Origin of the sequence: Paenirhodobacter hankyongi (assembly GCF_003664585.1) — a bacterium.
Taxonomy (GTDB): Bacteria; Pseudomonadota; Alphaproteobacteria; order Rhodobacterales; family Rhodobacteraceae; genus Rhodobacter; species Rhodobacter hankyongi.
In genome coordinates, this window is record NZ_RCHI01000006.1 from 109339 (window position 1) to 162366 (window position 53028).

Here is a 53028-nt window from a genome sequence, read left to right on the forward strand (position 1 = left end):
GAGGCGGAACATTACCTGCCGGTGGGTGCGATCCCCCCGGATGCCGTGAAGACGCCCGGCGTGCTGGTCGATCACCTGCTGATGCGCGGCTGAGGAGGAGCAGAGATGAACGCGAAGGAACTGATCGCGCGGCGCATCGCGCGGGAAATCGCGCCCGGGGCGCTCGTCAACCTGGGCATCGGCCTGCCGAGCCTGGTGGCGCGCTATGTGCCAGCCGAACGGGGCGTGTTCTTCCAGGCGGAGAACGGGGTGATCGGGCTCGGTGGCCTGCCGCCCGAGGGGCTCGAGAACCCGAGCCTGACCGACGCCGGGGCGGGTTTCGTCGCGCTGGTGCCGGGGGCGGCCTCGATCGACAGCGCGATGAGCTTTGCTCTGATCCGCGGCGGCCATGTCGATGCCACGGTGCTCGGCGGGCTGCAGGTCGACGAGGCGGGGCATCTGGCGAACTGGATGGTGCCGGGCAAGATGGTGCCGGGCATGGGCGGGGCGATGGACCTGGCCACCGGCGCCGCGCGGGTGATCGTCGGCATGCAGCATTCGGCCAAGGGCGAGTCGAAGATCGTGCGGCGCTGCACGCTGCCGCTGACCACGCTGCGCCGGGTCGATCTGGTGGTGACCGAGCTGGCGGTGATCGAACCGACCGACGCGGGGCTGGTTCTGCGCGAACGCGCGCCGGGCGTTTCGGTCGAGGCGGTGCTGGCCGAGACCGAGGCGGCGCTGGTCGTGCCGGACGAGGTGCCCGAGATGGTTCTCGCCTGAGGCCTGCCCGGGGCCGGGGGCGCGGCGGGACGCCGGCTTGCCCCCGCCCGCCCGGCGTGCTTTGCTTGTGGCGAAACAGAGGAAGACCCCGATGCGCGCCCTGATGCTGATCGCCCCGCTCGCCCTTGCCGCCTGCCTGCCGCCTGCCGCCGAGCGCGTGCCGACGCCCGCCGAGGATTACGCGAGCTATTGCGCGGGCTGTCACGGCAATGGCCGCGATCCGGGCCCGATCGCCCAGGAGCTGAAGCTGAACCCGACGCCGCTTGCCGATCTGACCACGCTGAACGAGGGCGTCTTCCCCGAGGCGCGGGTGATGTCGAAGATCGTCGGCTACAAGCAGCACGGCGAGATGGTCGGCGCGCAGGCGGGCGACATGCCCCCCTTCGAGGCGCTGACCGAGGGCCAGGTGGTGCTTTACGACAGCGGCGACGGCATCCCGACGCCCACGCCGCTGCGGCTGGTCAAGCTGATGGAATACATCAAGGCGATGGAGAAGTGAGGCGGCGGAGCGTAGCTGCAAGGCAATACGCTTTTGCCTAAAGCTTCAAATCAACGATCTGCCGGTCTTGAGTTTGCAAAATGCTTTAAACTAGAAAAACCAATCACTTCTTTTTGTGGGAGGGTCTTCTAGGAGCGTGGAATTTCCCAGAGAGGGAATTTGCTTCCCCGGCCTTTTCCGGGCCCAAGTTATGAGTTTTTTAACTGCGCAGTGATTTCTGCAAAATGTGTCGTAATCCAGCGCCATGTAGTTGATGTTCTTTTGTTCTGCGTAGTCCTGGTGGATGGCGGAGTCGCGTGGGTCTATGACATCTGTATTTAACTTTATCAGAGCTTTTTTATTAGTGTATGATTCTTCGAATAATTCGCTGGATGCGATATTGCGCCAAGATCTTTCCGCGGAATTTTGTTTTTTAAATTCCGCAGAAAAGACCCCTTCGTAAAGAGCGTAAGCGTCACATATGAAGGCGCGGATGAACCCTTTTTCTATGGAGGGACTAAGCGTTTTTGCGGCGTTTCCGCCAGCGTTTTCAGCTTCCGCATTTGCTATGATAAGCGCTGCGTAAACCTCTAGGGCCATACAATAGTGCTTTGCATTGTTCCTGATGGCAGAAAAATCACTCCCTGGGAAAACGCCCTCCCAGAGTTCTTTCCAGTTCGTACTGTAGGAGACTGTATAGCTGTCCCCGGACGGGGCAGTTTTCCCTGAAGGCTCAAGGTAGAGCCTGCGCATTCCAGCTATTGAGCTCTTCCCCTCACACATCCAGCTCTTCCACGAAGCGCGCGTTCTCGGTGATGTACTGGAAGCGCAGCTCGGGCTTCTTGCCCATCAGACGCTCGACCAGATCGCCGGTCTCGCCGGCGAAATCGTCGTCGATCGTCACCCGGATCAGCTTGCGCGTCTCGGGGTTCATCGTCGTGTCCTTCAGATCCTTGGCGTCCATCTCGCCCAGACCCTTGAAGCGCTGCACGTCGATCTTGCCCTTGCCGCCCAGGCCCTTGGCCAGCATCGCCTCCTTCTCGGCATCGTCCGAGACATAGACGCGCTTTGCCCCCTGCGTGAGGCGATAGAGCGGCGGGCAGGCGAGGTAGAGGTGGCCCTTGTCAATGAGTGGCCGCATCTGGGTGAAGAAGAAGGTCATCAGCAGCGAGGCGATATGGGCGCCGTCGACATCGGCGTCGGTCATGATGATGACCTTGTCATAGCGCAGATCGTCGACGCGGAACTTGGTGCCAAGGCCGACGCCAAGCGCCTGCGCGAGGTCGTTGATCTCCTGGTTTTGGCCGAGCTTGGAACTGGCCGCCCCCAGAACGTTCAGGATCTTGCCGCGCAGCGGCAGCAGCGCCTGATGGGTGCGGTCGCGCGCCATCTTGGCCGAGCCGCCGGCCGAGTCGCCCTCGACCAGGAACAGCTCGGTCCCCGAGCGGTTGGTGGCCGAGCAGTCGACGAGCTTGCCGGGCAGGCGCAGCTTCTTCGTCGCGGTCTTGCGCGAGGTTTCCTTTTCCTGCCGGCGCCGCAGCCGCTCCTCGGCGCGCAGCACCAGGAAATCGAGGATCGCGCCCGCCGATTTCGGGTCGGCCGCCAGCCAGTTGTCGAAATGGTCGCGCACCGCGCTTTCGACCCATTTCGCGGCCTCTTCGGTCGAGAGCCTGTCCTTGGTCTGGCCGACGAAGGAGGGCTCGCGGATGAAGATCGAGATCAGCGCGCAGCCGCCCGTGAGCATGTCCTCGCGGGTGATCTGCGCGGCCTTCTTGTTGTTCGAGAGTTCCCCATAGGCGCGGATGCCCTTCAGGATCGCGTTCCAGAAGCCCGCCTCATGCGTGCCGCCCTCGGGCGTGGGAACGGTGTTGCAATAGCTGTGGATGAAGCCGTCACGCGCCGGCGTCCAGTTGATCGCCCATTCGACCGAGCCCGGCACGCCGAATTTCTCCTCGAAGGAGACGCGGCCGGCGAAGGGGCGGTCGGCATAGGTCGAGGTGCCGGTCAGCACCTCATTCAGGAAGTCGGAAAGCCCGTTCGGGAAGTGGAAGGTCGCCTCCATCGGCGTGTCGCCATCCGCAAGCGCGCTTTTCCAGCGGATCTCGACGCCCGAGAACAGATAGGCCTTCGAGCGTGTCATCTTGAACAGCCGCGAGGGCTTCAGCGCGAGCGAGCCGAAGATCTCGGGGTCGGGGTGGAAGGTGACCGAGGTGCCGCGGCGGTTCGGCGCGGCGCCCAGTTTCTCGACCGGCCCCTGCGGCACGCCGCGCGAGAAGCGCTGTTCGTAAAGTTCCTTGTTGCGCGCGACCTGCACCACCATCAGGTCGGAGAGCGCGTTGACCACCGAGGAGCCGACGCCGTTCAACCCGCCCGAGGTCGAATAGGCCTTGTTCGAGAACTTGCCGCCGGCGTGCAGGGTGCACAGGATCACCTCGAGCGCCGACTTGCCGGGGAATTTCGGATGCGGATCGACCGGGATGCCGCGGCCGTTGTCGGTGACGGTGACCGAGCCGTCGGCGTTCATCTCGACGCCGATGCGGGTGGCGTGGCCGGCGACCGCCTCGTCCATCGCGTTGTCGAGGATTTCGGCGACCATGTGGTGCAGCGCGCGCTCGTCGGTGCCGCCGATATACATGCCCGGACGCTTGCGCACCGGCTCGAGCCCTTCGAGCACCTCGATCGAGGAGGCGTCATAGGTCTCGGACGGCTGCGCGGAGAGAAGATCGTCGGCCATGCTGCTCGCTTTCCTTCTTGGGTATGGAGGTCAGGGATAGCGCAGCTTGGGGAGGGGGGGCAAGCAGGGGGGCGCTGCCCCCCGCGGCCGGTGGCGGCCCCCCCGGAGTGTTTCGGCCAAGAAAAAGGCAGCCGGGCCGTTCCGGCTGCCGATGCAGGCAGGGCGGGTATGCGTGGCTTACGCGGGCTCGGCCTCGCGCGTGCTCCACATCTTGCGGAAGGCGGGGCGGTCCTGGCAGAGCTTGAGCCAGCCCGCGACGCGCGGGAAGCGCGCCATCAGCGGCGCGTGGCCCTGGGCGTAGCGCAGGATTTCCGCCATGTTGATGTCGGCCACGGTGAAGCGGCCGCCGACCATGTGGCTGTGCGCGCCGAGATGGGTTTCGAGCACGGTGAGCGGCCGGTTCAGCCGGTCGACGGCGCCGGCGATCGCGCCCTCGGCGCCATCGGGCTTGCCGGCGGCAAGGGCGAACTGGATCGCGAGGGCGGGCTCCTCGATCGAGGTCGCGCCGTAAAGCGCCCATTGCATCATCAGCGCCTCCTCGCGGGCGTCGCGCGGGCTCAGCGGGCCGCCGGCCTTCTTCGCGAGGTAGAGGTTGATCGCGAGCGACTCGGTCAGCAGCAGGCCGGCGTCCTCCATCACCGGGATAGCGCCCGCGGGCGAAAGCCGCAGGAAATCGGGCGAGCGGGTGTTGAAGGGCGCGCCCGGGGATTTCGGGTCGATCCCCTTCGCCTCGAGCCGGTAGGCCTGGATGACCGTCTTCAGCTGCCAGGGCAGGCCGAGCTCCTCGAGCGCCCAGATGTTGCGCGACGCGCGCGAGCGATAGACGCCATAGAGCGTGATCATGGCGGTTCTCCCTGTCCCTGCCTGTTCCGGAGGGGCATCCTGCCCGAAGCGGACGGGGAACGGAAGGGGGCCCGTGCACGGCGGTTTCGTGACGGTTTCTTGACACGGGTCAAGGACAGTTTCGCTGCCTTGCGGCAAGATCACGCGGATCAGACGGAGGGACGCGCATGGAAGATCAGAGCATCGCAGACACGCTGGCGGGGGCAGAGCCGCAGCAGGAGCCCGCACCGGCGGCAGAGGTCGTGCCGGAGGTGGCGGAGCCGGTCGCGGCGCCCGTCGAGACCGAGCCGGGCGAGGATGCGCTGAAGGGGCCGCAGAGCTTTCCGAAGCTCGATCCGAACGCGATCCGGCTGGCTTTCGAGAGCGGGAAATACCCCTATCCGCACCGGATGGGCCGCCCCGCCTACGAGAAGGAGAAGGCGCTGTTGCAGGCCGAGCTGCTGAAGGTGCAGCTCTGGGCGCAGGAGACCGGGCAGAAATTCGTCATCCTCTTCGAGGGGCGCGACGCGGCCGGCAAGGGCGGCACGATCAAGCGCTTCAACGAGCATCTCAATCCGCGGTTCGCGCGGGTCGTGGCGCTGAACAAGCCCTCGGACGAGGAGCGCGGGCAATGGTATTTCCAGCGCTATGTCAACTGGTTGCCGACCTCGGGCGAGATGGTCTTCTATGACCGCAGCTGGTACAACCGCGCGGGAGTCGAACGGGTCATGGGCTTTTGCTCGCCGACCGAATACCTCGAGTTCATGCGCCAGGCCCCGGAATTCGAGCGGATGCTCGTGCGCTCGGGGATCCGGCTTTACAAATACTGGTTCTCGGTCACCCGCGAGGAGCAGCGCCGCCGCTTCACCGAACGCGCGAGCGACCCGCTCAAGCGCTGGAAGCTGAGCCCGATCGACCTCGCCTCGCTCGACAAGTGGGACGATTATACCGAGGCGAAGGAGGCGATGTTCTTCTACACCGACACCGCCGACAGCCCCTGGGTGATCGTGAAGTCGAACGACAAGAAGCGGGCGCGGCTGAACTGCATGCGGCACTTCCTGTCGACGCTCGACTATCCCGACAAGGACCCGGCGATTGCCACGCCGCCCGACCCGCTGCTTGTGGGGCATGCGAGCCATGTGATCCATCAGGCCGACCATATCCTGGGGGCCGCGCTGCATCCGGCCACGCGGCGGGTGGTGCCGGCAAAGCCCTGACCGAGGGGGAGGGGGCGGGGGCGGCGGTTTCCTGCCGCCGCTCCCGCCCCGGTTGAAAATCTCGTGAAATCCGTCTCCTGCGGGCTGGACCAGCCGCACGGCGGCATGGCACGTTCCGAAGATGCGATATGTCGCGTCGGAAATGGCGCGCAGATGCGTATGATCGGGTGCCAGCCCAACAACAGGAGTCGTTGAATGCGCAAGCTCTTTACCGTGACCCTTCCTGCCGCCATGGTCCTTGGGGCCGTCACCCTCGCGGTGGCCAGCCCGATGGAGGCCGTCGGCGCGCGCCAGACCTATTTCAAGAAGCTCGGTTATGAGATGAAGAAGATGGGCGAACTCGCCAAGGCCTATGACCCGGCCGCGGCGAAGACCGAGGCGGAGGCGCTTGCCCCGCTTCTGACGAGCGATTTCAAGGATTTCTTCCCCGAGGGCAGCTCGGCCGCCGAGATCCCCGACGACAACCGCGCCAAGCCCGCGATCTGGTCGAATTTCGATGACTTCCTGGCCAAGGAAAAGGCCTTCAAGGACGCCGGAGCGGCACTGGTCGCGGCGGCCGGTGGCGAGGATGCGGGCGCCTTCGCCGCGGCCTTCGGCAAGTTCGGCGGCACCTGCAAGGCCTGCCACGACGAGTATCGCCTGCCGGAATGACCGGAGTGCAGATCTGAAATCGGCCCGGGCGGCGGCGCCCGGGTCATCTTTTGCGACGGAGCGGATGATGAGCGACACCCCCGAGACGAGCCGGCAGATCTGGGACCCGGCGCTGCGGCTGTTCCACTGGCTGCTGGCGGTCGCCGTGATCGGCGCCTGGCTGCTTGGCCATTTCGGGCCGCTGCAGATGACCTGGCATTTCTGGCTGGGCTACACGGTGATCGGGCTGCTGATCTTCCGCCTGATCTGGGGCCTCGTCGGGCCGCGCAATGCGCGCTTTGCCTCTTTCGTGAAAGGGCCGAGGGCGGTTCTCGCCTATGCCCGCACGCTGCCCGCGCGCCGCGCGGTGCAGGTGACCGGCCACAACCCGCTGGGTGGCTGGTCGGTGCTCGCGCTGCTTCTGGCGCTGAGCGCGCAGGTGCTGACCGGGCTGTTCCTCGACCCCGAGGACTACATCAACACCGGGCCGCTCGCGGGCTGGGTCTCGACCGACTGGAACCGCTTTGCGCTCTCCTGGCACCACCGTCTTGCCTGGCTGGTGGCGGCGCTCGTCGTGCTGCACATCGGCGCCATCGCCTTCTACCGGCTGTGGAAGCGCGAGGATCTGGTCACCCCGATGATCACCGGCCGGCGTCGCGACTGAGCATCCGCCTTGCCGCGGCCGGCGGGCTCGGCTAGCGTCCGCCCATGTCTTCACCGCAGGCCCAGATCCCCCCGGCGCGGCTTTCCGTCGTCGCCCATGTCCGTGCGCTTCTGGCGCTCGGGCTGCCGCTTGTCGGCTCGAATCTCGCGCAGATGGCGCTGCATGTCACCGACACGATGATGCTTGGCCGCTATGGTGTGGCCGAGCTGGCCGCGGCGGTGCTGGCCTCGGGGCTGTTCTTCATCCTCTTTCTTCTCGGCTCGGGGTTTTCCTATGCGGTGATGGGGCTGATCGCCGCGGCGCTTGGCGCCGGCGACGAGACCCAGGTGCGCCGCGACGCGCGCATGGCGCTGTGGCTGTCGATCCTGTTCGGGCTGGCGGTGATGCCGGTGCTGGCCTTCGCGGGGCCGCTGCTGCGGCTTCTGGGCCAGGCGCCCGGCACCGCGGCACTGGCGCAGGACTATCTGCGCGTCGCGATGTGGGGCATGGTGCCGGCGCTGATCATCGCGGTGCTGCGCGCCTATCTCAGCGCGCAGCTGCGCACGCAGATGGTGATGTGGGTGACCCTCGCCGGCGTCGGGCTGAACGCCGCGCTGAACTGGGCGCTGATCTTCGGCCATTGGGGCGCGCCCGAGATGGGGCTGCGCGGCGCGGCGCTGGCCTCGGTGGTGGTGCAGATCGTCACCGCGGTGCTGCTGATGATCTACGCCGCCTGGCTGCCCGAGCTGCGCCGCTTCCACCTGTTCCAGCGTTTCTGGCGACCCGATTGGGAGGCCTTCCGCGTCGTCTTCCGCGTCGGCATGCCGATCGGGCTCACCGCGCTCTTCGAGACCGGGATGTTCCAGGCCTCGGCGGTGATGATGGGCTGGATCGGCACCGAGCAGCTCGCCGCGCATGGCATCGCGCTCGAGCTCGCCTCGATCGTCTTCATGGTGCACATGGGGCTGTCGAACGCGGCGACGGTGCAGGTGGGGCGGGCGAGAGGGGCACGCGATTTCGCCCGGCTGCGCGGGGGCGCGGCGGTGGCGCAGGCGCTGTCCTTCCTCTTCGCGTTGCTGTCGGTCGGCCTGTTCCTCGGCGTGCCGGAGCTGCTGATCGCCCCCTTCCTCGACACGGCGAAACCCGAGGCACAGGCGATTCTGGGCTTCGCCACCCGCCTGCTTGCGGTGGCGGCGCTGTTCCAGCTTTTCGATTCGACCCAGGTGATGGCGATGGGGCTGCTGCGCGGGGTGCAGGACACGCGTGTGCCGATGTGGGTGGCCGGCGCCTGCTACTGGCTGATCGGCATTCCGGCGGGCTATGTGCTGACCTTCCCGCTCGGGCTGGGGGGCGTGGGGCTCTGGCTCGGGCTGGCCTGCGGTCTGGTCTGCGCCGCGACGCTGCTCTCCTTGCGGTTCTGGCGCGGTCCCTGGCTGCATGCGGCGTGAGGGGGCGCCGCCCCCTCGCGGCCTGCGCCGCTCACCCCCGAGGTATTTCGGGCAAGGCGAAAGCCCCGGGTCTTCGAGAAAACCGGCACCTTCCCGCTTCCAATTGCTGAAAATATCCCGGGGGTGAGCCGCGGTACGCGGTGAGGGGGCGGCGCCCCCTTGCGGCCGGTTCAGTCGGTGTTGCCCTCGGAGGGCATGCCCTTCATCAGCCGCTCGGCCTTCTTGCGCACCAGAACCGTGCGCAGGTCATGCATCGCCAGCAACAGGCTGTCGGTCACCTCGTCGAGCTGCGCCTCGCTCGCCTTGGTCTGCACCCAATGCGTGGTCAGGTTCAGATAGTCGACGGCGCGCAGGATGTCGTCGATGTCGCGCGCGGCCAGAAGGGCCACGCGCCTTGCCATCCAGGCCTCGATCTCGGCCAGGTCCTCGGGAGTAAGCCGCCGGTCGCCCTGCGGCTTGATCTCGCCGTTGCGGGTGTTGACGACGGCGATCTGGTCCATCTCGATCCGGCGCTGGCGGTTCTCGGTATCGACCTTGAACACCGCCGCGCCGTTCTCGCGGATGCGGAAATAGTAGTCCGGCAGATCGCCCGCCATCATGCCCCCTGTTACTTCAGCCCTTCGCAGAAGGCCTTGATCCGCGCGCAGGCCTCGGTCAGCGCGGCGTCCGAGGTAGCGTAGCTGATGCGGAAGTTCGGCGAAAGGCCGAAGGCCGCGCCGAAGACGACGGCCACGCCGGCCTCCTCGAGCAGCGCCGCGGCGAAGGCCTCGTCGTTCTCGATCTTCACGCCGCCGGCCGAGGTCTTGCCGATGCAGCCTTCGATCGAGGGATAGACGTAGAACGCGCCCTCGGGCGTCGGGCAGGTGATGCCGGGGCAGGTGTTCAGCGCGGCAACCACCAGATCGCGGCGGCGCTCGAAGGCCTTGCGGCTTTCGATCACGTAATCCTGCGGCCCGTTCAGCGCCTCGACCGCGGCATATTGCGAGATCGAGCAGGGGTTCGAGGTCGACTGCGACTGCACCTTGCCCATCGCCTTGATCAGCGCTTCCGGGCCGCCCGCGTAGCCGATCCGCCAGCCGGTCATCGCATAGGCCTTCGAGACGCCGTTGCAGGTCAGCGTGCGGTCGTAGAGGCCCGGTTCGACCTGCGCTGGGGTGACGAATTCGAAATCGCCGAAGGTCAGGTGTTCGTACATGTCATCCGACATCACCCAGACCTGCGGGTGACGCATCAGCACGTCGGTCAGCTCCTTCAGCTCGTCGCGCGAATAGGCGGCGCCCGAGGGGTTCGAGGGCGAGTTGAAGATCACCCATTTTGTCTTCGGCGTGATCGCCGCTTCCAGCTGCGCGCCGGTGATCTTGTAGCCGGTCTGCATCCGGCCCTCGACGAAGACCGGGGTGCCGCCGGCGAGCAGCACCATGTCCGGGTAGCTCACCCAGTAGGGGGCGGGGATCACCACCTCGTCGCCGGGGTTCAGCGTGGCGACGAGCGCGTTGTAGAGCACCTGCTTGCCGCCGGTGCCGACGGTGATCTGCGAGGGCTTGTAGCTCAGGCCGTTCTCGCGCTCGAACTTGGCGCAGATCGCCTTCTTCAGTTCCGGGATGCCGTCGACGGCGGTGTATTTCGTCTTGCCGCTCTCGATCGCGGCGATCGCGGCGCGCTTGATGTTCTCGGGCGTGTCGAAATCGGGCTCGCCCGCGCCGAGGCCGATCACGTCGCGCCCGGCCTCCTTCAGTTCGCGGGCCTTGTTCGTCACCGCGATCGTCGGCGAGGGTTTCACGCGCGCAAGCGTGTCGGAAAGGAAGGCCATGGGAGAGCTCCGGTTTGAATCTGCCGGGTGCATCCTTTACGCCTGCCCCCGCATGCGATCAAGAGACGCAGGCAGGGCAGGGGTTGACGTGCGCCCCGCCGAGGTGGCACAGCCCGTGACGGGTTCATGACAGGGGGGCGGCTATGATCGTCGAGACGAGCGAAGCGCGGCTGAAGCGGATGCGGATGCGCAGCTGGCGGCGCGGCACCAAGGAGATGGACCTGATCCTCGGCCCCTGGGCGGACGAGAAGCTTGCCGTGCTCGACGAGGCGACGCTGACGCTTTATGACGCGCTGCTCGAGGAAAACGACCAGGACCTCTATCTGTGGGTGTCGGGGGCGCTGCCCTGCCCGGAGGTCTATGCCGACCTTCTGGCGGTGATCGCCGATTTCGCGCGCTCGCGGCACCTGAACGTGCGCGCCTGAGCCGACGGACCGGGCCGGTTTAACGGAAATTTGTCTTTTCTTCGCGAGTCTCGATGCGGGAACGAGCGGCGGGAGAGACGGATGACCTTTCAAACCCCCATGACGACGCTGCGCGACGAGGCGGAGCGGGATTGCCCGCCGGCGCTTCTGGCCGGCTATCTCGACAGCCTGTCGCTGCTCGAGCGGTTGCACCGGCTGCTGCTCGACGTGATCAAGGACGAGTTCGAGCGCACCGCTGTGCTCGACATCAACCCGGTGCAGGCCTTGCTGCTGTTCAACATCGGCGAGAACGAGGTGACGGCGGGCGAGCTGAAATCGCGCGGCTATTACCAGGGCTCGAACGTCAGCTACAACCTGAAGAAGCTGGTCGAAGCCGGCTACATGCACCATCAGCGCAGCGAGGTCGACCGGCGCTCGGTGCGGGTGCGGCTGACCTCGAAGGGGCGGCGGATGCGCGACGCGGTGGCCGAGATCTTTCGCCGTCAGGCGCGCGGCATGGAGGCGCGCGGCACGCTCGACCTTGCCCGGATCGAGGAGATGAACCGCACCCTGCGCCGGATGGAGCGCTCGTGGAGCGAACAGATCCGCTACATCTATTGACGCGCGACTGACGCCGGGGCGGGCTTGCCGGGCCCCGGCGCGCCGTGCTTCCCTGCATCCGGGCTGCGGGAGGGCGGCCGGCGCGGCAGGGAGGAACGGATGCGGCGGATGATGCGGATCGGGGCGCGGGTGCTGCTTGCGGTGGTGGTGATTGCCATCGCGGCGGGGATCTGGAAGCGCGAGGAAATCACCCGGCTGATTGCGGTGAACGGGCTGTTTTCGGAACAGCGGATCGTGCAGAACTTCTCGCACATGGATCGGCTGTTCCGCTCGCGCGTGCTCGATCGCGGCACCGGGCCGGTCTCGCCGCTGCCCGCGGGCGTGGCGGAACCGATCGGCCCGGTCGAGCGCGACTGGATCACCCGTCGCGCCGTCACCGCGGTCGTGATGCTGCGCGCGGGGCAGATCGTGCAGGAGGACTATTTCCTCGGCACCGGGGCGGACGATCTGCGGATCAGCTGGTCGATGGCGAAATCGGTGCTGTCGGCGCTCTTCGGCACGGTGGTGGCCGAGGGCAGGATTCCCGATCTCGATGCGCAGGTGACGCAATATGTGCCGGCCCTGAAGGGTTCGGCCTATGACGGCACGACGATCCGCGACGTGCTGACCATGTCCTCGGGCGTCGCCTTCAACGAGGACTACATGGACTTCGGTTCCGACATCAACCGCATGGGCCGGGTGCTGGCGCTTGGCGGCTCGATGGATGCCTTCGCGGCCTCGCTGAAGACGCGGGCGACGGCGCCCGGCAGCCACATGCACTATGTCTCGATCGACACGCATGTGCTGGGCATGGTGATCCATGGTGCCACCGGGCGCGATCCGGTCGAACTGATGCAGGAGCGGATCATCGCGCCGATGGGGCTCGAGGCGAGCCCGGTGATGCTGACCGACGGCGAGGGCACGGGCTTCGTGCTGGGCGGGCTGAACCTGCGCACCCGCGATTATGCCCGGATCGGCCAGATGTTCCTGCAAAAGGGCTTCTGGAACGGCCGCCAGATCGTGCCGGCCGATTGGGTCGCGGCCTCGACCGCGCATCAGGCGGTGGACGGGGCGGGCTATGGTTTCCAGTGGTGGGTGCCGGTCGACAATGCCGATCACGGCGGCGACTACATGGCGCGCGGGATCTATGGCCAGTACATCTACGTGAACCCCGCGGCGGGCGTGGTGATCGCGGTGAACAGCGCCGATCGCGGCTTTGATGCCGAGGGCGTCAACGAGGAAAACCTTGCGATGTTCCGCGCCCTCGCGCAGGCTGCTCCCTGAGGGGGAGCGCGCGATGGAGATGGAGCCTTCGGTCAACGTGCTGGGCGGGCCGCTCGAGCTGTGCTCGGGGGCGCCGCGCACCGGCTTCTTCCGCGACGGGCATTGCAACACCTGCTGGGAGGATGCCGGGGCGCATACCGTCTGTGCGGTGATGACGGCCGAGTTCCTGGCCTGGTCGAGCTATGTCGGCAACGATCTCGTCTCGCCGCGGATCGAACTCGGGTTCACCGGGCTGAAACCCGGCGACCGCTGGTGCCTGTGCGCGGGGCGCTTCCTCGAGGCGCATGACGAGGGCTGCGCGCCGCCTGTCGTGCTCGAGGCGACGCATGCGCGCACGCTCGAGCTGGTGCCGCTCGAGGTGCTGCGGCTTTACCGGGTGCTGTCGCCGTTCTGAGCCGGATCGGCGACCGGGGTCCAGAGCACGTCCTCGATCCGCGGCGCCGAGGTGGCGAGCATCACCAGCCGGTCGAAGCCGAGCGCGATGCCGCTGGCCGCGGGCATCTGGGCGAGGGCGGCGAGGAAATCCTCGTCGATCGGGTAACGCTCGCCATAGATCCGGGCCTTCTCCTCCATCTCCAGCTCGAAGCGGTGGCGCTGTTCGGCGGCATCGGTCAGCTCGCCGAAGCCATTCGCCAGCTCGACCCCGCAGGCATAGAGCTCGAACCGCTCGGCGACGCGGTCGTCATCGGGGGCGGGGCGGGCGAGCGCCGCCTCGGCGGCCGGATAGCGGTCGAGGATCGTGGCGCGGCCATGGCCGAGATGCGGTTCGACCTTCTCGACCAGCACCTTCGACAGCATCAGTGACCAGGTGTCGTCGTCGCCGACCCCGATCCCCACGGCGCGGCACTGCGCGCGCAGGGCTTCGGCGTCGGTCTCGGCGCCGCGGCAGGTGGCCAGCAGGTCGATGCCGGCATGGCGGGCAAAGGCCTCGGCCACGCTCAGCCGCTCGGGCGCGGCGAAGGGATCGCAGTCGATGCCGCGATAGCGGAACACCCGCACCCCCGCCGCCTCGGCCGCCAGCCGCAGCATCGCCGCGCAATCGTCCATCAGCACGGTGTAATCCTCGCCCACCCGATACCATTCGAGCATGGTGAACTCGGGGCTGTGGCGGCTGCCGCGCTCGCGGTTGCGCCAGACATGGGCGAAGGCGAAGATCCGCCGCTCGCCCGCCGCGAGCAGCTTCTTCATCGCGAATTCGGGCGAGGTGTGCAGATACATCGGATGCGGCAGCCCGTCATTGCCGATCGCGGTGGTGGTGAAGGCGTGCAGATGCGCCTCGTTGCCGGGGCTGATCTGCAGGGCCGAGGGATCGACCTCGATGAAGTCGCGCGCCTCGAGCCAGTCCCCGATCGCGCGCCGGGTCCGGTTGCGCGCGAGCAGGATCGGGCGGCGGTCGGCATGCCGTTCGGCGTTCCACCACGGGGTCTCGGACATGTTCTGTGGCTTTCGACTGGAAATTCCGTTGCGGATGGTTTAGGCGCTCAGCCATCCGGGCGCCAGAGCCTGCCTTCTACAACCAGGGACCGCAATCATGGCCAAAGTCATCGCCTCCTCGATCCGCAAGGGCAACGTCCTCGATATGGACGGTGTTCTCTACATCGTGCTCACCGCCGAAAACGTTCACCCGGGCAAGGGCAACTCGGTGACCCAGGTCGAAATGCGCCGCATCTCGGACGGGGTGAAGGTGTCGGAGCGCTGGCGCACCGTGGACAGCGTCGAGAAGGCGCATGTCGACGAGGCCGAGTATGACTTCCTCTACGAGGACGGCGAAGGCTATCACTTCATGAACCCCGAAACCTACGACCAGATCGCGGTGAGCGAGGATGTCGTGGGCGACGCCAAGGTCCACCTGCGCGACGGCATCCGGGTGTGGATGCTGACCCACGAGGGTGTGGCGCTGTCGATCGAGCTGCCGCAGAAGGTCACCGTCGAGGTCGAGGAGACCGAGCCGGTGGTCAAGGGCCAGACCGCCTCGTCCTCCTACAAGCCCGCGACCTGCACCGGCGGCATCCGCGTGATGGTGCCCCCGCATATCGGCGTCGGCACCAAGATCATCATCAACACCACCGACAACTCCTACGTCGAGCGTGCGAAGGAGTGATCCTTCGCCCCGACCAGTTTCAAAGGCGCCCTTCGGGGCGCCTTTTGCGTTTTCCGGAGGCTTCCATGGAACAGATCCTTCTGCGCCCGGCCCGTCCGGCGGACGCGGACGCTATCGCCCAGATCTGGCACGCCAGCGCGGGCCACGGCGGGGCGCCGAACCTGCCCTCGCCCGCGTTTCTGCGCGAACGGGTCGGGGCGGCGCTCGGCACGCTCTGGCCCGAGGTGACGGTGGCCGAGGAGGCGGGCGAGATCGTCGCCTTCCTGGCGCTCGCCCCCGCGCGCGGCGTGCTCGAGGAGATCTTCGTGCGGCCGGACCGGATCGGGCGGGGGCTTGGCCGGCAGCTCCTCGATCTGGCAAAGCGGCGGATGCCCGGAGGGTTCACACTCTACACCTGGGCGCAGAATGACGCCGCGCGCGCGTTCTACGAGCGGGCCGGGCTGGTGCTGACGCAAGAAGGGCGGCATCCGGAGCGCGGCCATCCGGTCGTGCATTACGCCTGGATGCCGGCAGGGTGAGCGGGCTCAGCCCTTGCGGCGCAGCCGGATCACCACATCGACGCGGCTGATCTCGGTGCCGGCGGGGGGCTCGGGCAGATGCGCGATTTCCAGCTCCTCGGGCGAGGCATCCGACAGGCGGTTGTCATCTTCCCAGAAGAAATGCGGGTGATCGTCGATCCGGGTGTCGAAATAGCTGCGCGTGCCGTCGACGGTGATCTCGTGCATGATCCCGGCCTCGCAAAAGGCGCGCAGGGTGTTGTAGACGGTGGCGAGCGACACTTTCTCGCCCGCCTCGAGCGCCGCGGCATAGAGGCTCTCGGCGGTGACGTGGCGGTTCAGGCCGTCGCCCACCAGCAGCGACGCCAGCGAAAGCCGCTGCCGCGTCGGGCGCAGCCCGCCCTCGGTCAGCCAGCGCTGACCCCGCTCATGTGCAAGCATCGTTGTCACGGTCATGTCTCCCAGCCCCATCTATATTTCATGAAAGCCGAGGCTTTCAATGGACAATCGCCCCGCGACAGGGCGCGCGGGGGCTGCAATGGCTGCGCCTGCGGCGGGGGCGGCCCTTGCACGTGCGCCTGCGCGGGTGATAGAGGGGAGGGGCAAACCACTGGGGGGATACGTGCCGATGGCTGGCTTTCCGACAAGCTTCGGGAAAGAGGATCTGCTGAAATGCGCGCGCGGCGAACTGTTCGGGCCGGGCAATGCCCAACTGCCGGCGCCGCCGATGCTGATGATGGACCGCATCACCGAGATCTCGGCCGATGGCGGGCTGCATGGCAAGGGCCATGTCGTCGCCGAATTCGACATCACCCCGGACCTGTGGTTCTTCGACTGCCATTTCCCGGGCAACCCGATCATGCCCGGCTGCCTCGGCCTTGACGGGCTGTGGCAGCTGACCGGCTTCAACCTCGGCTGGCGTGGCTGGCAGGGGCGGGGCTATGCGCTCGGCGTCGGCGAGGTCAAGCTCACCGGCATGGTGCGCCCGGACCGCAAGATGCTGACCTACAAGGTCGATTTCACCAAGGCGCTGCTGACGCGCCGGCTGACCATGGGCGTCGCCGACGGGATCGTCGAGGCCGATGGCGAAGTGATCTACATCGTCAAGGACATGAAGGTCGCGCTCTCCGAGAGCTGACCCCCGAACATTGAGGAGGCCACCATGCGCCGCGTCGTCATCACCGGTCTGGGCATCGTCTCGCCGATCGGCAATTCCGCCGACGAAGTCACCGCCAGCCTGAAGGCTGGCCGCTCGGGCATCGTCTTCGCGCCCGATTACGCCGAGCACGGCTTCCGCAGCCAGGTCAAGGGCGAGCCGAAGATCACGCTCGAGGATCACATCGACAAGCGCAACCTGCGCTTCATGGGGCCGGGCGCCGCCTATGCCTTCCTGTCGATGGAACAGGCGATCGCCGATGCCGGGCTTGAAGAGAGCGACGTGTCGAACCCGCGCACCGGGCTGATCGTCGGTTCGGGCGGGCCCTCGACCTCGAACTTCTTCGAGGCGCACCAGACCGTCATCACCAAGGGCGCGCCGAAGCGCATGGGGCCGTTCATGGTCACGCGCTGCATGTCCTCGACCGCCTCGGCCTGCCTTGCCACGCCCTACAAGATCAAGGGCGTGAACTATTCGATCACCTCGGCCTGCTCGACCTCGGCGCATTGCATCGGCAACGGCACCGAGCTGATCCAGATGGGCAAGCAGGACATCGTCTTTGCCGGCGGCGGCGAGGAGCTGCACTGGACGCTCAGCTGCCTGTTCGACGCGATGGGGGCGATGAGCTCGAAATACAACGACACGCCCGAGACCGCGAGCCGTCCCTTCGACGCGACCCGCGACGGCTTCGTCATCGCCGGCGGCGGCGGCATCGTGGTGCTCGAGGAGCTCGAACACGCGAAGGCGCGCGGTGCCAAGATCTATGCCGAGGTCACCGGCTATGGCGCCACCTCGGACGGCTACGACATGGTTGCGCCCTCGGGCGAGGGCGGCGAGCGCTCGATGCGGCTTGCGCTGAGCACCCTGCCCGAAGGCCGGCAGGTCAGCTACATCAACGCGCATGGCACCTCGACCTCCGCGGGCGACGTCACCGAGATCGAGGCCGTGCGCCGCGTCTTCGGCGAGGGGGCGGTGCCGCCGGTCTCCTCGACCAAGTCGCTCACCGGCCACAGCCTGGGCGCGACCGGTGTGCACGAGGCGATCTATTGCCTCCTGATGATGCAGGGCGGCTTCATCACCGCCTCGGCCAACGTCACCCAGCTTGACCCGGCGATCCGGCCCGAGGAAATTGCCACCTCTCTGCGCGAGAACGTGGAGTTCGACTCGGTCCTGTCGAACAGCTTCGGCTTCGGCGGCACCAACGCGACTCTGGTGATGAGCAAATATCAGGACTGAACGGGACAGGCAGGACATGGCAGACTTGATGAAGGGCAAGCGCGGCCTGGTGATGGGGGTCGCGAACGACCGCTCGATCGCCTGGGGCATCGCGTCGGCGCTGGCGGCGGAAGGGGCGGAGCTTGCCTTTTCCTATCAGGGCGAGGCCTTCGGCAAGCGGGTGGAGCCTCTGGCGGCTTCCGTCGGCTCGACGTTGCTCGTCGATGTCGACGTGAACGACGACGCGAGCCTAGATGCCGCCTTCGCGCGGCTGAAGGAGGAATGGGGCACGATCGATTTCCTGATCCATGCCATCGCCTATTCCGACAAGCACGAGCTGACCGGGCGGTTCATCAACACCAGCCGCGAGAACTTCAAGAACTCGATGTGCATCTCGGTGTTCAGCTTCATCGACGTGGCGCGCCGCGCCGCCGAGCTGATGCCCGAGGGCGGCTCGCTGGTGACGCTGACCTATGGCGGTTCGAACCGGGTGACGCCGTTCTACAACGTAATGGGCGTGGCGAAGGCGGCGCTCGAATCCTCGATGCGCTATCTGGCGAACGACCTCGGCCCGCAGGGGATCCGGGTCAACGCGATCTCGCCCGGGCCGATGAAGACCCTGGCCGGCGCCGCGATCGGCGGCGCGCGCAAGACCTTCCGCCACACCGAGGCGAACAGCCCGCTGCGGCAGAACGCGACGCTCGAGGCCGTGGGCGGCACCGCGGTCTGGCTGTGCTCGGACTATGGCGCGTGCTCGACCGGCGATATCGTGATGGTCGATTGCGGCTATCACGTGCTTGGCATGCCGCAGCCCGACAACCTCTGAGCTGCATCGCGGCACAGGATGCGAGGGGCCCTTCGGGGCCCCTTTTCGTTGCGGCTCAGTCCTTCGCGGGCGGCTCGACCTCGCGCAGCTCGCGCCGCAGCCGCGGCGTTTCCTTCTGGAACGCCTCGGCATCGCCGAAATCGCAGAACTCGCCGTAATAGCCATGCGCGCCCTTCATCCGCCGCGCGTGCTTGATCGGGCACCAGTATTTCTCGGTCCGCGCCGCCACCTCGCGGACATAGGCGATGACGCCGTTGCCATAGCTGCAATACATGCAGTTCAGCTTCTGGATCCCGTTCAGATAGGCAAGGTGATGGCGGTCGATCACCACATGGTCGCGCCGGCGCACCTTCTGGATGCCGTAGACTGGAAAGCAGATCGTCTGATAGATCGTCACGAAGAGGTCGAGCAGCGCGAAGGGGATCACCACCGCATAGATCAGCGGCGCAGTCAGCACGACCAGCGGCCGGGTGCGGCGCAGGAACAGCCACAGGTTGACGCGTGCATGGCGATGCGCCTCGCGCACGCCCTCGCCAAAGACCACCCGCCCGCGGTCGAGGTGGTAATTCAGCCGTTCGCGCCGGTTTTCCCATTCCGCCTCGATCTGCGCCTCGAGCTCTGCGAGGCGCGCCTGCATCTTTTCCAGCGTCTCGGGCATGGTCTTCTCCTTCTTTGTCGCTAAGGTAGCGGGGCAGGGGCCGGTGCCAAGAGGGAAAACATGACCGAAGTTCAGTTCTTTACCGCCGATGACGGGGCGCGGATCGCCTATCGCGACGAGGGCGAGGGGCCGGCGGTGCTGGCGCTGGCGGGGCTCACCCGCACCGGGCGCGACTTCGACTATGCGATGCCGGCGCTGACGGGCTGCCGGGTGATCCGGATGGATTACCGCGGCCGCGGCGACAGCGCCTGGACCGGCGCCGCCACCTATACCGTGCCGCGCGAGGGGGCGGATGCGCTGGCGCTGCTCGACCATCTCGGGCTGGCCTCGGCGGCGATCCTCGGCACTTCGCGCGGCGGGCTGATCGGCATGTATCTGGCCGCTGTCGCCAGGCCGCGTGTCACCGGGCTGTGCCTGAACGACGTCGGCCCGGCGCTGGAGAAGGACGGGCTGATGAAGATCTTCGCCTATATCGGCCGCAATCCGGTGGCGCAGACCTTCGACGAGCTGGCGGCAAAGCTGCCTTCGGTGATGGCGGGGTTCGAGGGCGTGCCGGCAAGCCGCTGGCGCGAGGAGGTCGAGCGCCATTACCTCGAGACGCCCGAGGGGGTGACGATCAACTATGACCCGGCGCTGCGCGACGCCTTCGTCTCGGCCTTCCCGGCCGATGGCAGCGTGCCCGAGGCCTGGCCGCTGTTCGACGCCTGCGAGGGGCTGCCGCTTGCGCTGATCCGCGGCGCGAATTCCGATCTGCTGGGCGCGGGGGCCGCGGCCGAGATGCGCCGCCGCCGCCCCGACATGCTGTTTGCCGAGGTGCCGGGCCGCGCCCATATCCCCTTCCTCGACGAGCCCGAGGCGGTCGCGGTGCTCAGGGACTGGGTGGCGCGGCTGTGAGCGCGGCGCGGGTGAGCGGGCAGCGCTCACCGGCATAGAACGTGTCGAGGAGGCGCGCGAAGACCGGCTCGCGCCCCTCCGAGGCCGCCTCGAAGAGCGTGGCGCAGGAGCGCAGCTTCAGCGCATCGACGGGGCCCATGATGTCCACGATCGGCGTGTCGGGGTGGGTGAGCACCGCCTCGGCCGCCGCGATCAGGTTCGCGCGCAGGGTGGGGTCGGCCAGATAGGCGCGCGCCTCGGCGAGATCGCGCAGCCCGTATTCCAACGCCCGCGACGAGCGGCCGAGGGCGGCGAGCTGCGGGAAGATCCACCAGATCCAGTGCGTGAGCTTCCGCCCCGCGCGGAGCTCGCGTAGGGCAATGGGCAGGTCACGGGATTGCGGGGCGTGGAAGCGGTGGGGCATGGGGGGAGCTGACTCAATTGGCTTCATATTTAAGGGGATATACAGCTACCCATTCTGTCCATGGTTAAATGGGGGCTGACGGTTAAGTGTTCCTCGGCGTTTTGAGATCCAGACCTCTTCCGGAGGGAGGCACTTCACGCATTATCCTGTTTTCAATCATGTGGGATGCTTCTCTGAATAAAAAATAGAGGTCTTTTGATTCGGAGAGGTCTCTAATGATAGGGGAATCTCTCTGCATTATTTCCAAAAGATCGCGCAACTTCTTATGTGCGGAAATTCGCCGGGCCTTGCTATTTTCCTCCAGATCTCTGTTTATATCTAGGAGAACCTCAGATATCCACGGGGCGTCATCTCTGAAAAATCCCGCGAGCATGGGGAGGAATATTGATGAGCTCGCTTCGCTGTGTCCCAGCTCCATTATCCTAAACATCATTTTCGGATTCTGTCGAGGCCGTCTCGCTGAGTTGAGAGAGCCATCTTGTTGAGATAAGGAAATCTCGCGAAACTTGTTCTCCAAAGAACGCACGGTTGCCACGAGCTCCTCGAGAACTTGGGACTGCGTCCTTTTGCTTTTTTCAGATGTTTCCTTTGCTGGGACTTTCTTTAGGTCTTCTTCGAATGTTGCCCACAGGGGATCGAAACGCTTGCTGAGCACCTCGTCAGAAGTCGGATTATCAGAGTGTTTATTGATTGATATTACCACCTCTCTCATCGAGTCCTTTTCAAGTTTTTTTGCTTGAAACTGAGCTAGAGGCCCGGAGATGTCGCTGAAATCAAGGTCGAACAGAAGCGGGATGACTCGCGCATCTTGCATTGATTTTGAAAGTGCTCCCGACTCAAATAAGATCCAGTCTGCATTCAGATTTTCGGGTGTTATGCAAATTATCCCAAAGTTAGCGGCCTCGAGCTCCCCCGCTACGGACTGGGCCCAACGTTCACCCGCAGAAATATCTTTGTCAGAAACCCATGGCTCGACCCCTTCTAAGATGATTGGAAGCCAGTCTTTTAGTGCTGTGGCGACTGCTCTGCTGCGAGTGCCGCTCCAGCTGATAAATACTTTCATTTTATCCCCACACCCCCACAAATTCCCGCCATTCGCCCTTGCTCATGCCAGACGTCTCCTGCGTCACCGCTTCCCCGGCCAGCCGGCGTTTCAGCACCTCGACCGCCTTCCCCGACAGGGTCTGCCCGCCCAGACGGTAATCCTCGAAGGCCTCGTAGGCGGCGGGGACCCAGTCCTTGACGATCGCGCACATCGTCTCGGCATAGACCCGGATCTCGTATTGCGCATGGGTATCGGCGCGCAGGCGCAGGAAGTGGAAGAGGTTGTGCAGGTCGATCTTCCAGTACCATTGCGTGTAGATGTTCGCGGGCAGGTTCATCCGCGCGAGTTCGCGCGCAAGGCCCAGCTTGCCGGCCTCGGCGTCGGGCGTCAGCATGTCCTCGTAATGGTCATAGCTGCGCATCGCATCCTCGCGCAGCAGGTCGAGCACGCGCGCGGCCTCGGCCCCTTCCAGCACCTGACCGCGGCCCTGGTTGTTCACGGTGGACTGCGCGGCAAGGTTCTCGGGCGCGGGGATGTAGAACTCGCGGTCGAGGATCGAATAGCGCGCCGAATATTCGTTCACGTTGGCGGTGCGGTGGCGGATCCATTGCCGGGCGACGAAGACCGGCAGCTTGACGTGGAACTTGACCTCGCACATCTCGAACGGCGTCGAGTGCCAGTGCCGCATCAGATAGCGGATCAGGCCGCGGTCGTCGCTGACCGCCTTGGTGCCGCGGCCGTAACTCACGCGCGCCGCCTGACAGATCGCCGCGTCGTCGCCCATGTAGTCGATCACCCGCACGAGGCCGTGGTCGAGCACCGGATGCGCGGTATAGAGATGCGCCTCCATCCCCGGGGCGGTGGCGCGCAGGGTGGGGGAGGCGGTGGCGCGCTGTGCGGCGATCTCGGCTTCCTGTTCGGGGGTGAGCGGCATGGGGTCCTCCGGGGATAGATTCGGCTCGTACTATATCTGGCGGGGCGGGTGCGCGGAACCGCGACATGATGCGGGTGTTTCTGGCTGGCCACGGCGGGCGGGCACGACTCTCGCAAACGTGTGCAAGAATTGACTTTCCGGGGGGGCTTGGGCACCCTTCGCGGCGAGGCAGGCTCACAGAAAGACATCCATAATGTGCAGGTTCATTTTGCCGCTGGCGGCGGTTCTCATGATTTCGGCATGCGGCGGGGCGGCCGTGGTCGGACCGGGGGGAGGGGGAACCGGAGGCGGCAGCACGGACAACGGGCCGATCACCTCGGCCGCCGATATCCCCGCCGATCTGCGGGTGAACGTGAATGCCATCGCCTATGACCCCGCGGCCCAGACCCTGAACGTGCAGATCGCCTCGCTCGATTCGACGCCGACAACCGTGCAGTATCGCCGCACCGCCGCGCTCGACGTGGCGGGCTATCAGGCCTATTCGGTGCAGGAAGACGCGCTCGACCGGCTGTTCATCGCGCTTGCGGCGCAGTCGCCCGACGGTTCGGTCTCGGCCACGACGGTGGCGGATGGCGGGCAGTTCAACAAGTATTTCGCCGGCGGTGTCTACACCCGCAAGGGCGCCTTCGAGCGGCCCGAGATCGGCACCGGGCCGGGGGCCGGTCAGGTGTCCTATGCCGGCAACTATGCCGGGTTGCTGAACGGTGGCATCTCGCAGGGGGATCCGACGAGCGTGCTTCTGCCGACCGAGCCGGGCACCGATCCGTCGCTGCTGCCGTCGCAGTCGGCGCGCGTGTCTGGCAACATCTTCCTGAACGCGAACTTTGCCGACAACAGCGTCAACGGCTCGATCTACAACCGGATGGTGGTGGACACGAATACGGCGCTGAGCAACGTGATCCTCGTGGCGACCGACATCACCGAGAACGGCACCTTCGAGGGCAGCGCGGAAGATTCCGACAAGAACCAGATCGGGGCCTATGGCGGCGCCTTCGGCGGGCGCGGGGCGAATTCGGTGGCCGGGCTCGTGCACCTGACCGAGGTCATCCGCGACGTTGACGACGAGCAGGAACATGGCGTCTTCGTGCTGTCGCGTTGCGGCGGTCCGAACGATCCGGGTGGTGTCTGCTCGCAGACTGCGCCGCGCTGACCGCGATGGTCCTGGGTGCGATCCTGCGGCCCGGCCTTCTGGCCGGGCTGTTTGCCGCGGTCCTTGCCGCAAGCGCCGCGGCGCAGGCCCCGCAGGCCCGGGTTCCGGTCGATCAGGCGACGATCCCGCAGCTCGAGATTGCGGCGTCGCAGCTGGCCGCGGCGGGGCGCACGGCCGAGGCACTGCAGCTGGCCGAAGTGCTGTTGCTGCGCGATCCGAAGAACCCGCTCGCGCATTTCATCGTCGGCCAGATCACCTTCCGGGCGGGCAATACCGAGACCGCGCGCCGTGCCGCGCGGGCGAGCTTTGACAGTGCCGAAACGGCGCGTCAGCATTACGAGGCCGCGCGCCTGGCCGCGCAGGTCGCGCTTGCCGACCGGCGCTGGTTTGCGGCGCAATACTGGGCGCGCCACACCATCCAGTATGCGCCGGACGCGAGACACCGCGCCGTGGCGATCGAGGATTTCCGCCACCTGCGCGCCGACAACCCCTGGGACGGGCGGTTGCGCTTCGGCATCAAGCCGTCCGACAACGTCAATGGCGGCGCCGACGGGCGCACCAATGTCATCGATGGCTATGACGCGGTGGGCTGGCTCAGCGGCGATGCGATGGCGCTGCGCGGGGTCGCCGCCACGCTGAATGCCGATGTCAGCTATCGCCTTGCGCGCGATGCGGCAAGCGAGACCCGCCTTGGCGCCGTGGCCTATGCCCGCGCGGTCGAGCTTGCCGGGCGGCCGCAGATGGTGCCGCCCTATCTGCCGGGAACACCCGCGCCCGATCCGGTCGAGATCCACAATTCCGAATTCTCCTCGGCAGCGCTTGGCATGATGCTGGTTCATGCCCGGCGCCTCTCGGCCGATCTGACCGGCCGCGGTCAGCTCGAGCTCGGCCGGTCCTGGCAGGGCGGACGGCCGAATTACGATTACGGTCAGCTGCGCGCCGACCTGATGCGCAGCCTGGGGGCGGGCACCACGCTGAGCTTCGGGGCCTCGTTCGAGCGGCGCGATTGGGTCGATTCGTCGCGGGACGATTTCCTGCGCGCGCTCAACTTCGGCATGAGCCGCGGGCTCGCCGGCGGCACGCTCGGCTTCGGGGTCTCGGCGAGCGAGCTGGACAGCTCGAGCGCGATGGCCCGGTCCTGGGCGGTGTCGGGCTCGGTCAGCTACGAGCCGGGATGGACCCTCGGCCCGGTGCATCTGAGCCTTGGGGCGGGGCTGGCGACGACGGTCTATCCCGATTACTCGATCGCCGGGATGCGGCCGGCGGGCGGGCGGCAGGATGACATGGCCTGGGCCGAGCTGGGCCTGTGGTCGCCGAAGATCGGCTATGCCGCCTTCACCCCCGAGCTGAAGCTGCAGGCGCTTGGCGTCACGAGCAACGTCAGCCGCTTCACCCGCAGTGAGGTGTCGGTGGCGCTTGGCTGGCGTTCGGCATTCTGACTGGACAGGCGGGCGCCGCGCCTTAGCTTCGGCGCGACAGGAGGTGAGACATGAAAATCCGTTATCTGCACACCATGGTCCGGGTGCTCGACCTTGAAAGGAGCATGGCCTTCTTCGAGCTTCTGGGCCTGAAGGAAACGCGCCGGATCGACAACGAGGGCGGCCGCTTCACCCTCGTCTTCATGGCGCCCGAGGGGCAGGAAGACTGCCCGGTCGAGCTGACCTGGAACTGGGACGGCGACGCCGGTCTGCCCTCCGACAGCCGCCATTTTGGCCATCTCGCCTATGGCGTCGAGGACATCTATGCGATGTGCGAGAAGCTGCAGGCGGCCGGGGTGACGATCAACCGCCCGCCGCGCGATGGTCACATGGCCTTCGTGCGCTCGCCCGACAACATCTCGATCGAGCTGTTGCAGATCGGCGCGGCGAAGGCGCCGGCCGAGCCCTGGCTCAGCATGCCCAACACCGGGCACTGGTGACCCGGCTCACCGCTTGAAGCGGTCGGCAAGCTTTTCGAGCGGCGTGCGGGGGTCTTCCCCGGGCGCCGCCTCCCGTGCCGCTTCGGCTGCGGGTTTCGCGGTGGCCGCGCCCTCGGTCTTCGGGGCCTTCGTCCCGGCCGAGCTGCGCGGCGGCGCGGTGCGCAGCGACACCGCGTTCAGGAAGCGGCTCTCGTCGCCCGCGGCAAGCGCCGGCGCCCCGTCCGAGATCCCGCGCAACAGGTCGTCGAGCCACGCCTGTTCCGCCTTGGCGAAATCGGCCAGCACGTAATTCGCCACCCGCGCCTTGTCGCCCGGATGGCCGATGCCAAGCCGCACCCGGCCATAGGCCTCGCCCAGGTGGGCGTGGATCGAGCGCAGCCCGTTGTGCCCGGCATGCCCGCCGCCGTGCTTGAGCCGGCACTTGCCGGGGGCGAGGTCGAGCTCGTCGTGGAAAACGGTGATCTCCTCGAGCGGGATCTTGTAGAAATCCGCCGCCGCCCGCACCGAGCGGCCCGAGTCGTTCATGTAGGTCTCGGGTTTCAGCAAGATCACCCGGCTCGAGCCGAAGCGCCCCTCGCTGACCTGGCCGTGATAGCCCTTGCGCCAGGGCCCGAAGCCGTGGTCCGCGGCGATCCGGTCGACGGCCATGAAGCCGATGTTGTGCCGGTTGCCGGCGTATTTCTCGCCCGGATTGCCGAGCCCGACCCAAAGCTTCATGCGCGTTCTCCTTTCGCGCCTTCTAGCCCGGTCGGGGTCCGCGTTCCAGCCCCGGCGGGGGCAGGGCGCGCGCGGCGGATCCTTCGCCTTGCGGTTGCCCCCCGGCCGGGTCCATTCTGCCGCGCAGGGACCGGGCCGGAGCGGCCGGGCAGGAGGAGGACGCAAGGATGGGCGAGCATTTCACCGCGATGGTGATCCGCGATCACGAGGGCAAGCCGAAGGCGGGGTTCGAGGAACTGACCCTCGCCGATCTGCCCGACAACGACGTGCTGGTCGAGATCAGCCACTCGAGCCTGAACTACAAGGACGGGCTCGCGGTCAGCGGCAAGGGCCGGATCGCGCGGCGCCTGCCGATGGTGGCGGGGATCGACCTTGCCGGCACGGTGGTCGAAAGCCGCGCGCCCGACTGGGGGCCGGGGGACCGGGTGGTGGTGAACGGTTGGGGTCTGTCCGAGACCGAATGGGGCGGCTACAGCCGGTTCCAGCGGCTGAAACCCGGCCAGCTGACGCGGCTGCCCGCGGGCTTCACGGCCGAAGAGGCGATGGCGATCGGCACGGCGGGCTACACCGCGGCGCTGTGCGTGCTGGCGCTCGAGGACTGGGGCGTGATCCGGCCCCGCGCGGGCGAGGTGCTGGTCACCGGCGCGGCGGGCGGCGTCGGCACCGTGGCGATCGCGCTTCTGGCGGCGCGCGGCTATGCCGTCACCGCGGCGACCGGCCGGCCCGAGCAGCACGACTTCCTGGCGGGGCTTGGCGCGACGGGTTTCGTCGACCGCGCGGACCTCGCCACGCCGGGCAAGATGCTGCAGGCCGAGCGCTGGTCGGGCGCGGTCGATACCGTGGGCAGCACGACGCTGGCGAATGTGCTGGCGCAGACCGTCTATGGCGGCGCGGTCGCGGCCTGCGGTCTTGCGGGCGGTGCCGATCTGCCGGCTTCGGTCATGCCGCATATCCTGCGCGGCGTGGCGCTTCTGGGCGTCGATTCCGTGATGGCGCCGCAGGAGAAGCGCCGCCGCGCGTGGGACTTCCTCGATGCCCATCTCGACCGGGCCAAGCTTGCCAGCCTGACCACCACCGCGCCGTTCTCGGATCTGCCCGAGCTTGCCCGCCGCATCGTCGCCGGCGAGACCCGCGGCCGCACCGTGATCGTGCTCAAATGACCGTGCGATTGTAACCGTCGCAATCGCAGCCCTTCCGGTCCGCCTGCGGCGGGCGTAAGCAGGCCGGACACGGACCGGAGGGCGGATATGAAGGTCTTCATCAACGGGTTTGGTCGGATCGGGCGCTCGGTGCTGCGGGCGCTGATGCGCGAGCGGGCGAAGGGCGGCGGGCGCTGGCCCGGGCTCGAGATCGTCGGCATCAACGACATCGCCAAGGCCGAGATCAGCGCCTATCTCTTCGCCTGGGACTCGGTCTTCGGCCCCTGGCCGGGCGAGGCGCGGCTTGATGGCGCCGCGCTGGTGATCGACGGCGTGGCGATCCCGCTGCATCACGAGCCCGACCTCAGCCGGCTCGACCTGTCGGGCGTCGACGTGGTGATGGAATGCACCGGCCGCGCCGACACGGCCGAGATCGCCGGCCGCGGCCTTGCGGCCGGGGCGCGGCGGGTGCTGATCTCGGGCCCCTCGAAGGCGGCCGAGCTGACCGTGGTTCTGGGCGCGAACGAGGAGAAGCTCGGCGCGCAGCGCATCGTGTCGAACGCCAGCTGCACCACCAATGCGCTCGCGCCGCTGCTGCGGCTGATCGACCGGGAGTGGGGCGTGGTCACCGGCTCGATGACCACGGTGCATTGCTACACCGGCAGCCAGCCCACGGTCGACGCGCCGGCGGCCGATTTCGCCCGCTCGCGCGCCGCGGCGCTGTCGATGGTGCCGACGACGACCTCGGCCGGGCGGCTTGTCGACGAGGTGCTGCCGCATCTGGCGGGCCATGTCATCGCGCAGGCGGTGCGGGTGCCCACGGCCTCGGTCTCGGCGGTCGATCTGGCGCTCGTCACCGAGCGGCCGACGACGATCGAGGCGGTGAATGCCGCCTTCCGTGCCGCGGGGGGCGTGATCGGCGCGACCGACCTGCCGCTGGTCAGCACCGACCTGCGGGCGCGGCCCGAAAGCGTGGTCATGGCCTGCCCCGAGACGAAGCGCACCGCGGGGGGCATGCTGCGCGTCTTCGGCTGGTATGACAACGAATGGGGCTTCTCGAACCGGATGCTCGACGTGACCTGCCGGATGGCGTGACGCGCGCCCCGGAGACGGCAAATCCCCGACAGCAAAAGCCCCGCCAATGGCGGGGCTTTCGCATGTCCGGATGTCCTGCGCCGGTTAGCGGCGGTCGCCCATGAACTGCAGCAGGAACATGAACAGGTTCAGGAAGTCGAGGTAGAGCTGCAGCGCGCCGAGGATCGCGGCCTTGCCGACGAAATCGTGGTCCGAGGCCGCGAGCTGCAGGTAGGTGTTCTTGATGTTCTGCGTGTCATAGGCGGTCAGCCCGGCGAAGATCAGCACGCCGATCACCGAGATCGCGAACTGCAGCGCGCTCGACGCGATGAAGAGGTTGAGCAGCGAGGCGACGATCAGACCGATCAGGCCCATCATCAGGAACGACCCCATCGCCGACAGGTCGCGCTTGGTGGTGTAACCGTAGAGCGACAGACCCGCGAAGGAGATCGCGGTGACGAGGAAGGTCTGCGCGACCGAGATGCCGGTGTAGGCGGCAAAGATGAAGCTGATCGAGAGCCCCATCAGCGCCGAATAGCCCAGAAAGACCATCTGCGCGGTCGAGGTGCTCATCTTGTTGATCATCGCGCCGAAGGCGAAGACCACCGCGAGCGGGGCGAGCATCACCACCCATTTCAGCCCGGTGCCGAAGATCGCGGCGACGAGCTGCGGGTTCGAGCCCACGCCCCAGGCGACCGCGCCGGTGATCAGCATCGCCACCGACATCAGCCCGTAGACCTTGTTCATGTGGGTGCGCAGACCCTCGTCGATATAGGCGGAGCGCTGGCCCGCCGCGGCCCTGCGCATCGTGTCGAACTCAGCCATGAAAACCTCCGTGCATGTCCCTTTGGCGGCCCCTGAGGCCGCTTTCCGCCCCGATATTGGAAGCGGGGCGGCGCATTTCAAGCGCTTTCCGGCCGGAAAATGCAGGCGCAGAAACACGATGGCGGGAGCGGGGGCCGGGATCGGCTCAGTGGCCGGGCCGGTCGAACCAATGTGCCGGCGCATCCCAGAACGGCCGCTCGGTCTCCTGCATCGCCTCGCGCGGGTCGATGCCGGCATCGGCCATCAGCCGCGGATCGAGGAAAGTCAGCGCACGCCGGCTGCGGCGCAGGCTCTGCCAGCCGAGCAGCGTTGCAAGCAGGCTGCGCGACCGGCGCAGCGGGGCGAAAAGGCGCAGGGTGCGGATCATTTCCGTCTCCTTTCGTGAACTCGGTGTCCTGATCTTCACGAAAGTTGATACATCTTGACGTATCCATCAGCATAACGAAAGATTGTGCGGGTTACTATCAAGGATCGTGATGATGCCCCGCAACCTTGACCTTGCCGCGCTGCGCGCCGTGCTGGTTGTCACCGAAGCCGGTTCGGTGACCCGTGCGGCCGCACTGCTCAATCTGACGCAATCGGCGGTCTCGATGCAGATCCGCCGACTCGAGGAGGCGTTGGGCGTCGCGCTCTTCAACCGCCGCGCGCGTCGACTCGAGCCCACGGTCGAGGGGCAATGCCTGGTCACCTATGCGCGCCGGATGCTGGCGCTGAACGACGAGGCGCTCGAGGCGCTTGGCCTGACCGAGGAGGTCGAGGAGATCCGCCTCGGCGTGCCGCCCGACATCGTGGCGCCGCAGATTCCGGCGATCTTGCGGCTGATGGCGGTGCAGGCGCCGCGGCTGCGCATCACCCTGACCACCCATGCCAGCCGCGAGCTGCGGGTGCGGCACGAGGCGGGCGATCTCGACCTGATCCTGACCACGGAAACCGCACCGGGGCCGGGGGGCGAGGTGCTTGACGAGCGCCGCCTCGTCTGGCTGGGCGCGCCGGGGCTGCGCGCCGAGCACGAGCGGCCGCTGCGCATCGCCTTCGCCGAGATCTGCGCCTTCCGCCCGATCGCGATTGCCGCGCTTGACGGGGCGGGCATCGCCTGGCGCAACGCGATGGAGGGCGACAGCGAACAGGTGGTCGATGCGACCGTCGCCGCGGGGCTGGGGGTTTCGGTGCGGCTCGAGGGCTATTACCCGCCCGGCTGCATGGAGCTCGGCCCCGAGGCCGGGCTACCCGATCTCGGCCGGTCCTGCATCTGTCTGTATGATGGCGGCCGCGCCCGGGGCGCGATCGCCGATGCGCTGCGCGCCGAGATCGTGCGCGCCTATCGCCCCTCGGCCATCGCCGCCTGAGGCGCGGTCAGCACCACCACCTTGCCGGTCGAGCGCCGCGTGCGCAGCATCTCGAGCGCCTCGGCGGTCTGCTCGAGCGGGAAGCGGGCCGAGATATGCGGCGTCAGCCCGCCCTCGGCGAACCAGCCGAAGAGCGTCGCCATCGACGTGGTCAGCACCTTCGGATCGAGCGTGAGATAGCCGCCCCAGTAGAGACCGTGGATCTCGAGGTTCTTCACCAGCGCGTGGTTCAGCTTCAGCATGGGCGGCTCGCCCGCGGCAAAGCCGATCACCAGGAACCGCCCGCCCGGCTTCAGCGCGGCAAAGGCGGCCTCGCCCGCGGCCCCGCCAAGCGCGTCATAGACGACATCGGCCCCGCCCGCGGCCTTCAGCGCGGCCTTGAGATCGGGCGTCTCGCTGTCGATCAGCACATCGGCGCCGGCGGCCTGCGCCACGGCCAGCTTTTCCTGCCCACGGGCCAGCGCGATCACCCGCGCCCCCATCCGCTTGCCGATCTCGACCGCGGTCAGCCCGACGCCGCCGGCCGCGCCCAGCACCACGAGCGTCTCGCCCGGCGCAAGCCGCGCGCGGGTCGACAGCGCGACATGCGAGGTGCCATAGGCGATCTGGAACGCCGCCGCCGCCTCGAAGCTCATCGCCTCGGGCAGGGGGGTGCAGCGCGTCTCGGGAAAGACGCCGGCCTCGGCCAGCCCGCCTTGGCCCGAGAACACCGCAACCCGGGTGCCGGGCGCGATCGTCGTGCCCGGACCGGCCGCGGTGACGGTGCCGGCCAGTTCCATTCCCATCACGAAGGGGCAGGCGGGGGTGTCCTGATATTTCCCCTCGATCATCAGCAGGTCGGCGAAGTTGAGCCCGCAGGCGGCGATCGCGACGGAAAGCTCGCCCGGACCCGGGGCGGGCAGGGGCAGCTCGGTCAGGGTCGGGGCGGTCTTCGTCTCGCTCAGCAGGATGGCGCGCATCGTCTCCTCGGGTCGCTTGGTCGGGCCGGGTGGGCCGGCCGAAATCGGTGTCAGGATAACGGCGGGAGGCGGAGCCGACCAGACCGCCGTTCGTCGGAGCGACGAATCAACCGCGTTGCAGGCTGAGAGGATTTCCCTCGGGGAATTTGCAAATTGCATTGCAAAATGCAAAACACGCTGAGCGCGAAATCAGTTTCTCGACTGCGCCCTTGGGCTGATTTCTTTGAACCTGACCAAAAGGACAAGTCGGCTTGCGGCGGGGTGCCGACGAGACCTGTCTTTTTGGATAGGTTTGCGGTTTTGCGCCGGATTCCCCGCTTTGAGCCGTGATATCCAGAGAAAATAAAGTGGCTTGAGGACGATTGAATGACACACCCGGTTGATGTCCACGTGGGCAAGCGCATCCGCCATCGTCGTTGGATGATCGGCATGACCCAGCAGCAACTGGCCGACAAGGTCGGTATTAAATTTCAGCAGATTCAGAAATACGAAACCGGGATGAACCGTGTGTCGGCCTCCCGTCTTTGGGACATCGCCGACGCGCTCGAAGTGCCCGTCTCCTTCTTCTTCGAAGGTCTTGCCGGCGAGGCGCCGGTGACCGGCGCGGCCGCTCCGGCAGCCGACCTGATGGCCGACAAGGAGGCGCTTGCGCTGGTGCGCTCCTATTATGCCATCCCCGAGGCGCAGCGCCGCCGCCTGTTCGAGCTGGCGAAGGTGCTGTCCGACGCGGCCTGAAAGCCGCCGGCGGAACCGCGGGGTTGACCCGATGCAGGGGGGCGGTTACCGCTCCCCTTGTCATTTGGAGGGGTGCCATGTCGCCGCAACTGTCGTCCACCGAAACCGCCGATCTGATCGCCACCGCCGAGGCGCTGGCCGATGCCGCCCGGCGCGAGAGCCTGCGTCACTTCCGCACCGCGGGCGGGCTTGCCGCCGAGACCAAGGAGACCGAGCGCTTCGACCCGGTGACCGTGGCCGACCGCGCCGCCGAGCGGGCGATGCGCGAGATCCTGGCCGTACGGCGGCCGAAGGACGGCATCTATGGCGAGGAATACGGTGTCGTGCGCGGCGAAAGCGGGCTGACCTGGGTGCTCGATCCGATCGACGGCACCCGCGGTTACATGTCGGGCACGCCGACCTGGGGGGTGCTGGTCGCGCTCTCCGAGGAGACCGCCGAGGGGCCGGGCCAGCCGCTGCTGGGGGTGATCGATCAGCCCTATATCGGCGAGCGCTTCGTCGGCGGTTTCGGTGCGGCGCAGGTGACCGGTCCGCTGGGGCGCGCCGAGCTTGCCGTGCGCGCGCCGCGCAAGCTGTCCGATGCGATCCTGTTCTCGACCTTCCCCGAGGTCGGCACCGCCGAGGAGGGCGCGGCCTTCGCCCGCCTGTCGCGCGAGGTGAAGCTGACCCGCTATGGCACCGACTGCTACGCCTATGCGCTGATCGCGGCGGGGCAGATCGACCTGGTCGTCGAGGCCGGGCTGCAGCCCTATGACGTCGGCGCGCCGATCGCGGTGATCGAGGCCGCAGGCGGCGTCGTCACCGACTGGGAAGGCGGCCCCGCCTGGCGCGGCGGCCGCGTGCTGGCCGCGGCGAATGCCGAGATCCATGCCGCCGCGATGGCGGTGCTCAACGCCTGAGCGGGCCACCGGCCGCGGTCGGGCGAGGGGGCCTTCCGCCCCCACTTTCGCTTGCGCGAAATTCACCCCCCGAGGATATTTGAGGCAATTGGAAGGGGGAGGGAGCATGCGTGAGATCGTGATCCGCGGTGCAGAGGTCGTCGTCACCATGGACGGCGCGCGCCGCGAGCTGAAGGGCGCCGATGTGCTGGTCCGCGGCGGGGTCATCGCCGCGGTGGGCGAGGGGCTGGGCAGCGCGGGCGAGGTGGTCTCGGCACGCGGCTGCGTGGTGACGCCGGGGCTCGTGAACACCCACCACCACCTTTACCAGAGCCTGACGCGGGCGGTACCGGGCGGGCAGGATGCGCTGCTCTTCGGCTGGCTGACCACGCTCTATCCGATCTGGGCGAAGATGGGGCCCGAGGAGATCCGGGTCTCGGCGCTGACCGGGCTGGCCGAACTTGCGCTGAGCGGCTGCACCCTGACCTCGGATCACCTCTATCTCTTCCCGAACGGTGCGCGGCTCGAGGACACGATTGCCGCGGCGGGCGAGATCGGGCTGCGCTTTCACCCGACGCGCGGCGCGATGTCGATCGGCGAGAGCGCGGGCGGGTTGCCGCCCGACAGTCTGGTCGAACGCGAGGAGGCGATCCTGAACGACTGCATCCGCGTCATCGACGCCTTCCACGACCCGCGCCCGGGGGCGATGGTGCGGGTGGGGGTGGCGCCGTGCTCGCCCTTTTCGGTCTCGCGCGGGCTGATGCGGGACGCGGCGCTTCTGGCGCGCGACAAGGGGGTGATGCTGCACACCCATCTGGCCGAGAATGACGAGGACATCGCCTATTCTCTGGCGCAGTTCGGCTGTCGGCCCGGGCAATATGCCGAGGATCTGGGCTGGACCGGCGATGACGTCTGGCACGCGCATTGCGTCAAGCTCGATACGGCCGAGATTGACCTGTTCGCCCGCAGCCGCACGGGTGTCGCGCATTGCCCCTGTTCGAATTGCCGGCTCGGCTCGGGCATCGCGCCGGTGCGGGCGATGCGCGACGCCGGCGTGCGGGTCGGGCTGGGCGTCGACGGCTCGGCGAGCAACGATGCCGGCAATCTGATCGGCGAGGCGCGGCAGGCGATGCTGCTGCAGCGCGTGCAGAACGGCGCCGATGCGATGTCGGTGCGCGAGGCGCTGGAGATCGCGACGCTCGGCGGTGCGCAGGTTTTGGGCCGCGACGATTGCGGCAGTCTGGCGCCCGGGCAGCGCGCCGATATCGCGGTCTGGGATGTCTCGGGGCTTGAGGCGGCCGGCGCCTGGGACCCGGTCGCGGCGCTGCTTCTCGCGGGGCCGCCGCGGGTCAGGCACCTCTTCGTCGAGGGCCGGCAGGTCGTGCGTGACGGCCGTCTGACCACCATCGATCTGCCGCGGGTGATCGAGGAGCAGACCCGCCTTGCCCGCGCGCTGGCGGGCTGAGGCCGCTCAGAGCAGCCCGCGCCGCGCCGCCTCGATCGCCGCCTCGGCGCGCGAGGCGATGTTCAGCTTGCGGTAGATGTTCTTCACATGCGTGCCCACGGTCTGTGCGCCGATGCCGAGGGCATGGGCCGCCTCGGGGATGGTCAGGCCGCGGCCGATGGCGCGCAGCACCTCGGTTTCGCGCTGCGTCAGGGCGACGGCGGGGTCGACCGGGGCCGGCGTGGCGGGGCTGCGCAGCCGCTCGAGCAGGCGCCGTGCGATCCGCGGCGAGATCGCCACCTCGCCGCGTTCGAGCCCGGCAAGCCGCGCCTCGATCCCGGCCAGATCCTCGCCCTTCAGCAGATAGCCATGCGCCCCCGCGCCAAGCGCGCGCAGCACCGTGCCGTCATCCTCGAAGACGGTGGTGACGATCGCCGTGGCGTTGGTGTCGCCCGCCAGCTCGGCGATCAGCGCATCGCCCGAACCGTCGGGCAGGCCGAGGTCGACAAGCGCGATCAACGGCCGGTCGATGTCGCGGTTCCGGCGCAGCCAGTCGCGCGCCTCGGCGAGCGAGCCGGCCTCGCCCGGGCGGGCGCCGAAGATCCGCGCCGCCAGCTCGGCCATCGCGCGGCGCAGCGGCGCCATGTCCTCCACGATCAGCACCTGTCGGTCCCCGTCCATCGCGCCTCCCCTCGGTTCGTTTGCGGCAGCTGGCGCATCCTGCAGCGCGGTGCGCGCCCGCGCCATCCCTCAGCCACGGGACGCGAGCGGCAGGCGCAGCTCGACCGCCGTGCCCGTGGCCGCGCTGTGCAGCGCGATCTCGCCGCCCGTCTCCTCGATCCGGCGGCGGATGTTGCGCAGCCCGTTGCCCGGCCGCGCCGCGCCCTCGGCCGCCAGGCCGCACCCGTCATCGGCAAAGCGCAGCGCCAGCGTCCCGCCCGAAAGGCTGCAGCCGACCTGCACCTGTGCCGCGCCCGAGTGGCGGATGGCGTTGCTTGCCAGCTCGCGCAGCACCGAGACCAGCACCCGGCCAAGCGGCGCGGGCACCGGGCGGGTGTCGTCGAAGGCCGCGCCCGCGGGCCAGTCGGCGCCGATCCCCGCCAGCGCCAGCCGGCTCACCGTCTCGTGGCGCAGATCGGCGAGCAGCTCGCCCAGGGGCCGCTCGGGCCCGGTCATGCCGTCGATGATCTGGCGCATGTCCGACATCGCCTCGCGCAGCTCGGCCCGCACCGCGGCCAGATCCTCGCGGTGCAGCGAGGTCATCAGCCGTGCGCCGACGTCGTCGTGCAGATCGCGCGCGATCCGGGCGCGCTCGGTCGCGACGCCGCGGTCATAGGCGGCGCGCGCCTCGTCCATCTCGCGCACGAGGGTCAGCAGCGCGGCCGCGACCGCGCGGTCGGCACTGCCGAAAAGCTGCCGGCCCTGTCCGGCAAAGCCGAGCAGCAGCCCCGCGCCGCCGACCGGCGAGGGCACGGCCAGCCGGCGGCCGTCGTCGCGGATCTCGAGCGCGTCGCAGCCGCAGGGGGTGATCTCGAGCGGCGCGAACTGCGCGGCCAGAAGCGCCTGCCAGCGCGCCGCGCGGTCGGTCGACGAGACGGCGAAGGCCACCTCGCTCGCGCCGCGCAGAAGCAGGATGTCGCGCCGGTTGCGTCGCGCGTCGAGGCGGCGCAGCAGGATCTCGCGGGCGGGCAGCCAGGCGATGACGGCGGCCAGGAACGGCAGCGACAGGGTCCAGCCCGCCCCCGTCGCCAGCACGAGGACCAGATCGAGGACCAGCACCGCGAGCAGCACCAGTGCTGCGACGGTGGCCTTCACCGCCCAGCTGCCGAGATCGAAGAGCCGATAGCGCGAGATTGCCACCGCCAGCGCCAGATAGACCAGAAGCAGCGCGCAGGCCGTGACCTGGATCGGCAGCAGGTCGCGTCCGATCAGCAGCTGCGGCACGAAGTTCAGCGCGGTGAACAGGCTGATGCAGATGACGAGCGCCGCGCCGACAAGACGGAAGGCCGCGCGGTGGGCCGGGTCGGTGCGCGCGCGTCGCGCTTGCAGGCCCGCGGTGGCCAGGATCGCCACGCCGAGGCCGAGCGCATTGAGCAGATGCAGCGTCGGCACGTCGCGCCAGGGCAGGGCGACACCGGCGACCCAGACCCCGACAAGCCAGAGCGCGACGGCGTAAAGCGCCCCGCGCGGCACGATCGGGAAGGGGTGGCGGGCAAACAGCACAAGCAGCGCGAGTGCCCACAGATAGGTGGCAAGGTAATTCGCCTGCGTGTTCCAGTAATGCAGCGCCGGCCCGCTGGCGGGGCTTGCCTGCACGTTGATCGCCAGCGTCACCGTCACCACGGCCAGCGCCGCCCCGTTCGCGAACAGCGCCCGGGAGGTCCAGTCGCGCGGTCGCACCACCCCGGGCCAGAGCCCGATCAGCAGCGCGCAAAGCCCCATGCCGAGCGAGAGCACCGCGCTTGGCGCCAGTGTCGCGAGCCCCCCCGGAAGCGCCCGCGCCGGCACAAGCCGCCCGTCGGGCAGGCGCAGGGCAAGGCCGGGCTCGGTCAGCAGCGCGGCAAGCCGGGCACGGTCGCGCCATTCGGCGGCGTTCTCGGCCGGGCTGCCGCGGAATTCGCTCGTCGACAGGAACCGCACCATCGGCGCCAGCAGAGGCGCGCTGCCATCCGGCGCGACGATCGCGGCAGGGGCGGTCTCGTCGAAGGGGCCGGCGCCCGTGACCTCGACCATACCGGCCGCGCCAGGGCGGATCTCGAAGCTCGTGCGGGGCAGCTGTGCCACGGCAAGGGCCGCGAGGGCCATGCAGGCCAGCGCCAGCGCCGCGAAAAGCGCGAAGGCCGTGGCGGGGCTTTTCAGAAGCGAGATCGGCATCGTACCTCCCGGGGCGCCTGCTTTTGATAGCGGCGCGCCAGAGCTCCCGCCAGTGGTCTTGCGGCGCGCCTCCCGTGATCCGGGGATGCCGCGGCGGGGGGCTCGCGGCTAGGCTCTCGCGACGGCAGTCTTTCGGGGAAAGTCCTTCATGCGCGCAACGGCGTTTTTCAGGTTCGGGGTTTCGGTCGCGGCGCTGTGCGCCGGCACGGCGGGGCTTGCCCAGCAGGCGGGGGTGATCTCCGACGATGCGATCGCGGGGCGGCCTGTGGGGATCATCGGCACCGCCTTCATGGATCTGTCGCCCGACGGGCAGGGGGTGGCGGCGACGGTGCGTCTCGACACCTACACCTGGCATGCCTATCGCGTCACCGCGGCGGGGTTCGAGCTGCTGCCGGGCCGGCCGGGGGATGCCGCGGTCGAGGCGTGGGGCATCGCCGATGACGGCACCGTGGTCGGCGTTTCGCGCCCCGACTATGCCGCGCGCGGTGTCGCGGTGATCTGGCACGGCACGACGCTGACCGAACTTGACCACCTCGCCACCAACACCGCGCTGCAAAACAGCGTCGCCTATGGCATCTCGGGCGACGGCCGGGTGGCGGTCGGGGCGAGCATTCCCGACAGCTACGGGCTCCATGCCGTGCGCTGGGTCGATGGCGGTCCGGCCGAGGATCTGAACGGCGGCGGCTTCGTGGGGTCGCAGGCCATGCGCGCCAGCCGCGATGGCAGCGTGATCGTCGGGCACGGCTCGACCGCGACGCGCGCGACCGAGGCCTTCGTCTGGCACGCGGGGCAGGGGATGCAGGCGCTTGGCGTGCTGCCCCGCCACGAGGGCATGCAGTACAGCGCCAGTCTTGCCACCGATGTCTCCTCGGACGGGCGCGTGGTGGTCGGTTTTTCGAACGACGTCAGCGGCAATGGCGAGGCCTTCCGCTGGACCGAGGCGGGCGGGTTGCAGGGGCTTGGCCGGCTGCCCGACGGCAACGACAGCCGGGCGCTGGCGACGAATGGCGACGGCAGCGTGATCGTCGGCTCGGCCCGGCGCCCGTCGCAATGGGTGCCGACGCTGCAGGACACCGTCGCCATGCGCTGGACCGAGGCCGATGGCATGGGCACCGTTGCCGACTGGCTCAGCGCCAGCGGCGTCGCGGTGGGCGAGGACAGCTTCACCGATGCGCGGGCGATCAGCGACGCGGGCGACGTGGTGATCGGCACCGGTCAGATCAACGGCATCACGCAGGAATACATCGCGCGCGTGACCCCGGGCGACGGTGACGGCGGAGGCGACGGTGGCGGTGACGGTGGCGGAGGTGATGACGGCGGTGACGGCGGTGGCGGAGATGGCGGCGGTGATGGTGGTGGCGGTGGCGGCACCGGCGTTATCGGCCTCGACGAGTACCGCGCCACGCTGGCGGGCGCCGGCGCCGCGATCGACGGGGTGATCGGCGCCGCCGGGATGACGCTGTTCGGCGCCCATCACCGGCCGCTGACCGACTTTCCGCAAGCCTCGAAAACCTGCAGCTGGGTCACCGGCGACCTTGGTGCGGGCAAGGACAACCGCCGGATCTACAGTGCCGAGGCCGGGCTCTGTGCCGATCTCGGCCCGTCGGTGCGGGCGGGGATCGGGGCGGGTGTCGACCGCACCGAGACCGACCTTGCGCTTGGCGGCACCAGCGCGGCGACGGGCCGGCATCTGGTGGCCGAGCTCGATTTCCGCCCGGCCGGCACGCCCTTCACCTACAGCCTGACGGGCTATCGCGCCGACTGGGATCTCGACCTCGACCGCGCCTATCGCAACGGCGGCGGCATCGACCACTCGCGCGGCAAGACCAGCGCCGACGTGCAGGCGCTGCGGCTGCGCGCCGACTGGGCCGAGATGCTGCGCTTCGGCGAGGGGCAGAGCTTCTCGCCCTGGATCGCCTTCACCACCGGCACCGCGCATGTCCGCGGCTATACCGAGACCGGCGGCGCCTTCCCGATGCAGGTGGCGGCGCGCGACAGCGACGTCGACGAGGCGCGGCTTGGCGGCCGCTTCGGCTTCCGGGTGAACGAGACCACGCGCGCCCAGCTGACCGGCGAATGGGTGCACCGCTTCAATGGCGCGCCACCGGCGATGACCGGCACGATCCTCGGTGTCGGCGCGGTGTCGGCGGCGGTGCCGGCGCCGGCGCGGGACTGGGGCCGGATCGGCGTCGACCTCGACGTGACCCTTGCGCCGTCGACGCTGCTGTCGCTGTCGGGCAGCACGATGATCGGCAACGGCAGCGATGCACAGCTTGCCGGCAGCGTCAGCCTGCGGGTGGAGTTCTGAGATCACGAACGTCCGGCGCTGCCCGCCCCGCAGCGCCGGCGCAAGGGCCGCGTCCCGTCTCGGCAGGGGCGGGGGGCGGCCCGGAAATCGAAAGGACGGCCCCGCGGGGCCGTCCTTGTCGTTTTGTGCCGATGGGCTCGCGGCGGTTCAGGCCGTCTTCCGGCCGAAGCCGAGCAGCTGATAGAGGAGCAGCGCCGCCAGCGTCGAGGTGCCGATGCCGCCAAGCGCGAACTCGCCGATCCGCAGGGTGAAGTCACCGCCACCGAAGATCAGCGCGACGCCCGCGGTGAAGAGGTTGCGCGGGTCCGAGAAGTCGACCTTCGCCTCGATCCAGATCCGCGCCATCGCCGAGGCGATCAGCCCGAAGACCGAGACCGAGAGACCGGCCAGAACCGGCGCCGGGATCGTCTGCAGGAGCGCGCCGAATTTCGGCGACAGGCCGAGCAGGATCGCGACCAGCGCCGCGACCACGAAGACAAGGGTCGAATAGACCTTGGTCATCGCCATCACGCCGATGTTCTCGGCATAGGTGGTGACGCCGGTGCCGCCGCCCGAGCCCGCGACCATCGTCGCCAGCCCGTCGGCGACGAAGCCGCGGCCGATGTAGCGGTCCATGTTCTGCCCGGTGATCGCGCCAAGCGCCTTGATATGGCCGAGGTTCTCGGCCACCAGCACGATTGCCACCGGGGCGATCAGGGTCACCGCCGACCAGTGGAACTCGGGCGACACGAATTTCGGCAGGCCGAACCAGGCGGCCTCGCCGACCTTGGCGAAGTCGATCCCCGGCACGAAGCCAAGTCCGTTGCCCAGCACCAGCACCAGCGCATAGCCGAAGGCGAGCGCCAGGAGCACCGAGACCCGGCGGGTGGCGCGCGGGCCATAGCTCGAGATCAGCGCCATGCACAGCACGGTGAGCAGGGCGACCGTCAGGTGCCCGGCAGTCGGCGTGCCGAAGGCGTTGAGCTGGTTCACCGCGACTGGCGCGAGGTTGAGCCCGATCGCCATGCCGATGGTGCCGGTGACGACCGGCGGCATCAGCTTCTCGACCCAGCCCGCGCCCACGGCCATCACGATGAGCCCGATCAGCGCATAGATCGCGCCGCAGGCGACGATGCCGCCAAGCGCGGTGGCGATCGTCGCGCCGGGCTGGGCGGTCACCGCCAGCACCACCGCGATAAAGGCGAAGGACGAGCCGAGATAGCTCGGCACCCGGCCGGCAGTCAGGATGAAGAACAGAAGCGTGCCGATGCCGGAGAAGAACACCGCCACATTCGGGTCGAAGCCCATCAGGATCGGCGCGACGATGGTCGAGCCGGACATCGCCAGCAGGTGCTGGACGCCCATGGTGAGCGAGGCGGCAGCCGGCAGCCGTTCGTCCGGCATCACCACATTGCCCGTCGCGGGGCGCCATGTCGGGAAATAGGACATTGATTCCTCGGGGTCTGTGTTGCGTTGCCCCGCCATACTGCCGCGGCGGGCGCTTGCGCCAGCCCCGATGGCGGTTCCGCCCCGTCACCGGCTGCGACGAATGGGCCGGGCCGGGGATCGGCGTTGCGCCGGCGGGGTGCGCCGGCCTATCTTGCGGGCGAAGTCAGGCAGGGGCGGGCGATGCGGGAACGGCACAGGCGAAACGGGCGGCAGGCGGGATGCGGGGGCGCGGCATGAGCGCCGCGGGCCTGATGCGCGTGCCCGAAGGCGCCTTCCGCTTCGTCGCGCTCGATGTCGAGACCGCCTGTTCCGACGCCGCCAGCATCTGCCAGATCGGCATTGCCTGCGTGCGGGCGGATGGCGGCATCGAAAGCTGGGTCACCCTCGTCGATCCGCAGGTGCGCTTTTCGTCCTTCAACGTGCAGCTGCATGGCATCGGCCCCGAGCAGGTGCTGGGCGCGCCCGATTTCGCCCGTGCCATCGCGCCGCTCGAACCCTTGCTGTCGCGCCACCTCATCATCCAGCACAGCAGCTTCGACCGCCGCGCGATCGAGGGCGCCTATGGCGTCGCCGGGCGGGTGGCGCCCGGCTGGCGCTGGGGCGACAGCGTGCGGATCGCGCGCCGCGCCTGGCCCGAGTTCATCGGCAATGGCGGGCACGGGCTTGGCCATCTGAAGGCGCAGCTCGATTTGCGCTTCGAGCATCACGACGCGGGCGAAGATGCGCGCGCCGCGGCCGAGGTCGTGCTGCAGGCCGAGCGCCGCACCGGGCTGGATTTCGAGGCGCTTCTGGGCCCGGCCCGCGCGCCTGTTGCGCGGCGCGTGCAACGCGGCTAGTCAGGACCTGTTCGGTGCCCGGGCGCGTTGCGTCGGGGATAATCGGGAACACGGTGCAGATCCGTGACGTGCCCAACGCTGTAAGGTGGACCGGGCGGCATGGCCACTGGCTTCGGCCGGGAAGGCGCCGCACCGGGGCGAAGCCAAGTCAGAAGACCGGCCGGACGCCACAGACCCCGACGCGCGGACGGCGGCGGGGCCGCAGGTCTGTCAGGCAGGGGATTTGTCATGCAGCCAATCGGACTGAAGCCGGCCGGAGCCTTCTCCGCGCCCGAACGCGAGGCCGTCTATCGGGCCATTCATGAAAGGCGCGACGTGCGCGGGCAGTTCCTGCCCGATCCGATCGACGATGCGGTGCTGGCGCGGCTTCTGGCCGCCGCCCATGCCGCGCCCTCGGTCGGGCTGTCGCAGCCGTGGAACTTCCTCGTGATCCGCGATGCGGGCGTGCGCGGCGAGATCCGCACCGCCTTCGAGCGTGCGAATGACGAGGCCCGCGAGATGTTCGAGGGCGGCCGCCGCGCGCTGTATTCGGCGCTGAAGCTGCAGGGGATCAGCGAGGCGCCGCTCAACCTGTGCATCACCTGCGACCGGCGCCGCGGCGGACCGGTGGTGCTGGGCCGCACCCATGACACCGACACCGACCTCTATTCGACCGTCTGCGCGGTTCAGAACCTGTGGCTTGCGGCGCGCGCCGAGGGCATCGGCGTCGGCTGGGTCAGCATCTTCCGCGATGCCGATCTGCGCCGCATCCTCGGTCTGCCCGAGCATGTGGTGCCGGTGGCCTATCTCTGCCTCGGCCATGTGACGGAGCTGTTCGACGCGCCCGAGCTCGAGGCGCGGGGCTGGGCGACGCGCCACGCGCTTGCCCAGATGACCTGCACCGACCGCTGGGGCGGGCCGGCGTGGGAGCCCGCCGCCGGGTGAGCCGCGGCGCCTGACCGTTCGGGTGCTTGACAGCGGGCGGGCCGGATGCGAGGTCTTTGGCCATAGCGACAGGGGCGCTCGGGCAACCGGGCTGAGAAGAACCCTTAGAACCTGAACCGGATAATGCCGGCGGAGGGAGGCGCGCGGAAGACCCGGAGCGCATCTGCCCTCCGCTGTCTCTCCCGATCCCTCCCGGCCCCGGCGCATGTGGAGGAGATCACGATGGAAGACCCGGGCAAATTCCTTGCGGTGATGCGGCAGACCGCGCCCCTGGTGCACAACATCACCAATTACGTCGCGATGAACGTGATGGCGAATGTGCTGCTGGCGGCGGGAGCCTCGCCGGCGATGATCCATGCGCGCGAGGAGGCGGCCGAGTTCGCGGGCCTCGCTCAGGCGCTGACCGTCAACATCGGCACGCTCTCGCCGCCCTGGGTGCAGGCGATGGAAGAGGCGGCGGCGGCCGCCGTCGCGGCGGGGCGCCCCTGGGTGCTTGACCCCGTGGCGGTCGGTGCGACCGGCTATCGGCGCGAGGTGGGGGCGCGGCTCGTGGCGCGCGCGCCCACGGTGATCCGCGGCAATGCCTCCGAGATCCTGGCGCTGGCCGGGGCGCAGACGGCAGGGAAGGGGGCGGATGCGACCGATGCCGTGGCGATGGCCCATGCCGCGGCACGCGACCTTGCCCGCCGCAGTGGGGCCGTCGTCGCGGTGACCGGAGCGGTGGATTTCGTCACCGATGGCCGGCAAAGCGCCGAGGTGGCGAATGGCCATGCGATGATGCCGCGGGTGACGGCGCTTGGCTGCGCGCTGACCGGGGTCGTCGGCGCCTTCTGCGTCGGGCAGGAGCCCTTCGCGGCCACCGTCGCGGCGCTGGCCTTCTATGGGCTTGCGGGGGAAGAGGCCGGGGCGGTCGCGGCCGGGCCGGGCTCGTTCCAGGTGGCCTTCCTCGACGCGCTTGCCGCCCTCACCGCCGAGGCGCTCACCTCCCGCGCGCGGATCGTGTGCGCATGATCCCGCCGCTCTGCTTCATCACCGACGCCCATGCCCCGCACGACGTGATCGCGCAGGCGCTGGCCGCGGCGCGCGGCGGCGCGGGCTGGGTGCAGTTGCGTGACAAGACCCTGCCCGATGCCGATTTCGCCGCGCTTGCGCGCCGGCTGATGGCCGAGCTGGCGCCGCTTGGCGCGCAGCTCGTCATCAACGACCGGGTCGAGGTGGCGCGCGAGACCGGCGCGCCGGGGCTGCATATCGGGCAGGGCGACGGCGACCCCACCGCGATCCGCCGCCGCATCGGACCGGGCGTAGTGCTGGGCCTGTCGATCGAGGCCGAGGCGCAGCTGGCGGCCGTGCCCGAGGGCGTCGATTACCTCGGCGTCGGGCCGGTGCATGCGACGGGCTCGAAACCCGATGCCGCGCCGCCGATCGGGATCGCGGGCTTTGCCGCGATCGCCGCGCGCAGCCCGCTGCCCTGCCTGGCGATCGGTGGCCTCACCGCGCGCGACGCCGCCGCGATCAAGGCCGCGGGCGGCGCGGGGCTCGCCGTGATCTCGGCCATCTCGCGCGCCGGGGACATGGCCGGCGCCGCCCGCAGCCTTCTGACCGCATGGAGAGACGCATGATCCCGAATATCCTGTCGATTGCCGGCTCGGACTGTTCCGGCGGCGCCGGCATCCAGGCCGATCTGAAGGCGATCTCGGCCAATGGCGGCTATGCGATGACCGTGATCACCGCGCTGACCGCGCAGAACACCCGTGGCGTCACCGCGGTGAGCCTGTGCCCGCCCGAACTGATCGCGGCGCAGATCGCGGCGATCCGGGACGACATCGCGATCGACGCGGTCAAGATCGGCATGCTGGGCGATGCCACGGTGATCGCCACCGTGGCCGAGGGCATCGCGGGGCTTCGCTGCCCGGTGGTCCTTGATCCGGTGATGGTGGCGAAAAGCGGCGACCGGCTGTTGCAGGCCGAGGCGGTGGCGGCGCTGCGCGCCCTGATCCCGCGCGTCAGCCTCATCACCCCGAACCTGCCCGAGGCGGCGGATCTGCTCGGCCTGCCCGAGGCCACCAGCCTTGACGAGATGCGCGCACAGGCGCAGGCGCTGCGCGCGCTTGGCCCGGCGGCGGTGCTGCTCAAGGGCGGGCATCTCATCGGCGCCACCAGCCCCGATCTGCTGCTCGACGCCACCGGCGAGACCTGGGTCGAGGCGCCGCGGATCGCCACCCGCAACACCCATGGCACCGGCTGCACGCTGTCCTCGGCGCTGGCCACGCGGTTGGGCGCGGGCGTGCCGCTTGAACGCGCGGTGCGCGAGGCCAAGGCCTATCTCAGCGCCGCGCTCGCCAGTGCCGACCGGCTGTCGGTCGGCGCGGGGCATGGGCCGGTCAACCATTTTTACGCCCTTCAGGAGAGTGCAGAATGAGCTTTACCCAAGACCTTGCCGCGCAGACGCAGGGGCTGCGCCGGCAGATCCACGAGATGCCCTTCAACCGCGAGCTGGCGGCGGGCACGCTGCCGGCCGAGGTGTTCCGCGGCTATATCATCCAGGACGCGCATTACCTCGAGGGCTTTGCCCGCGCGCTGGCGCTGGCCGCGGCGAAGGCGCCCGACGGGCAGGCGGTGGCGCAGCTCGCGGGCTCGGCCACCGGCGCGGTCGCGGTCGAGCGCGGGCTGCACGCGCATTACATGGGGCTCTTCGGCGTCTCGGCCGAGGCCTTCGCGGCCAGCGAGGTCTCGGCGGCCTGCGACCACTATGTCTCGTTCCTGCTGCGCAGCGCGGCGCTTGGGGATTTCGCCGAGGCGGTGGCGGCGCTGCTGCCCTGCTTCTGGATCTATCGCGACATCGGCCGCGAGATCGCCGGCCAGTCGGGGCCGGAAAACCCCTATGCCGCCTGGATCGCCACCTATGCCGGCGAGGCCTTCGACGACAGCGTGGCGCGGATGCTGGCCCTTGTCGACCGGATCGGGGCGGCGGCGGATGCGACGACACAGGCGCGGATGCACCGCGCCTTTCACCGCGCCTGCTGGCACGAATGGCGGTTCTGGGACAGCGCCTATCACCGCGAGCTCTGGCCCGAGGTCGGGCGGGTGGCCTGAGGAAACAGCGGCAGGAAACGGGCGGCGGCGCTCAGCGCTGCCGCGTGCCGCCGACCCAGACCCCGGCGATGGCGCGGTCATCGCCCATCATGATCGTCGGGAACAGCTCTTCCCAGAAGCTCTCGGCCCGCACCGCGCGCTGCGCGATGAGCGGCGTCGAGGCGAGGTCGACGGCGATCAGGTCGGCCTCCATCCCCGGTGCGATATTGCCGACGAATGTGTCGATCTTCAGCGCCCGGGCCGAGCCCTGCGTGGCCAGCCACCACAGCTGCGCCGGATGCAGCGGATGGTGCCGCAGCTGCGCCACCTCATAGGCCGCGGCCATGGTGCGCAGCATCGAGAAACTCGAGCCTCCGCCGGTGTCGGTGGCAAGCCCCACCCGCAGCCCGGCGGCGGTCATCCCCGCCATGTCGAAAAGTCCCGAGCCGATGAAGGTGTTCGAGGTCGGGCAATGGGCGAGCGCCGCGCCCACCTCCTTCAGCCGCACGATCTCGCGCGGCTCGAGATGGATGGCGTGGCCATAGACCCCGTTCTCGCCCAGAAGGCCGAAGGCCTCGTAGGTGTCGAGGTAGTCGCGCGCCTCGGGGAAGAGGCCCTTCACCCAGGCGATCTCGTCGACCTGTTCGCTCAGATGGGTCTGCATCAGGCAGTCCGGATGCTCGGCCCAGAGCGCACCAAGCGCGCGCAGCTGCTCGGGCGTCGAGGTCGGTGAGAAGCGCGGCGTGATGACATAGCCGAGCCGGTCGCGCCCGTGCCAGCGCGAAAGCAGCGCCGCGCTTTCGTCATAGGCCGTCTGCGCAGTGTCGCGCAGCCCGTCGGGGGCGTTCCTGTCCATGCAGGTGCGCCCGCCGAGCACACGCATGCCGCGCGCACGGGCCTCCTCGAAATAGGCGTCGACGCTCGCCGGATGGATCGTGCAATAGCTGCACATCGAGGTGGTGCCATGGCTCAGCGCCAGATCGAAATAGAGCGACGCGACGTCGGCCGCGTGGCGCGGATCGGCAAAGCCGGTCTCGGTCGGGAAGGTGTAGCTGTTGAGCCAGTCGATCAGCCGCTTGCCCCAGCTCGCGATCATCTGCGTCTGCGGGTAATGCACATGGGCGTCGATGAACCCCGCCGAGATCAGCTGCCGGCCGAGGTCGGTGACCCTGGCGCCCGGATGGGCGGCGCGCAGCGCCTCGGCCTCGCCCACGGCGGCGACCTTGCCGTTCTCGACCGCCACCGCACCGCGGGCGAGATGGCGCGCCGCGGCGGGCCCCTCGGCCATCGGGTCGCCCTCGAAGCGGATCACCTGTCCGATCAGCAGTTCCATCGCCGGCTCCTTTGTTTGCGCTTCACCCTAGGCGTGCCGCTGTGCGGCGGCAAGCGGCAGCCCCCCGGCCGCATTGCGCAGGCGCACTCATTCGATGAGGTCGTCTCGCGCATCCTTTTTGCCGATCAGAAAAACACGCGCCCGGGGCCAGTCGTGCAGGGGAAGCAGGAAAAGCCCCGCCTCCCGCTTCATCATCGCGTGCAGCTCGGCCCGGCCGGTCTTTTCCTTCCGTTGCTCCGAACTGGGCTTCCAGGTGATCCGGGGCGACAGGTGCCCGCCCCGGCGCCAGGCGATCCAGCCATCTGAATCGATCTGCTGGCTGCCGAAATGCGCGGCGCAGGCCGGATCCCCATCGATCTGCTGCGCATGGGCGCGCAGCCGGGCGGCAAGATCCAGCCATTCTGCAAAGTTGTCCTCGGACCAGATCGGAAATGTGCGCGCATTCTCGAGTACGGCCCGGTCCTCATACCCGGGCGCGGTGCCGGCCGCGACCGCCACCGGATAGCGCGCGCCTGTCGTGACCATCTGGCCAAGCGCCGTGAAGTGTTCCGCATCGCCGGCGTTCGGGGAGAACTCGATCTCCTTTGCGATGTCTTCGTATCGGTGGCCGAAGGACCGGAGGCATTTGTCGAGCGAGGCTTCCGAGCATCCGGCAAACGCCTTCACCACCCCCGCCTTGAGATACATCTCGACGGCATAGGCGAGAAGCAGCACCGAGGCGCGGGGCATCCCGGTGATCGCGGTCCAGTCGCGGGCAATCACCGGCCCGGTCTTGCCGCCGGACGCGCTCAGGGCCGTGTCGAACGCTGCCTTTCGCGCGCGCCAGAGCTCGCGCATCGCCTCGGCGCTTGTGCGCAGCCCGTCGCCTTCCGCGATCCAGGCAGCCGCATCAAACGTGCCGAAGCCGTGCGTGCCGACATGACCGTTTCGCATCTGCGCCTCCTTTTCTCCGATCCTTCCCCGCCGGCGCCGGAGATGCAAATCCGACGGTGCCCCTTGACCGTGGGCGCGGGTCTTTTTCGCCATGGCCCCTCGCGCCTGCCGCGGCCCCGGGCTAAGGTGCGGCCAGATCGGAACGGGGGTTTCATGGCGGAAGAACGGGCAGAGGACATCGAGCGCGAGGAAGAGGATTACGGCCTTGACGGGGAGCTCGTCGACCGCATCCTTGCCGCGGCCGATGCGGGCGACGCGGAGCGTCTGACCGAGCTGCTCGAACCGCTGCACGCCGCCGATATCGCCGACCTTCTGGAACAGGTCGGCGGCAGCGAGCGGCGCGAGATCGTCCGGCTCTGGGGCCGCGAGATCGACGGCGAGGTGCTGACCGAGCTTGACGAGTCGATCCGCGAGGAGGTCATCGCGGCGCTGCCGCGCGAGGTCCTGGCCGAGGCGGTGCGCGAACTCGATTCGGACGACGTCGTCGACCTGATCGAGGATCTCGAGGAGCCGCAGCAGGAAGCGATCCTGAAGGTGCTCGACGAGCCCGACCGCGCCGCGGTCGAGCAGTCGCTGACCTATCCCGAATATTCGGCCGGCCGTCTGATGCAGCGCGAGGTGGTCACCGCCCCCGAGCACTGGACGGTGGGCGAGACCATCGACTTCCTGCGCCGTGACGACGAGCTGCCCGACCAGTTCTACCACGTCATCCTGGTCGATCCGGGCCATCACCCGACCGGCTATGTCACGCTTGGCAAGCTGCTGGCCTCGAAGCGGGACATGGGGCTGCGCGAGATCACCGAGGACAGTTTCCGCACGATCTCGGCCTGGCAGGAGGAGGGCGACGTCGCCTATGCCTTCAACCAGTATCACCTGATCTCGGCCCCGGTCGTCGACGATCACGACCGGCTTGTCGGCGTGATCACCATCGACGACGCGATGTCGGTTCTGGATGAGGAGCACGAGGAAGACATCCTGCGCCTCGCCGGTGTCGGCGACGAGAGCTCGATTTCCGACACCGTGGTCGAGACCGCGCGTCAGCGCCTGCCCTGGCTCGCGATCAACCTGTGCACGGCGCTGCTCGCGGCCTCGATCATCAACCTCTTCCAGGCCTCGATCGGGCATCTGGTGGCGCTGGCCGTGCTGATGCCGATCGTCGCCTCGATGGGCGGCAACGCCGGCACGCAGACGCTGACCGTCGCGGTGCGGGCGCTGGCCACCAAGAACCTGACCGACAGCAACATCTGGCGCGTGATCCGCCGCGAGGTGCTGGTCGGCCTGATCAACGGCGGCACCTTCGCGCTGTGCCTCGGCATCGTCGCCTGGATCTGGTTCGGCACGCCGGCGCTCGGGCTGGTGATCGGCGCGGCGATGATCATCAACCTGTTCATCGCGGCGCTTGCGGGCATCGTGGTGCCGATCGCGCTGGAACGGCTTGGCGCCGATCCGGCGCTCGCCTCGGGCACCTTCGTGACCACGATGACCGATGTCTTCGGCTTCTTCTCCTTCCTCGGCCTGGCAACGGCGGTGCTGCTGTGACGCTGGCCGAGATCAAGGCCTTTGCCCGCAAGGCCGCGTTTGCCGCGCGGCGCGAGGCCTTCGCGCGGGGGCAGGGCACGGCCTGCGCGCGGCTCTCCGAGGCGCTCGAACCCTTCGCGGGCGCGCCGCTGGCGGGCTACATGCCGATCCGCACCGAGATCGACCCGCGCCCGGCGATGGCCGCCCATTTCGGCCCGGTCGCGGTGCCGGTGATCGAGGGCACCGGGCTGCCCCTGCGCTTTCACCGCTGGACGCCTGACTGCGTCATGTGTGACGGCCCCTTCGGTGCGGCCATCCCCGCCGAGGCCGAGGAGGTCACCCCCCGCGTGCTGATCGTGCCGCTTCTGGCCTTCGACCGGCGCGGCTTCCGGCTCGGCTATGGCGGCGGCTTCTACGACCGCACGCTCGAAGGGCTGCGCGCCGCGGGGCCGGTCACCGCGATCGGCTTCGCCTTTGCCGCGCAGGAGGTCGAGGAGGTGCCGACCGAGCCCACCGACGCGGCGCTCGATCTGATCGTCACCGACGCCGAGACGATCGTGCCCGATCCGGCCTGATCCGCGGCTCCTGCGGCAAGCCTTGCGGGCTAAGCGCGCGGACCGCCGCCGGGGGCTGTCTGCCCCCGGACCCCCGAAGGTATTTCGGGCAAGATGAAGCGCGGATCGGGAAAGGAATTGCCCTTTTCGGCGCTTGCGCCTATGGCTTCGGCATGAAGATCCTGTTTCTTGGCGATGTGATGGGGCGCGCGGGACGCGCCGCGGTGGCGGAGCGGCTTCCGAAGCTGCGCGCCGAATGGGGGCTCGATTTCGTCGTGGTGAACGGCGAGAACGCCTCCTCGGGCATGGGGCTGACGGGGGAGCACGCCAAGCTGCTGCTCGCTGCCGGCGCCGATGTGGTGACGCTCGGCGATCATGCCTTCGACCAGAAGGACATGCTGCGCTTCATCGAGACCGAGCCGCGGGTGATCCGGCCGCTCAATTACGCCAAGGACGCGCCGGGCAAGGGCGCGCGCCTGTTCGAGGACCGGCGCGGGCGCAAGGTGCTGGTCACCCAGGTGCTCGGCCAGGTGTTCATGAAGCGCCCCTTCGACGATCCGTTCTCGGCGATCGAGGCGACGCTGCGCACCCATCCGCTGGGCGGGCTGGCGCAGGCGATCCTCGTTGACGTGCATTGCGAGGCGACATCCGAGAAGATGGCGATGGGGCATTGGTGCGACGGCCGCGCCTCGGTCGTCGTCGGCACCCATACCCATGTGCCGACGGCCGATGCGATGATCCTGACCGGCGGCACCGCCTATCTGACCGATGCCGGCATGTGCGGCGATTATGACAGCGTGATCGGCATGGAAAAGGCCGAACCGATGCGCCGCTTCATCACCGGCATGGCGCGCGACCGTTTCACCCCGGCTGGCGGAGAGGCGACGCTGAGCGGGCTTTATGTCGAGACCGACGACCGCTCGGGCAAGGCCACGCGCGTGCTGCCGGTGCGGGTGGGCGGACGGTTGCCTCCTTCGACGCCGGTCTGAGCCGAAATCGCCGGCAATCGAGGCACTGCCTCCACGGCGCCGAGAATTCCCGTGTGCCCCGATTTGTGCGCTTGCAGGGCGCCGGGGCACTTGTAGTATCGCCGCCATAACAGGGGGCAGCCAAGAGGCATTCAGTGATCGATCTCGGGCTCAGTCAGGCCGCCCAGGCCTATCTCACACTTGCCATCGTCGCGGGGATGTTCGCGCTTTTCATGCGCGAGATCTTCGCCACAGAGGTGATCGCGATCGGCGGGGCGGCGCTTGTGCTTCTGCTTGGCCTCGTGCCCTACAAGGAGGCGGTGGCGGTGCTGTCGAACACCGCCCCCTGGACCATCATCATGATGTTCCTGCTGATGGGCGGGCTGGTGCGCACCGGCGCGCTCGACTGGCTGACCCGCCAGGCCGAACGCCACATCGACGACCGCCCGGTGCTCGCGGTGATCGGCATCTTCATCGCCATCGCCGCCGCCTCGGCCTTTCTCAACAACACCCCGGTCGTGGTGATGATGATGCCGGTGATGATGATGCTGGCGCGCAAGCTCGGCGTCTCGCCCTCGAAGCTGCTGATCCCGCTGTCCTATGCGGCGATCCTCGGCGGCACCGTGACGCTGATCGGCACCTCGACCAACCTGATCGTCGACGGCGTCGCCCGCAACAAGGGGATGGAGCCGTTCTCGATGTTCGAGATCACCGGCTTTGGCCTGATCCAGGTGGTGATCGGCGGGCTCTACATGGTGCTGATCGGGCGCCACATCCTGCCCGACCGCACCTCGATGGGGGCGCTGCTGCGCGATCGCCGCAAGCTCAAGTTCTTCACCGAGGTGGCGCTGCCGGAAGGCTCGTCGCTGATCGGCCAGCCGGTGCTCGAGGTCGAGCTGTTCAAGCGCGAGGGGATGCGGGTCATCGATGTGCTGCGCGGCGATGCCTCGCTGCGCCGCGATCTGCCCAATGCCGTGCTGGCGGCGGGCGACCGGGTGGTGTTGCGCACCGAGATGGCCGAGCTGATGGGGCTGCAGCAGAACGCCGACCTGCGCATGGTCGACAAGCTGAGCTCGGTGCAGACCGAGACCGTCGAGGTGCTGATCTCGCCCGGCTGCCGGATGATCGGCCGCTCGCTCGGCGAGCTGCGCCTGCGCCGCCGCTATGGCGTCTATGTGCTGGCCGCGCATCGCCGCAACCAGAACATCGGCCGTCAGCTCGACGATCTCGTCGTGGTGGTGGGCGATACGCTGCTGCTCGAGGGCGCGCCCGAGGATATCGCGCGGCTGGCCGCCGAGATGGACCTCGTCGATGTCTCGAAGCCCACGGTGCGGGCGTTCCGGCGCAACCGCGCCTGGATCGCCGTCGGGGCGATGATTGCGGTGGTGGTGCTTTCGGCCTTCGACGTGGCGCCGATCCTGCTGCTCTCGACGCTTGCGGTGGCGGTGATCCTGCTCACCCGCGCCGTCGATGCCGACGAGGCGCTGTCCTACATCGAGGGCTCGACCCTCGCGCTGCTGTTCGGGATGCTTGTCGT

At 68.5% G+C, this 53028-nt stretch carries 57 protein-coding genes and 2 riboswitches (2 of these 59 cut by a window edge); of the genes, 37 read left to right on the forward strand and 20 right to left on the reverse strand.

Annotation, left to right across the window (positions count from 1 at the left end; genetic code table 11):
- The 3 genes from DYS74_RS08265 to DYS74_RS08275 form a co-directional block, all read left to right on the forward strand.
- Positions 1 to 93 carry the end of a 3-oxoacid CoA-transferase subunit A gene (locus tag DYS74_RS08265; RefSeq protein ID WP_121532736.1) on the forward strand. The gene continues 558 nt to the left of window position 1, outside the view, so 93 of the gene's 651 nt are visible here — the last part of the coding sequence; its start codon lies off the left edge, out of view; it ends in the stop codon at positions 91 to 93.
- A 12-nt stretch (positions 94 to 105) separates the two neighbouring features.
- Positions 106 to 759: a 3-oxoacid CoA-transferase subunit B gene (locus tag DYS74_RS08270; protein WP_121532738.1), complete on the forward strand. Its 654-nt coding sequence runs from the start codon at positions 106 to 108 to the stop codon at positions 757 to 759.
- 91 nt (positions 760 to 850) lie between these two features.
- Positions 851 to 1258, forward strand: coding sequence for a cytochrome C (locus tag DYS74_RS08275; RefSeq protein ID WP_121532740.1), 408 nt, complete (start codon positions 851 to 853; stop codon positions 1256 to 1258).
- A 90-nt stretch (positions 1259 to 1348) separates the two neighbouring features.
- On the opposite strand, the gene DYS74_RS18480 is transcribed toward DYS74_RS08275, so the two are convergent.
- The 3 genes from DYS74_RS18480 to DYS74_RS08285 all read right to left on the reverse strand — a co-directional run bounded on the left by DYS74_RS18480 (position 1349) and on the right by DYS74_RS08285 (position 4814).
- Entirely contained in the window at positions 1349 to 2020 is a 672-nt protein-coding gene (locus DYS74_RS18480; protein WP_147435475.1) for a hypothetical protein, read from the reverse strand.
- Positions 2013 to 3971: a DNA topoisomerase IV subunit B gene (parE, locus tag DYS74_RS08280; RefSeq protein ID WP_121532742.1), complete on the reverse strand. Its 1959-nt coding sequence runs from the start codon at positions 3969 to 3971 to the stop codon at positions 2013 to 2015. Before parE ends, DYS74_RS18480 begins: the two co-directional genes overlap by 8 nt.
- A 177-nt stretch (positions 3972 to 4148) precedes the next feature.
- On the reverse strand, positions 4149 to 4814 hold the full coding sequence (locus DYS74_RS08285) for a glutathione S-transferase family protein (protein WP_121532744.1): 666 nt from the start codon (positions 4812 to 4814) through the stop codon (positions 4149 to 4151).
- Between the two features lie 167 nt (positions 4815 to 4981).
- Between DYS74_RS08285 and ppk2 the strand changes: the two genes are divergently transcribed.
- From ppk2 to DYS74_RS08305, 4 genes are all read left to right on the forward strand, one after another.
- Positions 4982 to 6010 carry a polyphosphate kinase 2 gene (ppk2, locus tag DYS74_RS08290; protein ID WP_121532746.1) on the forward strand — a complete coding sequence of 343 codons (1029 nt, stop codon included), beginning with the start codon at positions 4982 to 4984 and terminating at the stop codon, positions 6008 to 6010.
- Between the two features lie 195 nt (positions 6011 to 6205).
- Entirely contained in the window at positions 6206 to 6661 is a 456-nt protein-coding gene (locus tag DYS74_RS08295; RefSeq protein WP_121532748.1) for a c-type cytochrome, read from the forward strand.
- Positions 6662 to 6728: 67 nt separating this feature from the next.
- Complete coding sequence (locus DYS74_RS08300; protein WP_394342947.1) at positions 6729 to 7304, forward strand: cytochrome b/b6 domain-containing protein; 576 nt, start codon at positions 6729 to 6731, stop codon at positions 7302 to 7304.
- A gap of 44 nt (positions 7305 to 7348) precedes the next feature.
- Positions 7349 to 8731: an MATE family efflux transporter gene (locus DYS74_RS08305; protein ID WP_121532752.1), complete on the forward strand. Its 1383-nt coding sequence runs from the start codon at positions 7349 to 7351 to the stop codon at positions 8729 to 8731.
- A 170-nt stretch (positions 8732 to 8901) separates the two neighbouring features.
- Here DYS74_RS08305 and DYS74_RS08310 read toward each other — a convergent pair whose 3' ends face one another.
- Together DYS74_RS08310 and DYS74_RS08315 are read right to left on the reverse strand one after the other, a co-directional pair.
- A complete protein-coding gene (locus DYS74_RS08310; RefSeq protein ID WP_121532753.1) occupies positions 8902 to 9327 on the reverse strand; it encodes a hypothetical protein in 426 nt (141 codons plus the stop codon).
- Between the two features lie 11 nt (positions 9328 to 9338).
- Positions 9339 to 10541: a pyridoxal phosphate-dependent aminotransferase gene (locus DYS74_RS08315; protein ID WP_121532755.1), complete on the reverse strand. Its 1203-nt coding sequence runs from the start codon at positions 10539 to 10541 to the stop codon at positions 9339 to 9341.
- A 146-nt stretch (positions 10542 to 10687) separates the two neighbouring features.
- Here DYS74_RS08315 and DYS74_RS08320 point away from each other — a divergent pair, with 146 nt between their 5' ends.
- The 4 genes from DYS74_RS08320 (at position 10688) to DYS74_RS08335 (ending at position 13223) form a co-directional block, all read left to right on the forward strand.
- Positions 10688 to 10966 (forward strand): FAD assembly factor SdhE, encoded by a 279-nt coding sequence (locus DYS74_RS08320; protein ID WP_121532980.1) that lies wholly within the window; start codon positions 10688 to 10690, stop codon positions 10964 to 10966.
- Positions 10967 to 11047: 81 nt separating this feature from the next.
- Complete coding sequence (locus tag DYS74_RS08325) at positions 11048 to 11566, forward strand: MarR family winged helix-turn-helix transcriptional regulator (protein WP_121532757.1); 519 nt, start codon at positions 11048 to 11050, stop codon at positions 11564 to 11566.
- 99 nt (positions 11567 to 11665) lie between these two features.
- Positions 11666 to 12829 (forward strand): serine hydrolase domain-containing protein, encoded by a 1164-nt coding sequence (locus tag DYS74_RS08330; RefSeq protein ID WP_121532759.1) that lies wholly within the window; start codon positions 11666 to 11668, stop codon positions 12827 to 12829.
- Positions 12830 to 12842: 13 nt separating this feature from the next.
- Positions 12843 to 13223 carry a DUF2237 family protein gene (locus DYS74_RS08335; RefSeq protein ID WP_121532761.1) on the forward strand — a complete coding sequence of 127 codons (381 nt, stop codon included), beginning with the start codon at positions 12843 to 12845 and terminating at the stop codon, positions 13221 to 13223.
- On the opposite strand, the gene epmA is transcribed toward DYS74_RS08335, so the two are convergent.
- Complete coding sequence (gene epmA, locus DYS74_RS08340) at positions 13199 to 14263, reverse strand: EF-P lysine aminoacylase EpmA (RefSeq protein ID WP_121532763.1); 1065 nt, start codon at positions 14261 to 14263, stop codon at positions 13199 to 13201. The two genes, DYS74_RS08335 and epmA, sit on opposite strands and share 25 nt — an antisense overlap.
- A gap of 97 nt (positions 14264 to 14360) precedes the next feature.
- On the opposite strand from epmA, the gene efp reads away from it, so the two are divergent.
- Entirely contained in the window at positions 14361 to 14930 is a 570-nt protein-coding gene (gene efp / locus DYS74_RS08345; RefSeq protein WP_121532765.1) for an elongation factor P, read from the forward strand.
- A 65-nt stretch (positions 14931 to 14995) separates the two neighbouring features.
- A complete protein-coding gene (locus DYS74_RS08350) occupies positions 14996 to 15448 on the forward strand; it encodes a GNAT family N-acetyltransferase (protein WP_121532767.1) in 453 nt (150 codons plus the stop codon).
- A 6-nt stretch (positions 15449 to 15454) separates the two neighbouring features.
- Here the strand turns inward: DYS74_RS08350 and irrA are convergent, their stop codons facing one another.
- Complete coding sequence (gene irrA, locus DYS74_RS08355; protein ID WP_281272460.1) at positions 15455 to 15883, reverse strand: iron response transcriptional regulator IrrA; 429 nt, start codon at positions 15881 to 15883, stop codon at positions 15455 to 15457.
- Positions 15884 to 16055: 172 nt separating this feature from the next.
- Between irrA and fabA the strand changes: the two genes are divergently transcribed.
- Genes fabA through DYS74_RS08370 form a run of 3 tightly spaced genes read left to right on the forward strand, consistent with a single transcriptional unit; the run spans position 16056 to position 18624 of the window.
- On the forward strand, positions 16056 to 16565 hold the full coding sequence (fabA, locus tag DYS74_RS08360) for a bifunctional 3-hydroxydecanoyl-ACP dehydratase/trans-2-decenoyl-ACP isomerase (RefSeq protein ID WP_121532769.1): 510 nt from the start codon (positions 16056 to 16058) through the stop codon (positions 16563 to 16565).
- A gap of 24 nt (positions 16566 to 16589) precedes the next feature.
- Entirely contained in the window at positions 16590 to 17819 is a 1230-nt protein-coding gene (gene fabB, locus DYS74_RS08365) for a beta-ketoacyl-ACP synthase I (protein WP_121532771.1), read from the forward strand.
- 16 nt (positions 17820 to 17835) lie between these two features.
- Positions 17836 to 18624: an enoyl-ACP reductase FabI gene (locus DYS74_RS08370; RefSeq protein WP_121532773.1), complete on the forward strand. Its 789-nt coding sequence runs from the start codon at positions 17836 to 17838 to the stop codon at positions 18622 to 18624.
- A gap of 55 nt (positions 18625 to 18679) precedes the next feature.
- Here the strand turns inward: DYS74_RS08370 and DYS74_RS08375 are convergent, their stop codons facing one another.
- Entirely contained in the window at positions 18680 to 19282 is a 603-nt protein-coding gene (locus DYS74_RS08375) for a hypothetical protein (RefSeq protein ID WP_121532775.1), read from the reverse strand.
- A 60-nt stretch (positions 19283 to 19342) separates the two neighbouring features.
- Between DYS74_RS08375 and DYS74_RS08380 the strand changes: the two genes are divergently transcribed.
- Positions 19343 to 20176 (forward strand): alpha/beta fold hydrolase, encoded by an 834-nt coding sequence (locus DYS74_RS08380; RefSeq protein WP_121532777.1) that lies wholly within the window; start codon positions 19343 to 19345, stop codon positions 20174 to 20176.
- On the opposite strand, the gene DYS74_RS08385 is transcribed toward DYS74_RS08380, so the two are convergent.
- The 3 genes from DYS74_RS08385 to thyX all read right to left on the reverse strand — a co-directional run bounded on the left by DYS74_RS08385 (position 20151) and on the right by thyX (position 22558).
- On the reverse strand, positions 20151 to 20579 hold the full coding sequence (locus tag DYS74_RS08385) for a DUF1810 domain-containing protein (protein ID WP_121532779.1): 429 nt from the start codon (positions 20577 to 20579) through the stop codon (positions 20151 to 20153). The two genes, DYS74_RS08380 and DYS74_RS08385, sit on opposite strands and share 26 nt — an antisense overlap.
- 82 nt (positions 20580 to 20661) lie before the next feature.
- Positions 20662 to 21642 carry a toll/interleukin-1 receptor domain-containing protein gene (locus tag DYS74_RS08390; protein ID WP_121532781.1) on the reverse strand — a complete coding sequence of 327 codons (981 nt, stop codon included), beginning with the start codon at positions 21640 to 21642 and terminating at the stop codon, positions 20662 to 20664.
- 1 nt (position 21643) lies between these two features.
- Entirely contained in the window at positions 21644 to 22558 is a 915-nt protein-coding gene (gene thyX / locus DYS74_RS08395; protein ID WP_113898989.1) for an FAD-dependent thymidylate synthase, read from the reverse strand.
- Between the two features lie 229 nt (positions 22559 to 22787).
- On the opposite strand from thyX, the gene DYS74_RS08400 reads away from it, so the two are divergent.
- From DYS74_RS08400 to DYS74_RS08410, 3 genes are read left to right on the forward strand one after another with little or no spacing between them, the layout of a single operon-like run.
- Positions 22788 to 23708, forward strand: a complete 921-nt coding sequence (locus DYS74_RS08400) for a transferrin-binding protein-like solute binding protein (protein WP_147435476.1) — start codon at positions 22788 to 22790, stop codon at positions 23706 to 23708.
- A gap of 5 nt (positions 23709 to 23713) precedes the next feature.
- Positions 23714 to 25147 (forward strand): hypothetical protein, encoded by a 1434-nt coding sequence (locus DYS74_RS08405; RefSeq protein ID WP_121532785.1) that lies wholly within the window; start codon positions 23714 to 23716, stop codon positions 25145 to 25147.
- 50 nt (positions 25148 to 25197) lie between these two features.
- Positions 25198 to 25626 (forward strand): VOC family protein, encoded by a 429-nt coding sequence (locus DYS74_RS08410; protein ID WP_121532787.1) that lies wholly within the window; start codon positions 25198 to 25200, stop codon positions 25624 to 25626.
- 6 nt (positions 25627 to 25632) lie between these two features.
- Here DYS74_RS08410 and pth read toward each other — a convergent pair whose 3' ends face one another.
- Positions 25633 to 26343 carry an aminoacyl-tRNA hydrolase gene (pth, locus tag DYS74_RS08415; protein WP_121532789.1) on the reverse strand — a complete coding sequence of 237 codons (711 nt, stop codon included), beginning with the start codon at positions 26341 to 26343 and terminating at the stop codon, positions 25633 to 25635.
- A gap of 167 nt (positions 26344 to 26510) precedes the next feature.
- Between pth and DYS74_RS08420 the strand changes: the two genes are divergently transcribed.
- Positions 26511 to 27503, forward strand: a complete 993-nt coding sequence (locus tag DYS74_RS08420) for an MDR family oxidoreductase (RefSeq protein ID WP_121532791.1) — start codon at positions 26511 to 26513, stop codon at positions 27501 to 27503.
- Between the two features lie 87 nt (positions 27504 to 27590).
- A complete protein-coding gene (locus DYS74_RS08425; RefSeq protein ID WP_121532793.1) occupies positions 27591 to 28577 on the forward strand; it encodes a type I glyceraldehyde-3-phosphate dehydrogenase in 987 nt (328 codons plus the stop codon).
- An 84-nt stretch (positions 28578 to 28661) separates the two neighbouring features.
- Here the strand turns inward: DYS74_RS08425 and DYS74_RS08430 are convergent, their stop codons facing one another.
- Positions 28662 to 29381, reverse strand: coding sequence for a Bax inhibitor-1/YccA family protein (locus DYS74_RS08430; protein ID WP_121532795.1), 720 nt, complete (start codon positions 29379 to 29381; stop codon positions 28662 to 28664).
- Between the two features lie 145 nt (positions 29382 to 29526).
- Positions 29527 to 29748: a DUF1127 domain-containing protein gene (locus DYS74_RS08435; RefSeq protein WP_121532797.1), complete on the reverse strand. Its 222-nt coding sequence runs from the start codon at positions 29746 to 29748 to the stop codon at positions 29527 to 29529.
- Positions 29749 to 29860: 112 nt separating this feature from the next.
- Between DYS74_RS08435 and DYS74_RS18650 the strand changes: the two genes are divergently transcribed.
- The gene (locus DYS74_RS18650) at positions 29861 to 30727 is read left to right on the forward strand and encodes a LysR family transcriptional regulator (RefSeq protein ID WP_183077488.1); all 867 of its coding nucleotides are present in this window, start codon (positions 29861 to 29863) and stop codon (positions 30725 to 30727) included.
- Here DYS74_RS18650 and DYS74_RS08445 read toward each other — a convergent pair.
- Entirely contained in the window at positions 30700 to 31686 is a 987-nt protein-coding gene (locus tag DYS74_RS08445; RefSeq protein WP_121532799.1) for an NADPH:quinone oxidoreductase family protein, read from the reverse strand. The two genes, DYS74_RS18650 and DYS74_RS08445, sit on opposite strands and share 28 nt — an antisense overlap.
- 366 nt (positions 31687 to 32052) lie before the next feature.
- Here DYS74_RS08445 and DYS74_RS08450 point away from each other — a divergent pair, with 366 nt between their 5' ends.
- The 3 genes from DYS74_RS08450 (at position 32053) to DYS74_RS08460 (ending at position 34764) form a co-directional block, all read left to right on the forward strand.
- Complete coding sequence (locus DYS74_RS08450) at positions 32053 to 32421, forward strand: helix-turn-helix domain-containing protein (RefSeq protein WP_121532801.1); 369 nt, start codon at positions 32053 to 32055, stop codon at positions 32419 to 32421.
- Positions 32422 to 32498: 77 nt separating this feature from the next.
- Entirely contained in the window at positions 32499 to 33320 is an 822-nt protein-coding gene (locus tag DYS74_RS08455; RefSeq protein ID WP_121532803.1) for an inositol monophosphatase family protein, read from the forward strand.
- Between the two features lie 106 nt (positions 33321 to 33426).
- Positions 33427 to 34764 carry an 8-oxoguanine deaminase gene (locus tag DYS74_RS08460; RefSeq protein WP_121532805.1) on the forward strand — a complete coding sequence of 446 codons (1338 nt, stop codon included), beginning with the start codon at positions 33427 to 33429 and terminating at the stop codon, positions 34762 to 34764.
- A 6-nt stretch (positions 34765 to 34770) separates the two neighbouring features.
- Here the strand turns inward: DYS74_RS08460 and DYS74_RS08465 are convergent, their stop codons facing one another.
- Positions 34771 to 35424 (reverse strand): response regulator transcription factor, encoded by a 654-nt coding sequence (locus tag DYS74_RS08465; RefSeq protein ID WP_121532807.1) that lies wholly within the window; start codon positions 35422 to 35424, stop codon positions 34771 to 34773.
- 69 nt (positions 35425 to 35493) lie between these two features.
- Positions 35494 to 37617: a sensor histidine kinase gene (locus tag DYS74_RS08470; protein WP_121532809.1), complete on the reverse strand. Its 2124-nt coding sequence runs from the start codon at positions 37615 to 37617 to the stop codon at positions 35494 to 35496.
- Between the two features lie 148 nt (positions 37618 to 37765).
- On the opposite strand from DYS74_RS08470, the gene DYS74_RS08475 reads away from it, so the two are divergent.
- Positions 37766 to 39925, forward strand: a complete 2160-nt coding sequence (locus DYS74_RS08475; protein ID WP_121532811.1) for an autotransporter domain-containing protein — start codon at positions 37766 to 37768, stop codon at positions 39923 to 39925.
- A gap of 147 nt (positions 39926 to 40072) precedes the next feature.
- On the opposite strand, the gene DYS74_RS08480 is transcribed toward DYS74_RS08475, so the two are convergent.
- Entirely contained in the window at positions 40073 to 41353 is a 1281-nt protein-coding gene (locus DYS74_RS08480) for a solute carrier family 23 protein (protein ID WP_121532813.1), read from the reverse strand.
- Positions 41354 to 41586: 233 nt separating this feature from the next.
- Here DYS74_RS08480 and DYS74_RS08485 point away from each other — a divergent pair, with 233 nt between their 5' ends.
- The 6 genes from DYS74_RS08485 (at position 41587) to tenA (ending at position 46206) form a co-directional block, all read left to right on the forward strand.
- Positions 41587 to 42189 (forward strand): exonuclease domain-containing protein, encoded by a 603-nt coding sequence (locus DYS74_RS08485; RefSeq protein ID WP_245965235.1) that lies wholly within the window; start codon positions 41587 to 41589, stop codon positions 42187 to 42189.
- A riboswitch (cobalamin riboswitch) is annotated at positions 42185 to 42368 on the forward strand. (Overlaps the previous gene by 5 nt.)
- 49 nt (positions 42369 to 42417) lie before the next feature.
- Positions 42418 to 43113 (forward strand): 5,6-dimethylbenzimidazole synthase, encoded by a 696-nt coding sequence (gene bluB, locus DYS74_RS08490; protein ID WP_121532815.1) that lies wholly within the window; start codon positions 42418 to 42420, stop codon positions 43111 to 43113.
- A 60-nt stretch (positions 43114 to 43173) separates the two neighbouring features.
- Positions 43174 to 43268, forward strand: a riboswitch (TPP riboswitch).
- Positions 43269 to 43335: 67 nt separating this feature from the next.
- Positions 43336 to 44124: a hydroxyethylthiazole kinase gene (gene thiM, locus DYS74_RS08495; protein WP_121532817.1), complete on the forward strand. Its 789-nt coding sequence runs from the start codon at positions 43336 to 43338 to the stop codon at positions 44122 to 44124.
- A complete protein-coding gene (gene thiE / locus DYS74_RS08500) occupies positions 44121 to 44732 on the forward strand; it encodes a thiamine phosphate synthase (RefSeq protein WP_121532819.1) in 612 nt (203 codons plus the stop codon). Before thiM ends, thiE begins: the two co-directional genes overlap by 4 nt.
- Positions 44729 to 45532, forward strand: coding sequence for a bifunctional hydroxymethylpyrimidine kinase/phosphomethylpyrimidine kinase (gene thiD / locus DYS74_RS08505; RefSeq protein ID WP_281272461.1), 804 nt, complete (start codon positions 44729 to 44731; stop codon positions 45530 to 45532). Before thiE ends, thiD begins: the two co-directional genes overlap by 4 nt.
- Positions 45529 to 46206 (forward strand): thiaminase II, encoded by a 678-nt coding sequence (gene tenA / locus DYS74_RS08510; RefSeq protein ID WP_121532823.1) that lies wholly within the window; start codon positions 45529 to 45531, stop codon positions 46204 to 46206. The genes thiD and tenA overlap by 4 nt, the downstream gene beginning before the upstream one ends.
- A gap of 31 nt (positions 46207 to 46237) precedes the next feature.
- Here tenA and guaD read toward each other — a convergent pair whose 3' ends face one another.
- Together guaD and DYS74_RS08520 are read right to left on the reverse strand one after the other, a co-directional pair.
- On the reverse strand, positions 46238 to 47518 hold the full coding sequence (gene guaD, locus DYS74_RS08515) for a guanine deaminase (RefSeq protein ID WP_121532825.1): 1281 nt from the start codon (positions 47516 to 47518) through the stop codon (positions 46238 to 46240).
- Positions 47519 to 47605: 87 nt separating this feature from the next.
- The gene (locus DYS74_RS08520) at positions 47606 to 48544 is read right to left on the reverse strand and encodes a hypothetical protein (protein ID WP_147435478.1); all 939 of its coding nucleotides are present in this window, start codon (positions 48542 to 48544) and stop codon (positions 47606 to 47608) included.
- A 60-nt stretch (positions 48545 to 48604) separates the two neighbouring features.
- Between DYS74_RS08520 and mgtE the strand changes: the two genes are divergently transcribed.
- From mgtE to DYS74_RS08540, 4 genes are all read left to right on the forward strand, one after another.
- Positions 48605 to 49990 (forward strand): magnesium transporter, encoded by a 1386-nt coding sequence (mgtE, locus tag DYS74_RS08525; RefSeq protein WP_121532829.1) that lies wholly within the window; start codon positions 48605 to 48607, stop codon positions 49988 to 49990.
- Positions 49987 to 50544, forward strand: coding sequence for a 5-formyltetrahydrofolate cyclo-ligase (locus DYS74_RS08530; protein ID WP_121532831.1), 558 nt, complete (start codon positions 49987 to 49989; stop codon positions 50542 to 50544). Before mgtE ends, DYS74_RS08530 begins: the two co-directional genes overlap by 4 nt.
- A 152-nt stretch (positions 50545 to 50696) precedes the next feature.
- A complete protein-coding gene (locus DYS74_RS08535) occupies positions 50697 to 51512 on the forward strand; it encodes a TIGR00282 family metallophosphoesterase (protein ID WP_121532833.1) in 816 nt (271 codons plus the stop codon).
- Between the two features lie 134 nt (positions 51513 to 51646).
- Positions 51647 to 53028, forward strand: partial view of an SLC13 family permease gene (locus tag DYS74_RS08540; protein WP_121532835.1) — the 5' portion only. It continues 403 nt past the right edge of the window; 1382 of the gene's 1785 nt are visible here — the first part of the coding sequence; its start codon is at positions 51647 to 51649; its stop codon lies off the right edge, out of view.

Coding starts and splice junctions, on each gene's coding strand:
- DYS74_RS08270 (WP_121532738.1), top strand. CDS start 106: ATGAACGCGAAGGAACTGATCGCGCGGCGCATCGCGCGGGAAATCGCG.
- DYS74_RS08275 (WP_121532740.1), top strand. CDS start 851: ATGCGCGCCCTGATGCTGATCGCCCCGCTCGCCCTTGCCGCCTGCCTG.
- DYS74_RS18480 (WP_147435475.1), bottom strand. CDS start 2,020: ATGTGTGAGGGGAAGAGCTCAATAGCTGGAATGCGCAGGCTCTACCTT.
- parE (WP_121532742.1), bottom strand. CDS start 3,971: ATGGCCGACGATCTTCTCTCCGCGCAGCCGTCCGAGACCTATGACGCC.
- DYS74_RS08285 (WP_121532744.1), bottom strand. CDS start 4,814: ATGATCACGCTCTATGGCGTCTATCGCTCGCGCGCGTCGCGCAACATC.
- ppk2 (WP_121532746.1), top strand. CDS start 4,982: ATGGAAGATCAGAGCATCGCAGACACGCTGGCGGGGGCAGAGCCGCAG.
- DYS74_RS08295 (WP_121532748.1), top strand. CDS start 6,206: ATGCGCAAGCTCTTTACCGTGACCCTTCCTGCCGCCATGGTCCTTGGG.
- DYS74_RS08300 (WP_394342947.1), top strand. CDS start 6,729: ATGAGCGACACCCCCGAGACGAGCCGGCAGATCTGGGACCCGGCGCTG.
- DYS74_RS08305 (WP_121532752.1), top strand. CDS start 7,349: ATGTCTTCACCGCAGGCCCAGATCCCCCCGGCGCGGCTTTCCGTCGTC.
- DYS74_RS08310 (WP_121532753.1), bottom strand. CDS start 9,327: ATGGCGGGCGATCTGCCGGACTACTATTTCCGCATCCGCGAGAACGGC.
- DYS74_RS08315 (WP_121532755.1), bottom strand. CDS start 10,541: ATGGCCTTCCTTTCCGACACGCTTGCGCGCGTGAAACCCTCGCCGACG.
- DYS74_RS08325 (WP_121532757.1), top strand. CDS start 11,048: ATGACCTTTCAAACCCCCATGACGACGCTGCGCGACGAGGCGGAGCGG.
- DYS74_RS08330 (WP_121532759.1), top strand. CDS start 11,666: ATGCGGCGGATGATGCGGATCGGGGCGCGGGTGCTGCTTGCGGTGGTG.
- DYS74_RS08335 (WP_121532761.1), top strand. CDS start 12,843: ATGGAGATGGAGCCTTCGGTCAACGTGCTGGGCGGGCCGCTCGAGCTG.
- epmA (WP_121532763.1), bottom strand. CDS start 14,263: ATGTCCGAGACCCCGTGGTGGAACGCCGAACGGCATGCCGACCGCCGC.
- efp (WP_121532765.1), top strand. CDS start 14,361: ATGGCCAAAGTCATCGCCTCCTCGATCCGCAAGGGCAACGTCCTCGAT.
- DYS74_RS08350 (WP_121532767.1), top strand. CDS start 14,996: ATGGAACAGATCCTTCTGCGCCCGGCCCGTCCGGCGGACGCGGACGCT.
- irrA (WP_281272460.1), bottom strand. CDS start 15,883: ATGACCGTGACAACGATGCTTGCACATGAGCGGGGTCAGCGCTGGCTG.
- fabA (WP_121532769.1), top strand. CDS start 16,056: ATGGCTGGCTTTCCGACAAGCTTCGGGAAAGAGGATCTGCTGAAATGC.
- fabB (WP_121532771.1), top strand. CDS start 16,590: ATGCGCCGCGTCGTCATCACCGGTCTGGGCATCGTCTCGCCGATCGGC.
- DYS74_RS08370 (WP_121532773.1), top strand. CDS start 17,836: ATGGCAGACTTGATGAAGGGCAAGCGCGGCCTGGTGATGGGGGTCGCG.
- DYS74_RS08375 (WP_121532775.1), bottom strand. CDS start 19,282: ATGCCCGAGACGCTGGAAAAGATGCAGGCGCGCCTCGCAGAGCTCGAG.
- DYS74_RS08380 (WP_121532777.1), top strand. CDS start 19,343: ATGACCGAAGTTCAGTTCTTTACCGCCGATGACGGGGCGCGGATCGCC.
- DYS74_RS08385 (WP_121532779.1), bottom strand. CDS start 20,579: ATGCCCCACCGCTTCCACGCCCCGCAATCCCGTGACCTGCCCATTGCC.
- DYS74_RS08390 (WP_121532781.1), bottom strand. CDS start 21,642: ATGAAAGTATTTATCAGCTGGAGCGGCACTCGCAGCAGAGCAGTCGCC.
- thyX (WP_113898989.1), bottom strand. CDS start 22,558: ATGCCGCTCACCCCCGAACAGGAAGCCGAGATCGCCGCACAGCGCGCC.
- DYS74_RS08400 (WP_147435476.1), top strand. CDS start 22,788: ATGATTTCGGCATGCGGCGGGGCGGCCGTGGTCGGACCGGGGGGAGGG.
- DYS74_RS08405 (WP_121532785.1), top strand. CDS start 23,714: ATGGTCCTGGGTGCGATCCTGCGGCCCGGCCTTCTGGCCGGGCTGTTT.
- DYS74_RS08410 (WP_121532787.1), top strand. CDS start 25,198: ATGAAAATCCGTTATCTGCACACCATGGTCCGGGTGCTCGACCTTGAA.
- pth (WP_121532789.1), bottom strand. CDS start 26,343: ATGAAGCTTTGGGTCGGGCTCGGCAATCCGGGCGAGAAATACGCCGGC.
- DYS74_RS08420 (WP_121532791.1), top strand. CDS start 26,511: ATGGGCGAGCATTTCACCGCGATGGTGATCCGCGATCACGAGGGCAAG.
- DYS74_RS08425 (WP_121532793.1), top strand. CDS start 27,591: ATGAAGGTCTTCATCAACGGGTTTGGTCGGATCGGGCGCTCGGTGCTG.
- DYS74_RS08430 (WP_121532795.1), bottom strand. CDS start 29,381: ATGGCTGAGTTCGACACGATGCGCAGGGCCGCGGCGGGCCAGCGCTCC.
- DYS74_RS08435 (WP_121532797.1), bottom strand. CDS start 29,748: ATGATCCGCACCCTGCGCCTTTTCGCCCCGCTGCGCCGGTCGCGCAGC.
- DYS74_RS18650 (WP_183077488.1), top strand. CDS start 29,861: ATGCCCCGCAACCTTGACCTTGCCGCGCTGCGCGCCGTGCTGGTTGTC.
- DYS74_RS08445 (WP_121532799.1), bottom strand. CDS start 31,686: ATGCGCGCCATCCTGCTGAGCGAGACGAAGACCGCCCCGACCCTGACC.
- DYS74_RS08450 (WP_121532801.1), top strand. CDS start 32,053: ATGACACACCCGGTTGATGTCCACGTGGGCAAGCGCATCCGCCATCGT.
- DYS74_RS08455 (WP_121532803.1), top strand. CDS start 32,499: ATGTCGCCGCAACTGTCGTCCACCGAAACCGCCGATCTGATCGCCACC.
- DYS74_RS08460 (WP_121532805.1), top strand. CDS start 33,427: ATGCGTGAGATCGTGATCCGCGGTGCAGAGGTCGTCGTCACCATGGAC.
- DYS74_RS08465 (WP_121532807.1), bottom strand. CDS start 35,424: ATGGACGGGGACCGACAGGTGCTGATCGTGGAGGACATGGCGCCGCTG.
- DYS74_RS08470 (WP_121532809.1), bottom strand. CDS start 37,617: ATGCCGATCTCGCTTCTGAAAAGCCCCGCCACGGCCTTCGCGCTTTTC.
- DYS74_RS08475 (WP_121532811.1), top strand. CDS start 37,766: ATGCGCGCAACGGCGTTTTTCAGGTTCGGGGTTTCGGTCGCGGCGCTG.
- DYS74_RS08480 (WP_121532813.1), bottom strand. CDS start 41,353: ATGTCCTATTTCCCGACATGGCGCCCCGCGACGGGCAATGTGGTGATG.
- DYS74_RS08485 (WP_245965235.1), top strand. CDS start 41,587: ATGAGCGCCGCGGGCCTGATGCGCGTGCCCGAAGGCGCCTTCCGCTTC.
- bluB (WP_121532815.1), top strand. CDS start 42,418: ATGCAGCCAATCGGACTGAAGCCGGCCGGAGCCTTCTCCGCGCCCGAA.
- thiM (WP_121532817.1), top strand. CDS start 43,336: ATGGAAGACCCGGGCAAATTCCTTGCGGTGATGCGGCAGACCGCGCCC.
- thiE (WP_121532819.1), top strand. CDS start 44,121: ATGATCCCGCCGCTCTGCTTCATCACCGACGCCCATGCCCCGCACGAC.
- thiD (WP_281272461.1), top strand. CDS start 44,729: ATGATCCCGAATATCCTGTCGATTGCCGGCTCGGACTGTTCCGGCGGC.
- tenA (WP_121532823.1), top strand. CDS start 45,529: ATGAGCTTTACCCAAGACCTTGCCGCGCAGACGCAGGGGCTGCGCCGG.
- guaD (WP_121532825.1), bottom strand. CDS start 47,518: ATGGAACTGCTGATCGGACAGGTGATCCGCTTCGAGGGCGACCCGATG.
- DYS74_RS08520 (WP_147435478.1), bottom strand. CDS start 48,544: ATGGCGAAAAAGACCCGCGCCCACGGTCAAGGGGCACCGTCGGATTTG.
- mgtE (WP_121532829.1), top strand. CDS start 48,605: ATGGCGGAAGAACGGGCAGAGGACATCGAGCGCGAGGAAGAGGATTAC.
- DYS74_RS08535 (WP_121532833.1), top strand. CDS start 50,697: ATGAAGATCCTGTTTCTTGGCGATGTGATGGGGCGCGCGGGACGCGCC.